The organism is Enterobacter sp. LM3 (genome assembly GCF_046622475.1).
In the GTDB taxonomy this organism is placed as follows: domain Bacteria; phylum Pseudomonadota; class Gammaproteobacteria; order Enterobacterales; family Enterobacteriaceae; genus Enterobacter; species Enterobacter cloacae_P.
Genome location: NZ_JBJURN010000009.1, coordinates 1 through 57,671 on the forward strand (window position 1 = coordinate 1; position 57,671 = coordinate 57,671).

General features: G+C 52.2%; 33 protein-coding genes and 1 pseudogene (1 of these 34 running past the window's edge). 17 read left to right on the top strand and 17 right to left on the bottom strand.

What is annotated here, in order from left to right:
• On the bottom strand, positions 1-14,857 hold a 14,857-nt coding region (locus ACJ9N4_RS11695; RefSeq protein ID WP_411500512.1), incomplete at its 3' end, for a hemagglutinin repeat-containing protein.
• A gap of 17 nt (positions 14,858-14,874) precedes the next feature.
• Positions 14,875-16,548 carry a ShlB/FhaC/HecB family hemolysin secretion/activation protein gene (locus tag ACJ9N4_RS11700; RefSeq protein WP_411500513.1) on the bottom strand — a complete coding sequence of 558 codons (1,674 nt, stop codon included), beginning with the start codon at positions 16,546-16,548 and terminating at the stop codon, positions 14,875-14,877.
• A gap of 421 nt (positions 16,549-16,969) precedes the next feature.
• Between ACJ9N4_RS11700 and ACJ9N4_RS11705 the strand changes: the two genes are divergently transcribed.
• Positions 16,970-18,514, top strand: a complete 1,545-nt coding sequence (locus tag ACJ9N4_RS11705) for a PAS domain-containing methyl-accepting chemotaxis protein (protein ID WP_182919460.1) — start codon at positions 16,970-16,972, stop codon at positions 18,512-18,514.
• 602 nt (positions 18,515-19,116) lie between these two features.
• On the opposite strand, the gene ACJ9N4_RS11710 is transcribed toward ACJ9N4_RS11705, so the two are convergent.
• The 8 genes from ACJ9N4_RS11710 to evgA form a co-directional block, all read right to left on the bottom strand.
• On the bottom strand, positions 19,117-20,628 hold the full coding sequence (locus tag ACJ9N4_RS11710; protein WP_182919461.1) for an EAL domain-containing protein: 1,512 nt from the start codon (positions 20,626-20,628) through the stop codon (positions 19,117-19,119).
• Positions 20,629-20,834: 206 nt separating this feature from the next.
• Entirely contained in the window at positions 20,835-21,848 is a 1,014-nt protein-coding gene (locus tag ACJ9N4_RS11715; RefSeq protein WP_182919462.1) for a fimbrial protein, read from the bottom strand.
• Positions 21,849-21,865: 17 nt separating this feature from the next.
• A complete protein-coding gene (locus ACJ9N4_RS11720) occupies positions 21,866-24,367 on the bottom strand; it encodes a fimbria/pilus outer membrane usher protein (RefSeq protein ID WP_182919463.1) in 2,502 nt (833 codons plus the stop codon).
• Positions 24,368-24,378: 11 nt separating this feature from the next.
• Positions 24,379-25,026 carry a molecular chaperone gene (locus ACJ9N4_RS11725; RefSeq protein ID WP_411500514.1) on the bottom strand — a complete coding sequence of 216 codons (648 nt, stop codon included), beginning with the start codon at positions 25,024-25,026 and terminating at the stop codon, positions 24,379-24,381.
• 74 nt (positions 25,027-25,100) lie between these two features.
• On the bottom strand, positions 25,101-25,619 hold the full coding sequence (locus ACJ9N4_RS11730) for a fimbrial protein (RefSeq protein WP_196390888.1): 519 nt from the start codon (positions 25,617-25,619) through the stop codon (positions 25,101-25,103).
• A 109-nt stretch (positions 25,620-25,728) separates the two neighbouring features.
• On the bottom strand, positions 25,729-26,247 hold the full coding sequence (locus tag ACJ9N4_RS11735; protein ID WP_182919465.1) for a helix-turn-helix transcriptional regulator: 519 nt from the start codon (positions 26,245-26,247) through the stop codon (positions 25,729-25,731).
• A 459-nt stretch (positions 26,248-26,706) separates the two neighbouring features.
• On the bottom strand, positions 26,707-29,592 hold the full coding sequence (locus tag ACJ9N4_RS11740) for a response regulator (protein WP_411500515.1): 2,886 nt from the start codon (positions 29,590-29,592) through the stop codon (positions 26,707-26,709).
• A gap of 299 nt (positions 29,593-29,891) precedes the next feature.
• The gene (gene evgA, locus ACJ9N4_RS11745) at positions 29,892-30,521 is read right to left on the bottom strand and encodes an acid-sensing system DNA-binding response regulator EvgA (protein ID WP_182919467.1); all 630 of its coding nucleotides are present in this window, start codon (positions 30,519-30,521) and stop codon (positions 29,892-29,894) included.
• Between the two features lie 419 nt (positions 30,522-30,940).
• On the opposite strand from evgA, the pseudogene ACJ9N4_RS11750 reads away from it, so the two are divergent.
• Positions 30,941-31,030, top strand: a pseudogene (locus ACJ9N4_RS11750) (integrase); the annotation flags it as partial.
• 566 nt (positions 31,031-31,596) lie between these two features.
• Here the strand turns inward: ACJ9N4_RS11750 and ACJ9N4_RS11755 are convergent.
• On the bottom strand, positions 31,597-32,223 hold the full coding sequence (locus ACJ9N4_RS11755) for a TetR/AcrR family transcriptional regulator (RefSeq protein WP_182273869.1): 627 nt from the start codon (positions 32,221-32,223) through the stop codon (positions 31,597-31,599).
• Positions 32,224-32,361: 138 nt separating this feature from the next.
• Between ACJ9N4_RS11755 and ACJ9N4_RS11760 the strand changes: the two genes are divergently transcribed.
• From ACJ9N4_RS11760 to ACJ9N4_RS11785, 6 genes are all read left to right on the top strand, one after another.
• Positions 32,362-32,649: a YtcA family lipoprotein gene (locus ACJ9N4_RS11760; RefSeq protein WP_182273870.1), complete on the top strand. Its 288-nt coding sequence runs from the start codon at positions 32,362-32,364 to the stop codon at positions 32,647-32,649.
• A gap of 9 nt (positions 32,650-32,658) precedes the next feature.
• Positions 32,659-33,678, top strand: coding sequence for a multidrug transporter subunit MdtN (mdtN, locus tag ACJ9N4_RS11765; protein WP_182273871.1), 1,020 nt, complete (start codon positions 32,659-32,661; stop codon positions 33,676-33,678).
• A 12-nt stretch (positions 33,679-33,690) separates the two neighbouring features.
• Positions 33,691-35,670 carry an FUSC family protein gene (locus ACJ9N4_RS11770; protein ID WP_411500516.1) on the top strand — a complete coding sequence of 660 codons (1,980 nt, stop codon included), beginning with the start codon at positions 33,691-33,693 and terminating at the stop codon, positions 35,668-35,670.
• A 291-nt stretch (positions 35,671-35,961) separates the two neighbouring features.
• Positions 35,962-37,542, top strand: coding sequence for an AMP-binding protein (locus ACJ9N4_RS11775; protein ID WP_182273873.1), 1,581 nt, complete (start codon positions 35,962-35,964; stop codon positions 37,540-37,542).
• Positions 37,539-37,991, top strand: coding sequence for a MarR family winged helix-turn-helix transcriptional regulator (locus ACJ9N4_RS11780; RefSeq protein WP_182273874.1), 453 nt, complete (start codon positions 37,539-37,541; stop codon positions 37,989-37,991). The genes ACJ9N4_RS11775 and ACJ9N4_RS11780 overlap by 4 nt, the downstream gene beginning before the upstream one ends.
• A gap of 22 nt (positions 37,992-38,013) precedes the next feature.
• On the top strand, positions 38,014-38,550 hold the full coding sequence (locus ACJ9N4_RS11785; protein WP_182919471.1) for a hypothetical protein: 537 nt from the start codon (positions 38,014-38,016) through the stop codon (positions 38,548-38,550).
• 122 nt (positions 38,551-38,672) lie between these two features.
• Here the strand turns inward: ACJ9N4_RS11785 and ACJ9N4_RS11790 are convergent, their stop codons facing one another.
• The 3 genes from ACJ9N4_RS11790 to ACJ9N4_RS11800 form a co-directional block, all read right to left on the bottom strand.
• Positions 38,673-39,344, bottom strand: a complete 672-nt coding sequence (locus ACJ9N4_RS11790) for a hypothetical protein (protein WP_182273876.1) — start codon at positions 39,342-39,344, stop codon at positions 38,673-38,675.
• Between the two features lie 287 nt (positions 39,345-39,631).
• Complete coding sequence (locus ACJ9N4_RS11795; protein WP_182273877.1) at positions 39,632-41,416, bottom strand: diguanylate cyclase; 1,785 nt, start codon at positions 41,414-41,416, stop codon at positions 39,632-39,634.
• Positions 41,417-41,537: 121 nt separating this feature from the next.
• Entirely contained in the window at positions 41,538-42,647 is a 1,110-nt protein-coding gene (locus ACJ9N4_RS11800; protein WP_182273878.1) for an AI-2E family transporter, read from the bottom strand.
• Between the two features lie 406 nt (positions 42,648-43,053).
• Between ACJ9N4_RS11800 and mmuP the strand changes: the two genes are divergently transcribed.
• The 6 genes from mmuP to tauD all read left to right on the top strand — a co-directional run bounded on the left by mmuP (position 43,054) and on the right by tauD (position 48,980).
• Entirely contained in the window at positions 43,054-44,454 is a 1,401-nt protein-coding gene (gene mmuP / locus ACJ9N4_RS11805; RefSeq protein ID WP_182273879.1) for an S-methylmethionine permease, read from the top strand.
• Positions 44,441-45,373, top strand: coding sequence for a homocysteine S-methyltransferase (gene mmuM / locus ACJ9N4_RS11810; RefSeq protein ID WP_182273880.1), 933 nt, complete (start codon positions 44,441-44,443; stop codon positions 45,371-45,373). The genes mmuP and mmuM overlap by 14 nt, the downstream gene beginning before the upstream one ends.
• Before the next feature lie 194 nt (positions 45,374-45,567).
• Positions 45,568-46,530 carry a taurine ABC transporter substrate-binding protein gene (tauA, locus tag ACJ9N4_RS11815; RefSeq protein ID WP_182273881.1) on the top strand — a complete coding sequence of 321 codons (963 nt, stop codon included), beginning with the start codon at positions 45,568-45,570 and terminating at the stop codon, positions 46,528-46,530.
• 10 nt (positions 46,531-46,540) lie between these two features.
• Positions 46,541-47,308, top strand: a complete 768-nt coding sequence (tauB, locus tag ACJ9N4_RS11820) for a taurine ABC transporter ATP-binding subunit (RefSeq protein WP_182919472.1) — start codon at positions 46,541-46,543, stop codon at positions 47,306-47,308.
• On the top strand, positions 47,305-48,132 hold the full coding sequence (gene tauC / locus ACJ9N4_RS11825; RefSeq protein WP_182273883.1) for a taurine ABC transporter permease TauC: 828 nt from the start codon (positions 47,305-47,307) through the stop codon (positions 48,130-48,132). The genes tauB and tauC overlap by 4 nt, the downstream gene beginning before the upstream one ends.
• Complete coding sequence (tauD, locus tag ACJ9N4_RS11830; protein ID WP_182273884.1) at positions 48,129-48,980, top strand: taurine dioxygenase; 852 nt, start codon at positions 48,129-48,131, stop codon at positions 48,978-48,980. The genes tauC and tauD overlap by 4 nt, the downstream gene beginning before the upstream one ends.
• 66 nt (positions 48,981-49,046) lie before the next feature.
• Here the strand turns inward: tauD and ACJ9N4_RS11835 are convergent, their stop codons facing one another.
• Positions 49,047-50,747: a lysophospholipid acyltransferase family protein gene (locus ACJ9N4_RS11835; protein WP_182919473.1), complete on the bottom strand. Its 1,701-nt coding sequence runs from the start codon at positions 50,745-50,747 to the stop codon at positions 49,047-49,049.
• A 121-nt stretch (positions 50,748-50,868) separates the two neighbouring features.
• Entirely contained in the window at positions 50,869-51,843 is a 975-nt protein-coding gene (hemB, locus tag ACJ9N4_RS11840) for a porphobilinogen synthase (RefSeq protein ID WP_182919474.1), read from the bottom strand.
• Between the two features lie 444 nt (positions 51,844-52,287).
• On the opposite strand from hemB, the gene ACJ9N4_RS11845 reads away from it, so the two are divergent.
• Positions 52,288-55,062 (top strand): autotransporter outer membrane beta-barrel domain-containing protein, encoded by a 2,775-nt coding sequence (locus ACJ9N4_RS11845; protein ID WP_182273887.1) that lies wholly within the window; start codon positions 52,288-52,290, stop codon positions 55,060-55,062.
• A gap of 87 nt (positions 55,063-55,149) precedes the next feature.
• Positions 55,150-55,776 (top strand): helix-turn-helix domain-containing protein, encoded by a 627-nt coding sequence (locus tag ACJ9N4_RS11850; RefSeq protein ID WP_182273888.1) that lies wholly within the window; start codon positions 55,150-55,152, stop codon positions 55,774-55,776.
• A 2-nt stretch (positions 55,777-55,778) separates the two neighbouring features.
• Here the strand turns inward: ACJ9N4_RS11850 and ampH are convergent, their stop codons facing one another.
• A complete protein-coding gene (ampH, locus tag ACJ9N4_RS11855; protein WP_182273889.1) occupies positions 55,779-56,939 on the bottom strand; it encodes a D-alanyl-D-alanine-carboxypeptidase/endopeptidase AmpH in 1,161 nt (386 codons plus the stop codon).
• 204 nt (positions 56,940-57,143) lie between these two features.
• Here ampH and ACJ9N4_RS11860 point away from each other — a divergent pair, with 204 nt between their 5' ends.
• Positions 57,144-57,671, top strand: partial view of an isochorismatase family protein gene (locus ACJ9N4_RS11860; protein WP_182273890.1) — the 5' portion only. 6 nt of this gene lie beyond the right edge of the window; only the first 528 of its 534 coding nucleotides appear in the window; the start codon lies at positions 57,144-57,146; the stop codon falls past the right edge of the window.

Consider the following 57,671-nt stretch of genomic DNA (forward strand, 5'->3'; position numbering starts at 1 on the left):
GGCCGATACCGATGGCAGGCGTCAGGTTACGGTTTTCACCTTTTCCGCTGCCACCCGCACTGCCTGAAAGCGCCACCGTGTAGCTGTTGCCGCTGGTCTGGCTCTCGTTGTGGATATTGCTGAAGCCCAGCGTCCCGGTATCGAGGCTGTTTTTGTCCGGTGTGGCGGTAGAGGCGATAACCGCACCGTCAAGCTGCGTGTGATTTCCCGTGGTGACAGCAAAGCCACCTCTGCCTGCGAATATCCCGCTCTGGTCAGCAACGCTCTTGCCATCATGAGTGATATTCTCACCCGACGCACTGACGCTACCGGAAGAGGCACCATAACACAATGGCGGTATGCACAGACTGAGGGACACGCCGGACGAAGACTGCTTACTGTCATAGCTGGCGGTATCCTGCACACTACTGAGGAGCAGGTCACGTCCGGTATTCACCACCACCCGGTTGCCTTCCAGTTTTGCACCTTTCACGGTGGTGTCGCGTCCGCTGTTCACCGTGAGTTGTTCATCAGCATGAACAACACTGTTTGTGTTGCGCTGTGACTGGCTGTTTTCCTTACCCTTCTGCTGCGACGCTCCCAGCTCCAGTGAGATACCGTTCTGTGCACCAATCAGGCTCACACCGACGCCGACGCTGAACTGGTTGCCGCTGTTTTTGCTCTCATAGTTGTTTGTGTCCTGAGAGGCAGCCAGCTGGATATCCCGGCCTGCATCCAGCACCACGTGTTTACCCGCAATCTGCACACCCTGGCCGGCAATGTCATTCCCGGCGCGGATGGAAACATTCTCTCCGGCATTAATGGTGGTGCCCTGCGTGTCCGTACTGTGGTACCGGCTGTCCTGAGACGATGCTCCCATGGTTAACGCTACTTTAGCCTTAATGAGAGACGAGTCCGACAGGGCACCCTGTGCCGCGGTTGCTGCCGACTGGCCTGTTCTGATGGCGGTCAGTCGTGGGTCATCGCCGTTTTCTGCACTGCGGGCTGCCGTCTCAACGGCTTTTGCCGCATCAACAGCCCAACCGCCTGCAGATGCAGTCACACCATACTGGGAACTGCTGCTGTGGGTTTCACCATCACGGGTATCCCGGCTCACATCCATGAGTACGTTTTCACCACTGAGTGAGACCGATTTACCGGCACGGATGTCCGTACCTGACAGGGAAAGATCGTTACCGGCCAGTGCAATAAGACTACCGTTTTTGCTGCTTAGCTGGCTGCGCAATCCGTTTTCGAGGCTGTTATCTTCCCGACTGTTGTTTTTTTCATGACGGTAGCCTGCCGTGGCGCTGTAACCATCTCCTCCCAGCGTTCCCAACGTTTTGCTGCTGCCGCTGCTCTCATTGTGTGATGTGTCACGTCCGGCAGAAACGGAGATATTCCCTTTTGTGGCTGACAGCAGCAGATCATCCGTGGCGGTCATCCGGCTACCGCTGAGGTTCACGCTGCCGTCATGGCTGTTGACATAAATATCTGAACCCTGAATGACCGACGCATTTTGTGTGGTCCGGGTACCGCTGTTGCTGCTCTCTGCCTTGCCTATCCCCCCCGGCAGGAGCTGATTGCCGTGGGAACCACCACCCGCAATGGCTCGAACAGCACTTCCTGCGCTCAGGGCGCTCGAAAGATTCCAGCCGCTATTTTTAGTGTTGTTACTGTATTTCTCACTGTCCGTGGACGTGGTGATATTTACGTCTCGTTTCGCATCCAGTATTACCGCGTCACCGGCCTTAGCCTGGCTTCCGGCAATCAGGATATTGCCGCTGTTGCTGCCACCCTGTTTACCGGTGGCAGTCATCTGGATATTGCCTGCGGCGGTAAGATGACTGCCGCTGTTAAACTCACCCTGATAGTGTGATTCAGAGGAGGAATGACTGTTGCCTGCCGCAACGGACATCATCTGCCCAGCGCCGTCAAGCGCAAGTGCAGCGCCTTCAGCTCCCAGCCCCTTCACTTTATCGACGGTGCTGTTGCCACTGCTGCCCTTACCGCGAACGATATCGCGCACGTTACGTACTGTGTCTTCAAATGGCGCTTTCACAGTAATCGTTACACCAGAAGACCTGGTCTCCTGCTTCATGGACTCAGTGGTCGTATCCCGGCCAGGAATCACAGCGATGCTGTCGCCAGTGATATCGATATGTCCGGTTTTCCGGGAAGGATCTTCCTTCGCCTTTCCGGCAACCACATCCGCTGCACTCAACTGGACGTTATTTCCGGCGCTGATGATGACATTACCGCCAGTGGTGCCCACCGTGCTGCGGGCATCGCTCTGGGTCGTGTTTGCCCCCTGTCGGGTGGTTTTTGAAGACTGTGACCCCATGGTGATACCAAAACCCGACCCGCTGGAGAAAATGCCGGATTTCTTCGTTTTCTTCATGTCGTAGAACGTGTCGGTGTTGGTGGCAGCCTCCACGGTCACATTATTTCCGGCCTTCAGTGCTACATCGCGTTCAGCGGCAACCGACGACCCTTGTACTGTCAGGTTATTACCTGCGCTGAGAGCAACATTGTCACCGGAAAGCTGCGTTCCTTTCTCTCGTGTGTGCGTTTCTTCGTGGATGGTGTGAGTCGTTTTCTTACTGAGGAATCCACCGGAAGTCTCTTTCTTCTCCCGGTATGCATAGTCACTTTCGGTGGCAGTCGAGAGGTTAATATCGCGCCCGGCGGCCACGGCTGTATCACCTGCGGCATACACATCCGCTGCCTGTGCCGTCACATCCCGCCCGGCTACAATCGTTGCATTACGCCCCGCAGTGATGTCGGTTCCCTGCTGACGCACAGACTCGTTAATCACTTTCTTACGGCCAGATTTATAGCTGTCGCCCTGCGTGGTGGCTTCTGCGGCGAGGTTCACGTCACGCCCCGCCTGTATACCAACATCCTCCTTCGCCGCCAGCTCTGCCGCCTGGCTGGTGATATCGCGCCCGGCAAGCAGCGTCAGACCGCCACCGCTGGTGATGTCGCTGCGTGCCAGCCCGGTAGTGAAGCTCTCACTGCGTTTTTTCCCGCTCTCTTTACGGGTTTCAGCGCTGTTCAGGCTGAGGTCGTTACCCGCCCGGAGCAGGGCGCTGCCTTCGGACATCATCTGGCTGGCGCTCAGGGTCAGGTCATGACCCGCCTGCGCCACAAGGTTGCCGCCGTTGCTGATGGCACTGCCTTGCCAGCTGATGTCCTGCCAGTGCGTACCGTTACGCTGCTCACCATTGGTCAGTTGGTTCGCGCTAACGGCAATGTCCCCCCAGGCCTTCATCAACAGGTCACCGCCAGCGCTGAGGTTTGCCCCGGTCACATTGATATTCTGACCCGCCGTCAGGCTCAGCGCGTCCAGCGCGGTAATCGAGGCCATCGGGCCGACTGTGGCGGTGGTCATGCTGAACGGCTCACGGCTTCTGCCATTGAGTGCAGGAAGCTTCCAGTCATTGACCAGCGTAATGTTGTTGATACTGCCGTTGATGCTCTCCAGCGCCACCTGCTTACCGCTGATGGTCGAACCGATGTTGTTAATGTCGCCCAACGCACTGAGCTGCATCGCACTACCGGCGCTGATAAGCCCGCCGTTGAGGTTGCTGATTTCCCCTTCACTGGTAACGGAAAGACCGTTTTTCGCCATCAGCGTGCTGCCGTTGTTGGCGACATTACCGCCACGAATATTCACCTGATTACCGGCAATCACACTGCCGTTATTCACCGTCACGTCATTCGGTGACAGATACAGCTTCGGTACCATCACCGTCTGGCCGTTGATGGTGGTCGCTTCCCACCACAGAATACTGCTGTTCAGCCCCGCTATCTGTTCCGCCGTCAGGGAGACGCCGAACTGCAACCCTAATGCCTGTTGCGCCTGCGCCGCATGATCCATCAGGTACTGCATCTGTTTGAGGTCGGAACCGAAGCCATTCAGATAGCGGTTACCGGTCTCATTGAGCAGGGCATTGCTGACATAACGGGTATCAAAGGCGGCATCGCCCAGGAAGCGGTAGTCGTAATCCGGATGCAGGTTCAGGCGATCCAGGAAGTATGAGGAGCCCAGATACTGTTTTTCAACGGTATACTGTGCCCGCGTTTCCTGTGGCATCGGGGCAGGTTGTTTGCCAGCCATCGCCACCAGATCGCTGAGCAGGCTGTTGTCGAGCTGACCGAGGTTGTTCAGTTTCGGGTTAGTGGTGATGAGGTACGGACTTTTTGGGTCCGGGTCTGCCACAAAATAACCGTTATCACTGGTCGGGAGTGGATAATAGCTGAGACTTACCGGACGGACGGTTGTCGGCGTCATGCTGCCCGGTGCGGCAGCACTGCTGAGAGCCACAGTCTGCCCATTGAGGCTGGTTTTATTACCGCCGCTGACGCTGGCATTGTTGAGGGCCACCGTCTGGGATGTGACATTTGCCAGCCCCCCATGCGCCGTAGCACCGTTAAGTGCTACCTCCGGCCCATTGAGGCTGGTTTTGTTCCCCGTGCTGGCGGTGTAACCACCCAGTTCCACCGACTGCCCGTTGAGACTGGTCTTACTGCTCCCTGAGGTACCATACCCGTTGAGCGCCACCATCTGTCCGCTGACATTTGCCAGTCCACCACCTGCGGAATAGTTGTTTAATCCAGTCTGTTTGCCGTTGAGGGCGATCATACTGCCGCTGGCCGCATGGGTATTATCCAGCGCGGTACCGCCGTTAACCTGTAGCAGGGCATCGAGGATCTGGTTCTGCCACTGTGGCGAGCCGATGGCGACTTTATTGCTGTTGATAAGGCCACGGGTCTGTACTGCGTTGACTGTACCTGGCGAGGTGCTGAGGGTATTCAGGCCTGGTGTAGCCAGCGTACGGCTGTAGCCTGCAACATGGGCAGTGGTTGAGGTATTACTGATATCACCGCTGAAACTGGCGTTAACTGTGCCACCCGCCTGGATGACGGCGCGGTAAGTGCTACTGTCACCAGTATATTCCGTTTTTTGTGCACCAAGTTTATAGGGTACCCAGCTACGATATTTTCGCTGGTCATCGTCCCACCAGGACCATTTACCCTCACCGTATGACATCAACGGCGTCCATTTAGGGTCGGCACAATCTGAGTAAAACCACTCGCAATGATACTCTGCCTGCACATAGGTAATACGTCGACCAGCTTCGGCCGAGAAATTGTTTAATGTCCCTCCAGAAAGGGAGATATTACGCCCCGCCAGAATATTACTCGCACGGTTATCCAGGGTTCCGGCATTAACAGTGATATCACGTCCGGCTGCAATACGAGCTGCGCCACCTGTAGCTGAAGACTCTACGACTGACTCGCTAAGGATAAACTGTCTGATATCTTCACCGAGAAGACGATATACAATCTCACGTGAACACTGTCCGCTGCCATTGGCACCGCCCCGACACCTCTCATATTCATCAAACACCACGTTAGTGCCGTTGTGCTTCCACTCCTCCAGACTGATTTCAATATCGGGTTTCTTCTTACCGTAATATGAACCATGTAAATAAGGTGACTGCTTCGGAATGGCATCCGGGTATTGCTGCTCACGCTGATTAACGACCAGCCCCTCTGCTTCATTGCGCAGATACGCCGTCTTGATCGTAATATCACCATTCTGCGTCTCAATAGTCCCGGAAGTGTTGATCACTTCGCTGTTGGCATTGCCCGCCGCATCACGCTGCATCCACAGGCTGTTACCGGCGAGAATATCGCCACGCTGGTTATGAATCAGATTGGCCAGCAGTTGCAGGTTATTCCCGGCGTAAAGAAGGGCGCTGTTATTGTTAATGGCTCCCGGCGCGTTCAGCGTCAGGTCACCGGCAGTGCCGGTAAAACCGTTGTTATTGATGTCGCTACGGCTGAGCAACGTGACATTGCCACCCGCCTGCAGGCTGCCTGCGGCATTCATATCAATGCGTCCGCCGCTGAGCTGGCTGGTGAGATAACCTGCAGTCAACTTACTGTTATTGGTGAGCGCACCATCTGCACTCAGGCGTAAACCCTGGCCCTGCATTGTCCCGTTGTTAACCAGGTTGCCGGCGGTGCTGACCGACAGCATCTGTCCGGCGGCAAGCTGGCTGTTGAGCGTAAAATCGGAGCCGAGCGACAGCGTCAGGTTACCCAGCGCGGCTATCTGTCCCTGATAGTTCAGGCCGTTGCTGTTCAGGCTCAGGTCACCGGCGCTGTACAGTTTCGCCCCGGCTCCGTTGTTAACCTGAGTGCTGGTCACCGCCAGTGACTGCCCGCCGTACAACGTGCCGTTGTTATCAAGACGGTTATAATTCAGCGTCAGGTTGCCGCCCTGAAGCGTGCCCTGGTTGGTCAGGCTGCTGCCGCCAAGTATTCCCTGCTGGCTGATAAGCAACGAGCCATTATTGCCGAGCGTTCCGGTGCCGAATGTCAGTCGTCCGGCCTGTAGCCAGTTGTTGTTCGTCAGTTGCGGCGTGATGAGCGTTAGCAGACCGCCGCTCAGTAATTGCCCGTCGTTGCGGGTGGATTGCGCGCCGGTCAGCGACATATCGCCACCGCTTTGCAGCACGCCCTGGCTGGTGAGGTTGTTCCCGCTGATGCGAAGGGTGTTCTGGCTCAGTAAGTTGCCGCTGGCACTGTTCGACAGGTCGCCATTGAGCGTCACGTCCAGGCCGCCATCGGCTTGTATCGTACCGTCGTTGGTCAGCGCGCCGCTGTTCAGGGTAACGTTCGCCCCCTGGACCCGGCCAAGGTTGGTCACTGACGCACCGCTCAGGGCAAGGTTGCCTGCGGTTAGCAGCGTGGTGCCGCGCTGCACAGTGATGCCGCCACTCAGGGCGATATCCAGACCTTCCACGCCGCTGATATCACCACGGTTGTCCAGAGAACCACCGCGCACAATCAGGTTCTTCGCCAGCCATTGTCCCTGGTTGCTGTACGTGGCCGCCTGCAGGCTTGCCAGCCCGCTGGCGATAAGTTTGCTGCCTGTTGCGGTATCCAGGGAGCCAGTCACGGCGAGGGTCAGCGCATCGGCACTCTGGAGGCTGCCGCTGTTCTGGAGTTGCTGCGCATTCAACAGGATGCGCTGCCCCTGCCAGCTACCGTTGTTGATGACGCTACCTCCGGTCGCCGACAGCGTTCCCTGGCTCAGCAGTTTCCCGCCACCATTGTTGGTGAGCTTCTGGGGAGCGATGGCCCGCAGCAGACGGCCAGTCAGCGGAGCCGTTGCCTGTAACGTCAGGGAATGCAGGCCGATAACGGTACCGCTGTTATCCACCTGACCATTGCCCAGCAGCAGGGTATTACCCTGAATATTACCCCGGTTGGTCAGCTGGTTGCCGGTCAGGGTGACATCCCCTTCACCAAGCAACGCCCCGTCGTTGGTCAGCCAGCCGCTGTTAAAACGCATAGTTCCGTGGCTGAGTAACTGACCGCTGTTCAGCAGGCCGTCTGTCAGGGTGGCGGCCAGCGCATCGGTTCCCAGCAGGCTGCCACGGTTAGTCGCGGTGGCGGCGTTGAGCGTCAGGGTCTGCCCCTGAACGGTACCCTCGTTGGTAAACCCGGTATTGACGAGTGATAAGGCTCCGCCGCTGAGCAGACGCCCGGTGGCCAGGTTGGTCAGCGTGGTGTTGGTCAGCGTGAGCGCACTGGCTCCCTGTAACAGGCCGCTGTTGGTAACGGTGGCGTTGTTGACCGTCAGGTTATTCGCTGCCAGCTGTCCCCGGTTATCCAGCAATGCACCGCTCAGTGTTGCGCCGTTTTGCGCCAGTAACGTGCCGCTGGCAAGGTTGGTGAGCTGCTGGCTGGTTGCCAGTTGCAGGGTGCCCGCCTGCAACGTCCCGCTGTTGCTGAGGGTGGTGGCGATAAGATCCAGCGTCTGGCCCGCCAGCAGTAATCCGGCATTGGTCTGCGCTGCCGCATCCAGCCGCAGGTTGCCGGTGCTAAGCACCTGACCACCGGCCTGATTATTCAGGCCTGCGCCTGTGAGGGTGAGATGGCTATTGCCCTGTAACAGGCCGCTGTTAGTCAGTCCATCGCGCCCGGTAAGCTGCAGGCGGTCGGCGGCAAGCTGACCGCTGTTGGTAAACGTCTGGCTGCTAAGCGCCAGCGAGCCCTGGCTCAGGAGTTGACCGCTGCCGTTGTAAGCGCCGCTCAGGGTCGATGTCACACCGTTGCTACCCAACGCACTGCCCCGGTTGTTCCAGCTCCCGCTGTTGACGGTCAGCGTCTGCCCCTGTAATAACCCGGCATTATCCAGCCAGCGGGTAGGGGAGAGCGTCAGTCCGCCGCCGCTGAGCAGCTGCCCGGTCTGCTGGTTGCTCAGTGTCCCGCTGTTGAGCGTCAGCCACTGATTGCCCTGCAGCAGGCCGCTGTTAGTAACATCGCCACCGTTCAGGCTGACTGTGTCTGCTGCCAGCACCCCGCCGTTAGTCAGGGTGGCGGTGTTCAGGGTCAGGTTTTGCTCTGCCAGCAGATGGCTGTCGGTGGTCGTGGTCAGATCGCCAAGCGTCAGGTCAACGCTCCGGGCTTTCAGTGTCCCCTGGTGAGTCAGGCTGTCGGCTTTGAGGGTGAACCCCTGTTTCACCTGCAACAGCCCGGCATTGATTAAGGTACTGAGCGTCAGGCTCAGCGGGCCACCGGTCAGCATTTGTCCGGCCGTCTGGTTGTTGAGCGTCCGGGCCAGCAACGTGAGAGAGCTGTTGCCCTGTAACAGGCCACTGTTGGTGAGGCTGTCGACATTCAGGCTCAGACGGTCAGCCGCCAGCGTACCGCTGCTGGTCACCCCCTGTGCGCGCACGTCCATTGCCTGCTGGCTGAGCAGTAACCCGGTATTGCTCAGATTGCCGGTCAGGGTGGCTGTCACGCCATTGCTGCCAGTCGCATTGCCACTGTTTGTCAGGCTGGTACCACTCAGCGCGATTTGCTGCCCCTGCAAACGTCCCGCGTTATCGATCGCCGCGCCATTCAGCGTCAGGGTACCGCCGCTCAGCAGTTGCCCGTGGCTCTGGTTCGTGAGGTTACCGTTGTGCAGCAGTGTCTGATTACCCTGCAGCGTCCCCTGATTCAGGGTTGTGCCGGTATCAAGCTGCAGCTGGCTGGCGGCCAGAAGCCCGTCATTCGTGACATTTTTTGCCGTGAGCTGCAGCGCCTGCTGGCTCAGCATCTGACCACTGTTGGTCAGGGTATCGTTAACCTTCAGCGTCACAGCATCTGACCCGAGAAGATTGCCGTGATTGTCCGCTTTCCCGGCAGTCACTCCCAGCACCTTCGCCTGCTGCAGCCCCTCGTTGGTCAGTTGTGCCGTATCGAGCGTTATCGTACCGTCGCTGAGCAGGATCCCGGATGCCTGGTTGGTCAGCGTGCCCGCGGAGGTCAGCGTGAGACCGTTATCGCCCTGGATTAGTCCACTGTTGTCGATGTCGGTACCGGAGAGCGTCAATGCTGTGGCCGCCAGCGTACCGCTGTTAGCGACTGAGGGCGCGCTGAGCGTCAGTCCCTGTTGCGCCAGGATCTTCGCGTTCTGTCGGTTAGTAAACTGTTTAGCGAGGGAGAGCAGGGCAGTGGTGCTCAGCAACTGGCCGCTGTTATCAAAACTGTTCCCCCGGAGTGTCACCGTTTTACCCTGCAACAGGCCGCTGCTGGCAAGGGTCGAGGCAGTGGCGCTCAGATTTCCCGCCGTCAGCCACTGCCCCTGGTTACTGGCGCTGGCAGCCGCAACATCCAGCTGTTGCGCCCCCTGCAACAGACCGCTGTTGTTCAGCGTGGTGGCGGTGACGCTGAGCTGGCTGGCAGCCACGTTGCCGCTGTTGGTCAGCGTGCCCGCTGCAAGGTTTAGCTGCTGCTGCGCCAGCAATGCGCCGCCAGCCAGGTTTGTCACGGTGCCGTCGTGTTCCAGCGTCAGGTTACGTGAGGAGAGTTCCCCGCTGTTGGTCAGTAGGTTACCCTTAAGTGAGAGATCGCCTTTGGTGCTCAACAACCCGCTGTTAACCAGTGTCGGCAGTGCAAGCTGCAGGTTGCCGGTGGTGAGAATTTGCCCCCCGGTAAGGTTGTTCAGCAGCGCGGTCGTCAGCGTGAGGCCGCTGTCACCCTGAAGGAGTCCGCTGTTGTTAAGGGATGTTCCTGCCGACAGGTTCAGCATGTCGGCGGCAAGGACCCCGCGATTACTGAGCAGCGGTGCGCTGAACGTCATCTCATGCTGCGCGAGCACCTTACCCTGCTGCTGGTTGGTCGCGCGTTCCGCCATAACGATCAGGGCGTTGGTGGCCTTCAGTTGCCCGCTGTTGTCGAGACGGTTTCCCTTCAGGGTTATCTGCCCCGCCTGCACCAGACCGCCGTTGTTCAGATCGGCAATGCTGGCATTCAGGGTATCTGCCGTCAGCCACTGTCCCTCGTTACTGGCGTTATCCGCCGTCATATCCAGCCGCTGTGCCCCCTGCAACAGCCCCTTATTTTTCAGTCCTGAAGTGTTCAGGGTCAGCCGGGAAGCCTGGATATTGCCGTTGTTGACCATCTGATGGCTGGTGAGCGTCAGCGCCTGCTTTGCCAGCAGATCGCCTTCCTCCTGATTGGTGAGGGTATCCCCGGTCTGCACGATCAGGTTACGTGCGGAGATTTCCCCGCTGTTATCAAGCTGGTGGCCCGTGAGCGCCAAATCGCCCCCCGCACTCAGTAGCCCGGCGTTGGTCAGCGTTGGCACCGTCAGGGTTAACCCGTCTCCGCTGAGGATCTCTCCGGACGTCTGGTTATCCAGCTGCGTGGCAGTAAGCTGCAGGCCGTGGTCGCCCTGCAACAAACCGCTGTTGTCAATGCGGGAGCCGGACAACGTCAGCGTGGATGCCGCCATGATCCCGTGGTTGGTGAACAATGGCGTGTTGAGCGTTAACCCCTGCTGCGCCGTTATTTTCCCTGTTCGCTGGAGGGTAAACTGTTTTGCCAGCGTGAACAGGGCTGTTGTGGCCTGCAGTTGCCCGCTGTTATCGACGCTGTCACCTTTCAGGATCAGCGTTTGCCCCTGCAGCAGCCCGCTGTTGTTCAGCGTCTGAATACTGGCATTCAGGTTTCCTGCCGTCAGCCACTGACCCTGGTTAGCGGCATTCGCCGCCGTGATGTCCAGTTGCTGAGCACCCTGTAACAACCGGCTGTTACTGAGCTGCGCCGCCGTCACATTCAACCGCTCTGCCACCACCCGGCCCTCATTGTTCAGGGTTCCGGCAGACAGCGTCAGCGTCTGATCTGCCAGCAGCGTGCCCTCCGCCTGGTTGCTGACCGTGCCGCTGTGGCGCAGCGTCAGGTTGCGGGCAGCAATGTTCCCCTGGTTATCCAGTTGTTCACCGTCGAGCGTGAAATCCCCCGCGACATCCACCAGACCGGCATTCGTCAGCGTGGGAAGGGCCAGTGCCAGATTACCGTCGGTGATAATCTGCCCGGCGCGCTGGTTAGCCAGTGAGGTGGCAGCCAGCAACAGCGTATTGTCGCCCTGCAGTTGACCACTGTTGTCGAGCGTGGTGGCCGTCAGGCTCAGCACCTTCGCCGCGAGTGTGCCGCTGTTGCGCAGTTGCGGGGCCGAAAGAGTCAGTCCCTGGTGGGCAATAAGGCTGCCCGTAGGCTGGTTGCTGAACTGCTGTGCCAGGTGCAGCAGTAACGTGGTGGCCGTCAGTGAACCGCTGTTATCCGCACTGTCCCCGGTGAGGTTGATGGCCTCCCCCTGTAACGTGCCGCCATTGTTTAAACTGCTGGCCTTTACCGTCAGCGCGCCGTCCGTCAGCAGTTTTCCGCTGTTGCCGGCAGTGGTGGCGGTGATATCAAGCTGTTTTGTTCCCTGTAGCTGACCACTGTTGACCAGGGTGTCAGACGTCAGGCTCAGCCGATCCGCCAGCACGCTGCCGTTGTTGGTCAGCGTTGCCGCCGAAAGCACCGCTTCCAGCTGAGCCTGTAATTTCGCGCCTGCGTTATGGGTTTGTGCGCCGCTGTGGTGCAGCGTCAGGGTACGGGCAGAAATGTCCCCGCTGTTGTCCAGACTGTCACCGGTTAACGTCAGGTCGCCACCCACCTGCAGTAACCCGTTGTTCTTCAGCACAGGGACGGCCAGCGCAAGGCTGCCGCCAGTCAGGACTTTCCCGGCACTCAGGTTTGCCACCTGTCGCAGCGCCAGGGCCAGCGTGTTATCCCCTTGCAGGAGCCCCCGGTTGGTCAACGTATCGGCCGTCAGGTTCACGGCAGGGGCGCTCAGCGTACCGTCGTTAGTCAGCGTCGGGGCGCTTATCGTCAGCCCTTGCTGAGCGACAATCCGACCCCCGGTCTGGTTATTGAGCGCGCTGGCAAGATGCAGTAACTGCATTCCGGCATTCAGCTCGCCCCGGTTATCGAGGCTGTCTGCTGTGAGGTTCAGAGTTTGTGCCTGCCAGAGCCCGCCGTTGGTCGCCTGCTTGCCGCTGAGCGTCATCGTCCCGGCGCTTAGCAACTGACCGTTACCGGTATTATTCAGCCCTGTGGTCCGCACATCTAAAGCCTGCTGACCCTGGATCAAACCGTTGTTGTCCAGCACAGTGCTGTTGAGTTTAACGTTGTCGCTACTCAGCGTACCGCTGTTGTTGAGGCTGGCGCTGTTAAAGGTCAGCCCGTTCCGGGCAACTATCTTCCCGCCGTTTTGGTTATCGGCGGCACCGTTCAGCATCAGCGTCAGATCCGTGGCAGCGATGCTGCCGCGGTTAGTCAGGCGATCGGCGTTGAGCGTCATTCCCTGACGCGCCAGCAGACTGCCCTGTTGGGTCAGACCGCGAAGTTGCAATATGAGCTGTTCGGTCTGCCAGCTGCCGCTGTTGTCCAGCTGATCCGCTCTTACGCCGACTGTCTGACCGTTCAATGTCCCGCTGTGACTCAGGTTGCCCGCGGAAGTCACTTGCAGATCGCCGCTGGCGGCCTGGTTGCCTGCAAGCTGACCCTGCTGCATTGACAGCGTCAGGTTATGGCCCTGTAATTGCGACCCTGCGCGCGTGGTCAGCCCGGCTGCGTTCAGCGAGACATCCCCCTGTGCGCTGAGCTGCCCACCAAGCGACGTCTCCCCGCTGCTCAGTGTCAGATTGCCTTTGCTGCTCAGTGAACTGCTGTTGCCACTGGTCAGTGCCGTGCCGTGAATATTCACCTGGCTACCACCGGCGATCTGCCCGTCCAGAAGCACATTGCCACCGTTCAGCCATAGACCACCGTCACTCAGTAACTGCCCCCCCGTCCCGAGACTCAGCCCGCCAGGCGTGGTAAGGGTGAGGTTATTTCGCGCGCTTGTCAGGCCTTCAAGCGTGATGGCCTGGCGGCCCGTCAGCGTCAAATCATTACCGCTGAGGAACTGTCCGCTGCTGTTCAGGCTGTCCATATTCAGCCACTGCGATCCGAGGCTTTGCAGCGTGGCGCTGTTGGTCCACTGCCCGATATCGGCAGACAGATTACCGTTGGCTAACAGAAGCCCACTGCTGCTGAAGTTGTTTGTCTTAAGGGTGAGATCCTGACCTGCAACCAGTTGCCCCTGCCAGTTGCTGTTGTCGGCGAGAGTCAGCGCGACATTATGCTGTGCATCGATACGGCTGCTGCTCCCGGCATTCAGCGTCGTGGCCGTCAGTGTGGTATCGCGCCCGGCATTGAGCTGTCCGTTCAGCGCCAGGTTGCCTGCATTCAGCGTGATATCGCGTGTTGCCCGGATCCGGCTGGTGGTATCAAGGGTGTGGTTCTGTTGAGCGGTGAGCTGCACGTCTTGTGCGCTGAGATCGGCGTCAGTCCATTGTTGACGGGCCGCCGTTACGGACAGGCCCGCATTTGTGCTGACTTTCCCCTGAGCATTCACCCCTGCCGCCAGCGTACTGTGGCTGGCAGAGAGCTGACCGGCGCTGTTCAGCGTCAGGTCACCACCGCTGGCAAGTGTGGCGTTATTGAGTGTCGTGTCACCCTGACTTGTCAGGGTCATCGTCTGGCCGGTCTGATGGCTTCCGGTCAGCGTTATCTCCGGAGCGGAAGCCGTAAGCGTGCCGCTGGCGAGGGTGTTGTTGAGTGTCAGTTTACCATTGGCGTCAAGCCGGATGTCTCCCTGGCGGGCGTTGAGGTTACCCAGGTTAACCCCAACGCCTTTTTCACCGGAAACCAGCCGTATACGGTCGGCATACATCCCTCCGAGCGCACCGGTATCCACAGCAAGTACCGGAACCGGGCCAGTCCCGCTGATGGCGCTGACATGACCACTGGCGTCCACCCGGTTAGCACCGGTGGTGATACTCAGGTCTTTGGCATACAGCTGCGCATTGATCTCTGCCGCACGGGAGATAATCGACACGCTGTCACTCTTACTGGTATCCAGACCGTTACCGTCGATGGTGATGCTGCCACCCGTCACGTTCAGCGACTGCAAATTACCGTTCGCATCGAGTTGCGGTTTACCGGTCGTCAGCGTCACCGCCGGGGTATTAATAAAGCCACACCCGCTACAGGTTATCCCATAGGGGTTGGCGACCATCACGCTGGCCGCTTTACCGGCGACTTCGGTATAGCCCTGAAGCTGAGAACGGCTGGTGCCGGTCACTTCGTTAATAATGGCTTTCGCTTCCTGCCCGGCCTTCAGGTTGGGGTTGTTCTGAACCAGCCCGCCTAGCTGTGTCGCCGTTAACTGCCCGGTGGCGTTATTGAGGATGACCCCCTCTTTGCCGACGTTGTAGTCCTGATACTGGTTATGTGAAACGCCTGCCGCATTAGACGTGGCAATATTGATAAGCGGTACCCCATTACCCGCCTGATCCACCTGGGTTCCCGGTGTGACAGGCGTAATGGCGGCCGCCAGCGCCGGGGCCACCGGCTGGAGGATAAGGAAACTGATCAGGCAATAACTCAGCAGTCGCTGGGACAAACGAACCGTGTGTTCAGGGTGCTGAGCCATTGCAGAGATATCCTTATTCAGAGTGCCAGTCCAAGGCGGTAATAAACACAAAAACGGTCTGGGGTGAGTTCTGTAGGCCAGGCAATCGGCCGGCCAAGGGTCAGTTGACTGGAGAGAAAGCGTCCGGTACTGGCAAGCCCGACAGCGCTTCCCCATAGCGTACCGGAGGCGTTAGCGTCGTCGTTGTCATGCTTTAACCAGCCGCCATCAACGGCAGCGACAGCGCTGATCTCCCCGATCCCCGGCAGGCTGAAGAGGCTAATATTCAGTTCGTTACGCCAGTAGCCACCGTTGTCTCCGGCCAGATACTGCTCTTTAAACCCCCGAACCGAGCTTTCACCGCCGATTGTCAGGCGTTCGCTGCCGTACAGCCGGTCGCCGGTTGCCTGTCCATACAGGCTGGTCAGAAATGTGACGCGCCGGGTGAGGGGGCGGTAGAAGCTGGCCGTTAACGACCCTTTAGTGAATTCCGCTTTGGGAGCGTCTGGTGCTTTGCCCTCATCATTTTCAGCACCCAGCCACGGAACACCTTTCGTCAGCGCCGGGTTGAAGGTCGCAGATCCACCGGCAACTTTCTGGCTGTGATTAATACCCACCATGACATTTGAGAGTACCCGGCTGCTGCTTTTCAGCGGGGCGTCATTTAGCCAGTTGCGGCTGTTACGACGCGCCATGCCGAGGCTGAGGGCCGTTTTCATATCACTGTTGCGGTACAGCACGTCCGTGAGCGTCAGACGATGGGTCTGAGTATCGCCTCTGGAGTGCCAGTCGTAGCCCCGGCTACTGACTGTGCTGAGGTAGTTGTTCCAGGAATAGCTGTAATCGAGCAGCGCGTAGCCGTACGGCAGGCTCAGGCCTGCCTGAAAACTCTGAGCGTCATGGCCGGTGGTGAAATCACTGCTGCGCCCGCCGTTCAGTGACCATTTATCGGCCAGACCAAGCAGATTATTACCCGTCAGCGATCCGGTGAGCTGACCAGTGCCGGTGCTCTTCTGCCCGCTGTTATCAAAACCCAGCGATGCGTTGAGCGGAAACTCCGGCGTGGCAGTCAGGCTGACCACCGATAAACCCTGGGTGGTGCCGGGCAGAATTTCAATCTGTACCGGGACGCTACGCAGGCGGTTAATCTGCTCCATTCCCTGTTCGATATCACGCAGATTAAGAATATGACCTTCCGCACCAGGAAATACGGTGCGCAACATGGCCGGTGTCTGGCCATCGAGTTCAATTTTCTCCAGTCGGCCTTCCAGAATTTCCAGTGTTAATTCGCCGTGGGATAAATCCTGTTCGGTCAAAAATGCCCTGCTGGTAATATAGCCCCGGCTGATGTACCAGTCGGAAACGTTGTGCGTCAGTTCACTTATTTTTGCCAGATTCAGACAGCGGTGGGAATAAGGCGTGGTTAGCTGCTGTTGTTGTTTCTGGCTAATCAGCGTGGCGTTATTCAGAGTAATGCGATTAATCAGAAAACAGGGCCCGCCATTATTTTCTACAGGGGGCGAAGGTAATGCCGGAGCAGGCGTCAGGCGTTCCAGTTCCTCGCGTTGCTGCTGATTTTGTTGCAAAATATCCTGCTGCTGTTGCTGAAGGGTTTCCCTGTCAGCCGGGCTAAGCCGGGTCGCTAACGAAGTACAGGAATAGAAAATGAAAAGAGAAGCCAGCAGATAACGCCAAAGCATTTGCTCATCCATAAGCACAGAGTGATTTTTTATATCTTAACATATTTCGTTATCCAGCAAGTTATTTCCAAAAAAAATACAAAAATACGCTACCATAAATGAAATTGTCCTTTAAAAAACATTCCTTAAACAACACTGACGTGCAGGCAAACACAATGACCATGATTTAAATTAAATTTAAAGTATATTTGACTTTAAACTGAATCATCCCCAGGTCTAACATACGCCTCAGCGTGATTTAAGGTGCTTATTCGATACTCCGACTCCCTGTACCCGCTCCGGTTTACGGAGAAGTCAGCATGTCGTTTTTATTCGCTAACCTATCTTCAGTCGTTGTGATCTGGTTATCAGATTGATAACAATTTGTCATACGTTTTGCTTTTGAGCCGATAATTGCGATACCAGATAACAGTGTTCATATGGATGTATCACTATGCGGGATAATCAACCGGTTACACAGAAAGAATTTGTTTTCGACAGCAAGGCGACGCTGATGTCGACAACCGATGAGAACAGTTACATTACTTATGCGAATGATGCTTTCATCAATGTGAGTGGTTTTACCGCCGATGAAATCAAGGGGCAACCTCATAACCTTGTCCGTCATCCCGATATGCCCAAAGAAGCTTTTGCAGATATGTGGTCAACGCTTCGTCAGGGTGAGCCCTGGTCAGCACTGGTAAAAAATCGCAGGAAAAATGGCGATCATTATTGGGTTCGCGCGAATGCTATTCCGGTAATAAGAGAAGGTAAAATTAAAGGCTATATGTCGGTAAGGACACAGCCTGAAGAGGATGAAACCCGGGATGCCGAGAAGATATATCGAAATTTTCGCGAAGGTACAGCAAAAGGACATAAGTTTCACAAAGGGTTGATTATTCGTACAGGCTGGATGCGATGGCGTTCACTACTCAAAACACTTCCTCTGAAATGGCGATTACGTATTCCGCTTTTAGTAACCTTACTGCTCAGTATTCCGGTTGCATGGTTGTCCTCCATTAATATTGAAAAACTGGTAATTTTTATCCCCCTGATGACCATGTTATTACTGCTTGTTACCGCATGGCTTGAATCACAAATATCCCGCCCGATTGAACAATTATGTCGAAACGCTAAAGAGGTCGCCAGCGGCGCGATGTATAAAGTCACGCTCCTGGACCGGGTCGATGAAGTAGGGATCATTTCGCGCTCGATTAGCCAGCTTGGGCTCATGTTCCGATGGCTGGTGGATGACGTGAGCGGTCAGGCCATTAATGTACTCAAAGCCTCCGATGCGCTGAGCACGGGAAATAACGATCTCAGCCAGCGAACCGACCAGACCGCATCGAATGTGCAACGTACCGCAGCCACGATGCATCAAATGGTGACTACGGTAAAAAATAATACCGAAAGCGCCTCCCAGGTCAAAACGCTGGCACAGGAATCCCGGGATGCCGCTGAGAAAGGCAGCGATGTAATGAGCAGCATGATATCCATGATGTCTGCAATAACAGAGAGTTCACTGCATATATCGCGGATTACCAATATCATCGACAGCATTGCATTCCAGACCAATATTCTGGCGCTTAATGCCGCAGTGGAAGCCGCCCGGGCCGGAGAACAAGGGAAAGGCTTTGCCGTGGTCGCAGCAGAAGTACGCAATCTGGCTCAGCGTAGCGCGAATGCCGCGAAGGAGATTAAACAGCTCGTTGAAGAAAGCGTTCAGCATGTCCATTTGGGTACACAATTAGCGGATGACTCCGGGAAAACCATGCAGGAAATTGTGGAGCGGGTAAAAAATGTGACGCTGTTGATTGCGCAGATTAGTGAGGCGACGGCAGAGCAGGCCGGTGCGTTAGGTGAAGTTTCTCATTCTGTTGAAAAACTTGATGAAATTACACATCAAAACGCGACGCTCGTTCAGCAAAGTGCCGATGCGACGGCAAAGATGAATCATCAGGCAACACAACTGGTCGATGCGATTACCGTTTTTCGCTAGCTGACGATCTATTTTTTTGCCCGGTAATGTCTTTTAGGCTGGAACAACGTGCCATTTGAATGGCACGTTGTTTAAAATATGCCATTCCTGAGCTGCTATTATCTCTTTTTATTTAAGGGACCCTGATACCGGCGACTGAGCCCAGTCCAGAGCAAAATCAGCAACGGCTTCCCAGCCTGACTCACCGCAAGTGAAATGACTTCTGCCAGGGAATAGTTTATAAGCGCTGATGGCACAAGAGGCTTTGGTATTTTTCTCAAAATTCTCTCCTGCGTTTTTTAACCCGCATCCTATCTCCTGTTATCAACTGGACTCAACCGGAATCAAGTTACCGTTGGGACATTCTGTGTTCGGTTCAGAGATACGCCCCAATGAAGCTTAATGCCTGGCATCGTATCACCCCAGTAACGGTGTTTTACACGCTACCGGAATTATCGAAGGCAGGTTAAGTACTTAACCTTATAACCTGTATAAATACGTTTGGGGGCAGCACCGCGTGTAACTGTTGAGCCAGGCCCAGCCGCGGCGGCGACAACGATCCCTCTGAAGACCCACCCTTAAAATTTTCAAGTCAGGGTTTAAGGAAGCGTTCTGGCTTCTTTTTATAGGGTGGAGTGCTGCAACTTGTCGAAGAAAACCGCTGCCTTAATGGGCCTCGAAAAGAAGTAACCTTGTAAAAAGCTGACCCCCATCGCGACCAACTTCTCACGCTGCGAGGCGCTTTCCACACCTTCCGCAATGGTCAGGCACCCCCTGTCTTTTGCAATAGCGATAATATTGCGGACGATGGCCTCTTTGCCCTCGTCCGTTTCAATTTCTTGGGTAAAATGTTTATCGATCTTGATGTAGCGCGGACGAAGTTGCATCAACAGCTTATAATTGCAGTGGCCTGTACCAAAATCATCTGCTGAGAGTGTCACCCCCAGCATATCAAGTTGCTGACAAAGTTCTCTGACAAACGCGGAATCTTCAACGGCGACTCTTTCGGTGATCTCTAGCCCAATATGTAATGCTGTGTTCGCCGTTTTATCCCTGAATGACTGACAGGCGTTTAACAGGCTATGGCCTGCAAAATCCGCAGCCGAGACGTTGAAAAATAGCGTCGTTAATGGAAGCGATTTCAAATCCAACGACTCAAAGCTTCGGATTACCGATTGGATGCCCAATTCGGTGATGCGGCTTACCAGGCCATTTTTCTCAGCCAGGGGAATAAACCGATCCGGCGGAACATTGCCCCATTTCGGGTGCTGCCACCTCATCAAAATCTCACCTGCAACAATATTGCCGCTGCGAGCCTCTACAATCGGTTGGATGAAAGGCTCTAGCTGGTTATTATCGATCGCCTCTCGTAACATAAAAAACATCGATTGACGATGAATCAGGTATTTTAAAAATAATATCGAGAGTCCTCCGGAAATTAAAAAAATCAGTAAAATCCTGTCATGTTCACTCTGCCAGAAAGTGAGCAAACTAAGCGGTACCAAAGGTAACGCGCTGACACTATATTTAAATTGTGTGGAGGAATACGTGATCTGCCCTTCAGGTAACAGATTTTTAAAAATATTCCCAGTGGCATCAAGCGAAACACCATTCACCGTCATAATATAAGAGTAACTCCCGTGATATTTTTTAAGTTCATTTTGAATATAATAATTATCCAGGCCGACCATGACGCTTTTTTCTCCACGGGACACGTGGTAGACCAACAGTGATTTAGAAGGCTTGACGGAGTTATCGCTCATTAAAAAAAGTGATTTAGTGGGGGGCCAATGAGCGTCAGATGTAAAATTCACACCGCCAAAAATTGAAGAGCAATAAAGGTGTTTCCCCTGCAGTAAATTGATGGTTGTTACATCCGGTAGCGTAGCCACCAGCTTACGTACTTCAGTCTGTACTTTATTGTTACATTGACCATTAAGCAGGTCTGTCGCACGATTACCCGCGATGCTGGCATTGCTAATAATGCTGTCCAGTTCACCAACGATAGTCTGTAGATGGTTCTGGGTCAGTTTTTTTTGATTTGTTATTAATTGATGAAAAAGAAAACTTACACCTGCGGCACAGAGGACAAAAAAAAGAGTTATACAAATAATAATGCTATTGCGGTAACGCATATGGCTCCAGATGTTTTCATTCAAAGTGAAAGTCGTAAATGAAATTTATTTAATGAATAATGAACAACATCCAGCTGTCTGTAATTATCAGAGGACAATTACAGCTGTAGGCAAAGACGTAAGTAATAATAAGCCACTGCTTATCTTATGCGAATTTTCGGCGGGGTCCGCTTGCGGCACCCAGATTTCCTCTGGCGTTAATATCGCTATTGATACGTCATGGTAAATGACAGCACGCCGTTAGCGGTACCGGTAGTGATCGTATCCCCGGTCTGATAATAGCGCGCCTTTAGTGGCACGCTGAAACTGCCGCCTGTTGAGGAGGTTCCCACGGCGATATCGGAACCCAGCGCCATCGGCAGATTGTTATAAAGCAGCTGAATCCCCACGCCTGTCGCTGCGTTATTGCCACTGGTAGTATTGATGACCCCTCTGTTGGCATCAAAAATACTCCCCTCCATTTTCACGCTGACCTTTGTTCCGGCGTTGCAGGTCATCGGCAGGTTGAACGATTGGGTGTAAGCATCTCCGGGCGTAGATCCTTTGCCGCTAAATGTGTTTTTATCCACATCTCTCATATCAACAGGTATTGATGTCGTTGCCAGATTACAGGCCGGGGTAGTCACCGTGAACGCATTGATACTGACATTCGCTGCGGGGGATTGCCACAGCAGCGCGTTATTCAGCAAAACCAGCGCACCTACCGTTCTCGCAGTTATCGTTCCGGATCCCGTTTCCGTTGCGGTTTTATAAAACGTCACTGTCATGGTGCCATTCAACGTCGGGCTGACCATTCCGCTGGTGTTCTCACAAAGCTTAGCGGTATTGATATCGCCCCGAATAGTATTACTTCCGGTGACTGCCGTGCTGCCGCCAGCACATATTGTCGTGGAGCCCGAGATGGCATAACCAATACCGTCGACATTGGTTTTATACACTCGCCGGCCGTTCACCATCGAATCAAATGTGCCGTTCGCCATCACACCGAAAACCTGACTGGAGATCAGACCCTGATCCGAATTGAAACAACTAAACGCATTGATCGTCGGTGTCACGAGCTGTGTTCCGATAACCGCGCCTACGGGGAGGTTGCGCGATATCGTAATATTCTGCGGTGAGACAGCGGTTGAAGGCGTTGTTGTGGTGCAATCCCAGGCAAGAACCGTACGAGAAAACATCCCCAGCGCAGCAATAATCAGGGTGGTTAAAATAGGTTTCATTTTTCTTTCTCTCCGGCTCAATGACATTGCGCAGTAACGTTGTGCGTTTTGTCAGAGGGCTGTGTTATCTGATAGGCCGCACGGCAGCTTTCGCCAGCCCAGTTAACTTCAACGGTACCTTTTTCCGGTGCGCCGTTTAGCCAGACCCGTTTGTGATCGTCCACAATGCCATTCGCCACGTTATCGCGATTTTTAACGATGGCTGTGGCCCCGAACGGGATCTCACTTCCAGTCAATTGCAGCATGACTTTGTAACCCGTTACGGTGGGGTAATCCGCCAGCGCCAAAGCACCTTTTGTTGGTACTACCGTTCTCGTATCATTGAGCACATCGGTATTGTTATTCAGCGTAGCGGTATCCAGCGACAGGCTGTTCTGTCGATATGGCGTAACGTACGGCACCACCGCAAAACCTTTGCTGTCGGTGTAAATACCGCTATTGTTTGCCACCTTCACTCCGGCAGCGTTATCCGCTTTCACCAGCGCCAGGGTCTCGCCAAGAGGCTGAGTCGCGGCGATGCCGTATGGATGAACCACCAGTCCGCCCATCGCGCCAACGGAAAACTGGCGGTTATCACGGGAATAGCTGTAGCCCAGCTGATACTCCCCATGGCGGCCTTTATAATTGGCGGAAGCGCTGCCCATCGCGTCGGAACCTTTGCTGTTATAGCCTTGCTGCACGTTCCAGCTCAGTTTTTGATCTTCCAGCGCAGAACCGGATAATCCCATCTGTGAAACGCTATCGCCTTTTTTGTTACCGTTAGCAGAAACGGTCATCCAGCTGTTTGGCAAAAAACGTGATAGCGGGATCTGCATCGTAAAAGCGACGATATGATCGTTGTCATTGCGCCATGGCCCCTTTGAGTAGCTGTAGTTCAGGCCGTAATTAATATTGTTAACGCTGGTGTTGTATCCCGCGTTAATGCTGCGCTCGCTATTACCTCCCCAGTAATCCTGTTGCCAGGCTGAGAGATTCAGGTTGCCCCAGTCGCGAAGTCTTTGATTCAGCGTTATCTGAGCCTTACTACGTTTATTTCGCTGATAGCGCCAATTGTCATCAAGCTGCATCTCATCGCCTGCAATACGAAACGGATTCACATCGCCGTTTGCTTCCTGAAAATCGCGAAAGCCCGATGAAGAGTAACGATAACCCGTCAAATTCAAAGATGTTCCTGTCGTCGCGAAATCTTTGGCGTACTGTGCGCGTAACGAAACCCCTTCTGACGTCTTTTCAGGCAACTGCGAACGAGCAAACGTGGTGTCAAAAGAGAGTGAGCCAATATCCCCAAACCCCTTACCTATACCCAATGCGCCTGACCAGTAATCTTCAGAAACTATCATCCCGCCATACACCGTTGTATCCCACGGTAAGCCATAGCCCAGGGTACTTTGCAGGAATGTCGGTTCCTTATCCTGGTCGCTTGCCGCCCGATATTTTCCCGCAGCTAGCGCATACCTGAATTGACCTTCGCGCTGCATAACCGGTACCGCAGAAAACGGCTGGATAAACTGATGCACGGAGCCGTCCGCTTCACGAACCGAGACGTCGAGATCGCCGCTGGCGGCGGTGGGATAAAGATCGTCGATCATAAACGGTCCCGGGGGAACATATGATTGCCAGATAATATTCCCGGCCTGACGTATGGTCACCTGAGCGTTGCTCTGTGCAATACCGCGAACCACAGGAGCAAACCCGCGTACGCTTTCCGGCAGCATCGAGTCATCTGAATAAAGCTGCACACCACGGAAATTCACGCTGTCGAAGACCCCAGCCTGGGTATAACCATCACCAACGCTAAACTGACTTTTCAATACCTTGATATCTCGCTCAAGCGAGGTGCTAATTGTGTTCCAGCGGCTCATTCCATTGCTGTTGTTATAAGTTGAATAATTACGGAGTCGCCAGGGACCTGCATTGATACCGCTACGCAGATTTAAATAACTGTCGTTGTGCGATTCGGCGTCACCACGGTTATTCGCAGCTGAAAAGTTATAATTCACAAACAGCATATTCAACCCGTCATCCCACTGCTCCGGCGATACGGAACCCTGAGGATCCCGCCGCAGATATTCCTGCGGAACCGAGACTTCAAGCCGCATGCCATCAAACTGAAAATGGCTCTGACTCCCCGGCAGGAGTTCGCTGATATTGTCGATCGTCGCTGATTCATCCATATCCATCCAGCCGGGCTGCGCGTTGGGTTTTACTCCCCAGCGCGTAAAATCTTCCCGTTTCAGAGTCGGTGATAAGGCACTTTCATTTCCGACGAATGAGATATCGCGTGTTTCCACATAGTTACCGTTAAGATAAATTTCCACATGATAAACACCGGGAACCTGCCCGTCGGTTTTGCTAAAAAGGGATATATCAATGTCCCTTGTGATATTTCCGCGTGTTTCAATAAAGTCTGGCGAGAAATAATCTTCCGCCAGCCCTGGTGTAGCGCGTAAACAAAAAAGAATAAACAAAAATAACTGAGTTAGTTTAGCAAAACCTGACACCACATTGGTCTGGGACATGGATGATTAACCTAAAAATTAAATTTATGCTCAGCCGTGATACCTCCGAAATCATTGATCGCACGCCATGATATTTCACCACCATTTAACGCCGACTGAGATAGCGATAAGGTTTGAAATGGTAAAACCATTGGAGGTTTAGCTAATTCTTTTCCATTCACTTTCACATGATAAAGCGACACGCTATAAGGTGACGGATTATGCACATTCAGTTTCCCATCAGAGACTGAAAAAGTTAATTGTTGATATGCCAGTGAAGGATCTCCTTTTAGGCCAGACGGGCGATAAAAAACCTTCATTTTGCTTTTTACTGCAATCAGCAACTCATTTTTCGCATCCGCCGACGATGACGGTATTGATTTAATATTTAGCCAATACACGCTTTCCCGGTCCTGAGGTACAGAATTACCGATTAACATCACACGAACCGAATTCTGCGCATGCGGATTTAGTTTAAATAAAGGCGGCGTGGTAATAAATGGACTATCACCATCGTCACTGTTTTCATTGCTACTCACCCATGACTGAATCAGATATGGTGTATTGTCCGGGTTACTCACGCTGATTGCCGCCTGACTACCGCTACTATTATAAATAAGTCGGGTGCCGCCTATTTCCACACCACTAATTGCCGCGGAAGAGAGAAGGAGTAAACTCACGGCGATTTTTTAAGTACTTTCTGTAACATGAAGAGATCCTGAGAGAATAACAAGGGCCACAAGTGGCCCTGTTTTTACTGGTAAGTCACGGTAAATGATGTCGAAGAGTTTGCCGTTCCTGCACCAACGACTCCCGTTGCCATATATTTAGCAAAGTAAGTCAGCGTGTTATTAACATCTTCCAGCAGACTTACCCTTGCTGAGGAGGAACCCACCGGAATCAGCGTCGTACTGTCCTGCTCATAGAGAGCTACTCCGACGTTAGTTGCAGTTTGCCCGTTGCTCAGCGCCAGAATGGAGGGATTAGCGGTGTTGGTCGTGCCATCAAAGCGAATGCTGGCGCTGGAAATACTGGCCGGGCAGGATTTCAGCACAATGTTAAAACGTTTCGCCGCCGCCGTAGTGTTATTACCGCCGGTAAAAGCGGTGGTTGAAATGGTGCCGAGCTCAACGGGTTGAGCGATAGACGTTGTGTCGACCACGCATGCCGTACCCGTGATACTGCCGGTAAAATTAATTACCCCATCAGCAGCATTTGCAGCCTGAGAAACGGACAGCGACACAAGAGCAGAAAGCAGTGCAATCTTTTTCATATATAAATTCCATATAGTTAATTAAATTGTAAGAAAACAAATTTTAAATATTAAAGAAATCCATGTGGACTTTTACATTCATAAAACCATTTTTAATAAAGCATGCTACTCAGTCATATTCATAAGAGCTCTGCTTATAGACCTCACTGCGCGCAATGTTCTGATACAGCGCAACACGGTTACCTTGCTGTAGTTTAAAAATCAGACTGCGGCGATGTGCATAAAACGTTTTTATTGTCATTCCTAATTGCTGGCTAATCTCTTTGACATCCAACCCTTTTTGCATGCAAGAGAGCACTTCTTCCTCACGCTGAGAAAGTGAATATTTCACTCTGTAATTATATTGTGAGTTCTTAACCAGCAAACAGGAGAGAATTTCATTTAATCGGCACTTCTTGTCAATAAAGACGAAGTCAGGCATATGCTTTAAGGCATAGTAGTCAAGAACGTTGCTGATAAAAATAATAACTTTTTTTCCGGGAATTATGTTTTTTCGCACCTCAGATATGCATATCGTTTCAATGTCTATAATACAATAATTTTCATCAATCAACTCCGGAGTTAACAACTCACTCATGCCGACGATAAAAAAATAATCATCAGAAAAAATGGAACCTGACAAATCCATAAACTTACCTTCCAGGCATAATCCTCTTTATTATTTAGCGTCAGTAATCCCTCTCATGTATCAGTGTGAAATTTACAGAAATTATATGTTTATAACAGTATAAAAGTAATGGATTTCGGACTGGGGGTTAAAAACGATCGTTTCTACTATCTTTTCATCATTCAAAGAACATTAATCCATTAAAAACAATGAAAGACAAATAAAAACACCAGTTAAAAATAAAAATTATGGCATTTAAAACTACCATGAAACATAGGCGCAACTTAATGATCTATGGTTGTTTGATAGCCAGAACTTGTAATAATCATCAATTTGGATTTTTCTTAGGTAATATTCTATCGTCACTTAACAAAAGGTACTGCATCGGAACAGGGCTAATTTTACCCGGTTAACAGTAGAGCAACATCAGCGAGGGCTTATTATTCTGTCGGCAAGCGCCTACATATGTAGGAAAAGAGGCTATTGCTGAAATTTTTCAATGGCCTGGTCAAGCTTGTTGAGCGAGCTTTCGATTCGGTTCAAAACGTCGAACAGTTCTGCCGCAGAAACAGCGTCAGGCAATCGTTCTTCCAGCATTTGGGCAATAGTGATGACTTCATTAATGCCCAGCAATTGAGCAGTGCCGTTGAGGCGATGAATATGATACTTCACTGACGGATAGTCTTCGTCGCGTGCGGCCACCCGGGCTGCTTCTAAATCGTGTCGATTTTCCCGCTGTGCATCATGCAGTGCCGCGAGCATAAGCCCCCGATTGCCTTGCGCCAGCACCGCCAGGCGCTTCTCATCGAACGCCCCTCCATTCGTCTGGCTTACTCCGGCTAACAGGCCAGAGATCTGCGCGAGGGTAATTGGCTTAAACAGACAGTCGGTCATTCCCGCCGCAAGGCAGCGTTCACGCTCATGCTGCTGCGCTGTAGCGGTCAGACCCCAGATGGGAAGATCGCTATCAAATCTTCTTACTTCGCGGGTAAGCGCAATACCGTCCATCACGGGCATGTTAAGGTCGGTAATCAATAAATCGTAACGGTCCTGCTGAAGATAGCGTAATGCCTCTTCGCCGTTTTTCGCTTCATCCGCAGCAATTCCCAGTGAGGCGAGCTGACGTTTTAACAGCAGACGACTGGAAGGGTGATCGTCGGTAATTAATACCCGCAGCGCTTTGCCAATAAACGGAGGCGGTGAGGGCTCAGTTTCAACGACTTCAGTGAGTGCATCATATGAAATTTGTACTGGCAGGCTCAGCGTCACGCTGGTTCCCTGATTAAGTTCACTTTGCAGATCTATTGTGCCCCCCATCTGCTTCATCAATGCCTTTGTGATAGCCAATCCCAGCCCTGACCCGCGATGAAATTCCCCCATTTTCCCCTGACTGAAGGGCATAAAAAGCGACTTTTGTTCTTCGCCGCTGATACCGGGTCCTGTATCGTTTACAGAAATTACCAGTGTGTGATTCAGCTTCTTCGCCGAGACCTGAACGTGTCCATGACGGGTAAATTTCACCGCATTGCCGATAAGATTCATCAGTACCTGTCCCAACATCTGTGGATCTAGCTGCATAGCTTCTTTTGGATCCAGATGCGAGTCATAGCGCAGTCCTATCCCTTTCTGCGCGGCAAGCGCGGTAAAAAGTAATACTTTTTCTTTGAGAATCGCATCAACATGCACCCACTTCGGCATCACTTCCTGCAAACCGGACTCTATCTTCTCCAGATCGAGGATCTCACCAATCAGTTTCAACAGTGAGCGCGAAGCTGTAACGGCATGATCGACCGAGGTTTTATCTTCAGGGCTGAGGTTTGTCGTTGAGTTTTGCAGCAGTTCCAGAAATCCCACAATGGCACTTACTGGGGTGCGGATCTCGTGGCTCATATGAGAGAGGAAGTTTCGTTTCTCTTCATTCGCTTTCTGCGCTTTGTTCTTTTCTATCACCAATAAACGCTGCGACTCTTTTCTTCTACGTACCTGCCGTGCCAGGTAGAGCACCCAGAGTAAGGTGCTGACCACCAGCAGCGTAGCGAGGGTCGCGACCAGGTAGAAGGGGCGGTTATACAACTCCCAGGTATCTATTTGGACGTCCGGCAGACGTACCCATTTACCGACAATCTGTAAAACTTCCTTCTGGGGGATATCGTCCAGGGCCTTATCAAGGATCTGCCTTAATTCAGGCTCTGAGCGGGGAACAGCAAAACTGATTGCCGCCGGTTGCACCTCCGGTAACGGGAGCCATGTCAGCCTGTCGGGATAATAATGTTCGCTGAGGTAGCGAGCGGTGAGCTGATTAGAGATCGCTGCGTCTACTTTCCCCGTTGCAACAAGATTTAATGCCACGCTGGCGTTTTCTACTTCTTGCCAATGGATATCCGGATGACGGGCTTTCATTTGCATCAGTAGCGGGTGATCTGCGCTTATCGCCACGTGCGCCCCTGCCTTTAGCGCTATCGCCTGAGCATCTTCTTTTCTGACAACGGTGACAAACTGGGTGGTAATAAAAGGATGAGTGAAGGAGAGGGCGTTTTGGAGGCTCAAATCATAGGTGGCGGCCTGTACAATATGCCAGTTGCCTTTTTTCATCTCCGAAAGCATATCTTCATGCGAGTTGACGACAACTGTTTCGTATTGCAGGCCGGTTTGCAGACTAATCAGATTAAGAATATCCCCTACAATACCCCGTACTTCCTGATTATTGTCGGCCATAGTGTAAGGTGCAAACCACGGATTAATAATTACCCGCAGCGTTTTGTTTGTTTTTAGCCACTGTTTTTCACGAGGCGTCAGATTGAGTGGTTCGAGCAAAAAAGAGAGATTGCCTTTGTCGATCATCGACTGCGCAATTTGTCCATGCTGATTTTCATCTATTGCATTGATGGTGCTATTAATGATGTTCAGCAAGCGCTCTTGTGCCGGTAAGAATAAAAAGTGGCTCATTTTCTGCGGCGAAGGCCAGTATTTAACCGTACTCAATGCCAGGCTGAACTCCTGGGAAAGCCAGGTGCTGGTGGTCAGCGAATCTCCCATAAACCATCTATTCTGCCCGGTAATAACGGAGTTCAGCGCCTCCTGATAGCTGGCGTAATTGGCTATTTCGGCATTCGGAAACGCCTCATGAATGAAATCAGCGCCAGGATAGCCCTCAACAACCGCAATACGAGTACTTTGCGGACTTTGCAAGGGCCCCATAACGTTAGAGAGCGAGGTCACCAGCACGGGCCAGGAATGCACCAGTGACTCCGAGAGCTGAATACCCTCCTCAGCGAACGGAAACGTATCAAGACCGGTCAACACCGTGTCAATCTCACCCGCACGTAGTGCGCGGATCGCATCGGCGCGGTTTTTATAGCTCAGCACGGCGATGCGGACATTTAGCGAGTAATGGATTAGCGTCAGATAGTCAGCATTCATTCCCCTGTAGCGCCCGCTGAGCGTGGTTTGCACCAACGGAGCCTGCTCCGGTTGATAGACCCCGACGCGTAGCGCTCTTTTCTGCAACAGCCAGCGCTTGTCATCCTCGCTCAAGTAAACCGGTACCGGCGTAATGTAACTATATCCCGACAGCTCCAGCTCAATGGGGGAGGCATCCTGAGCATAAACAGCACGTCCGCTGAAAACCCAGAGGAGCAGAAGTAGTACAAGCCGTAGATCCATCTTCAGGTCAGCTTATTCTGATGGGCAAAAGAGAGGAGTTCGACTAATGATTTACAGCCTAATTTTTCCATTAATCTCGTTTTATAGGTGCTTACCGTTTTACTGCTAATATACATCGCTTCGCCGATCTGTGTATTATCAAGGCCGCTCAGCATATAGTTCATTACTTTCATCTCCTGCGCGGAGAGAGATTCAAGACGCTGGTTATCCGTGAGTGCCGCAGACGGTTCTTCCAGGAAAAAGGGAAAGTAGCTATAACCATTTTGCGCCGCATTAATCGCTGCGAGGATATTTTCCATATCCTGCTTTTTACTAATAAAAGCATTCGCGCCAGCCTGCGCGCAGCGTTTACTGTAATAGCGGTCGTTTTTTGCTGATACTACGATTAACACACCGGTAAAACGCTGCGCCCTGAGTTTCTCTACCAGCTCAACGCCATTTATGCCGGGGATTTCGACATCCACAACGACGATATCCACCGCTGTTTTCGTCAATGCCTTTAGGGCCGCAGCCCCGCTTTCAAACTCTTTGATGATGACAATGTGCTGTTTTTCCAACACGCCACGTATGGCCATGCGCGCCAGGGGATGGTCATCCACAATAACGGCGGTAGGAGACAGAGGCTCATTCATAGGCTACCTGAAAACTGTAAATCGTCGGAGACAACATACTCAGGATGATATCCTAACGATACGGCTGACTGATTTATAAATTAAAAATTTTTGTACCAGCTCACGTTGTGGTGGTCAACTAAAACCGGCCACCAGTTGAGGTTATTCCTGTATCGATTTTCTTGTAACCATCCCTGTAAACCGAACCATTCACTTTTAGAGATCTTCCGACATATTGATTATGTTCCCCGAGGAGATCGCCCCGCGTAAAACCCGTTTTACTGAACACCAGAGCATTGCCGTTCTGACGTTCGTCAAAGCCGGGTGTACCGTTAAATATGTCTTTCGGTGTGTAACCCGGCTCCGCTGGTGACGCCTGAGGTACTTAACCCGGCGGGTCGATAGACGTTATGCATGAAACCGCTGTCCTGTGGCACGTGAGGCCCCATGAGTCACTGAATAACCAGGTGCCGGAAGAGTATAGGTTGATGGCTGAAACACCAGATATCTCAAAAAGTGCATGGAACTAAAACCAGTGTCCTTACATCCTGATTCACCAGCAATTAGCGCAAAATATCATAAGATACTGGAGAGATTATGCAGATATGGTTATATGGATAAAGACCTATTTGGACACGGTAAAAAGAGAGGCAAGTGTGCAGTTTATATAAAAATTTCATGGCGAAATTAAATAGAAGAATGTAATCACCATTAGTGAAATTAAAAAGCATTTTGGCAATAAATGCTCTCAATCTAATAATAGGTTGATTGATTTTAATTGGCTTTTTAAGATAGTTTGTCCACGATTTCTTGATATACTTAAGCGCGAAGTATTCTTCTGAATTTGGCCTGCTTAATTGCAGGCTTTTTTTTAATTATAGAAAATTCAGTATCAAGAACATCGGTTTGCTAACCACATTTACTCAGTGGCTGTGACGTTCTTTCGCGGAGGGAGTCAGCATGCAATTCAACCACCTCTTGATGCTATGAGAGGTAGTGCATGGGACAGGGTGGTTGCGTTAACAACCTTGCACTTCAGGACATGTACTCAGACATATATCAGCAATAAATGCCTTTGATATCAAAGGCATTTTTACTAATCTGATTTAACCAACTGTACTTCCGTTGATTCAAGGTAGAGTGCCAGAGTATGCAGTATTTTGGGAATGAACTCGTAAGGAAGTTTATTATCCCGCTGGAAAGCCTGCTGCAGAGTACCTATAGCGAGGGAATGAAGGAAGTTCGCTTCTCGTATAATTTCTGGTTTCGTAACGTTCTTGATCCTGCACTCTAATATATGGATCAGGAATGCAAGAAACTTCGACTGTGTAAAATCCGGATTTATTCTCAGAAGAAGTGGTAAATAGGCCTTGTTCTCAATAAGGAAGTTGGCATAGGGCTGAAAAATAGTATTAATAAGATCGCCTGCAGGCAAAGAGCACCAGTCCTGCTCCACATGTTTGTTCTTTATCGCGTCCAGCATCTCGGAAAGTTTGTTATCAAAACTGAGCTTCAGTGATGCCTTAACGGACTCAATATCGGGGAAAAAATGATAAAGCGAACCCGGCGCTGTACCTGAACGCTTTGCAAGCTCCTGAATAGTGAGCTTTTCAATGGAGATGTCACTGATAATCTCAGCGGCTGCATCCAGGATTTTTTGAACCCTGAGGTGCCCCCTTCGTTGCATGGGGGGTCGTAAGCGGTTGGTATCTGAAATTGCCATAATGCGTCCCGGAAGAAGGTGACCTGTTGGTTGTCTATTTTGCACGATCTTGAGATTTGGTGCTGTATAAGATAAGCTAAACTTGAATAAAGATTCAAGTTTAGCTACTTTAACATTAAATTTCATGAACATACGAAAATGCACAAACATCCAGGCAAGCCATCATCATTCCATCTTCTGACGGTGCTGTTTATTGCCGTGAGCTCCCTGACTGGGTGTTCTCCCGCACCTTCTGTTGTCTTTTTCGGCGCATCCTTCCCTGACTGGCTTCTGTGTACGGGCATCGGTGTTACAGGAATGACGCTCTTACACCTACTTTCCAGTAACTTGCACAAAACGGGCTGGTTATCCCCGGCAGTCGTTGTGTATCCCTGCGTTACAGCATTGATTTCTATGCTGGCATGGCTGATTTTCTTCCCGTCTTAAGGTGCCGAAATGACCGTAAAAAGAAAAATTTATGCGCTCAGTTTATTACTGGTGACGCTGATGGTTTTGGTGCTTGTCTTGTTCAGAATTGATGCCGCACCGCGTACTGATGATGCTTATGTCTATGCTGACACCATCAACGTCGTTCCTGAGGTGAGTGGCAGAATTATTGAATTGCCAGTCAAAGATAACCAGCTCGTGAAGAAAGGGGAGCTGCTTTACCGCATTGATCCGCGTCCATTCCAGAATTCACTGGATGCCAGTCAGGCCCGCCTGATCACCCTGAATGAGCAGATCAAGTTATCAGAACGCTCCGTCAGTGCGCAGCAGTACAACGCCGATGCCGTCGCTGCCCAGGTAGAGAGTGCCCGTAGTCAGTATCAGCAGGCGCAGGATACATATAACCGTAAGCTGGCGCTGATGGGTAAAAACTATGTGTCTAAAGAAGAGCTGGAGCAGGCCAGAACAGCGAGAAACAGTGCTGAAGCTAATTATAACTCGACCAGACTTCAGGCCCGACAGGCCAGTGCCGCTGTCAGCGGTGTGGATGCGCTTGTGGCGCAGCGGGATGAAGTCAGGGCACAAATTGCCGAAGCTAAGCTGAATCTTGAATACAGTGAAGTTCGTGCCCCATTCGATGGACGAGTCACGGCACTGAAGACCACTGCGGGTCAATATGCATCCCCGGCGCAACCCGTCATGACGCTCATTGATACAAGACAGTGGTATGTCATCGCCAACTTCCGGGAAACCGATCTGAAAGGTATTACTGAAGGAACAACGGCAACGGTATTTATCATGGCGGATACCAGCAAAGCTTTTTCTGGCACCGTAGAGTCAATGAGCTATGGCGTTGCTCCGGGTGACAGTGCCACCGTCGGAGGCCTGCAGTTAGTCGAAAAGACCATTAACTGGGTTCATGTTTCCCAGCGTTTCCCGGTAAAAATAAAAATGTCTGAAACCGATAAAGGACTCTTCCGTATTGGTGCTTCAGCTGTTGTAACGTTGCACCGCGGCAACAAGGTTTAACGGGGTCAGGCTATGGGTACCACGTCTCCTGCTATGAGTGATTTGTGGATTTCTATGCGTCCATATCCCGGGCGTCTGAACCATGTCTTACGTGCTATGGTGGCCTGTACGATTGTGGTGATCATGTCTCAAAGCCTGCAGGTACCGCTGCTGGCTTTGTCATTAATTACTGTTTTTTTTGTCACCCAGACGAACATTGTTGTGACCAGACTGACGGGGATACTGTTTATCGTCGGGTCCACTTTCTCTATTCTTCTGTCATTAATGGTTCTGAAAGTGACATGGAATACCCCGTTTTTGCGGATCCTAATCTCCTTCACGCTTTTTTTTGTCAGCGTGTTTTTGATGCGGACGACAAAAATCGGTGTGGTATTTTTTGTGGTTGCTATTGTCGCAATATACACGCAAAGCCTTGTGGATATTTCACCTGATGCAGAAACTCTGGTCAGAGGGATCCTTTGGGTATGGGTGGCCGTTAACTACCCCATTGCCGTGACATTAATTGTCAATTCTCTCCTGATGCCAGTGGAGCCGGAGATCCAGCTAAAACGGGCCATTGGAAAACAACTGTCGGATATGGCTTCTCTGCTTTCAGCTGATGCCACGTTACTGCGAAGACAAAATACCTTAAGCCAGGCAGGACGCGATATTCAGACGCTGTACCGGCTTTTACGTTACAAAACGATGCGGGACAAACATGCTGCACAAAAAGGGGGGCATTATCTTACTGCGATCGCAATTGTTTCTGAACTGCGTACGGCGTCGTGCCATCTTCCCGCTAGCTTTGAAGGGGAGGATGTATTAAAGGATGCAGAAACACTCCGTAATGCACTAAAGCCGTTAGAATTAATGCTAATTAATGGGGAGCCTGACTGGCAAACGAAACCTCCGGTATTGCATTCCGCAGAACCGGCCTTTATCGCGATAGCGGGCATTATCAGCTCTTATAACAAAAAAGTGGCGGCAGCGGAAAATAAGGCAAATACCCAGGTACCATCGCCAGCTACACACGCGGGTTTTCTGGTAAAGGATGCCTTCAGCAACGAACATTATGTGTTTTTTTCACTTAAAACACTGCTGAGTGCGGCAGTTTGTTATTTGTTCTATACCGCAACGGACTGGTCAGGTATTCATACCATTATGCTCAGTTGTCTCATTGTTGCGCAGCCAGGTCTGGGGAATACGCAGCGGAAAATCATCCTTCGTCTGGTCGGGGCTGCAGTTGGCAGTGTGTTTGCGCTGGTGACTATTGTCTATCTTACTCCACGGATCGATACGCTGTTTGGCTTGCTCTGTATTGTGCTTCCCGTCATCGCATTGTCTTCGTGGATCTCTGCTGGCCCGGAGAATGTAAGTTATGCAGGGGTGCAAATCATGTTCACCTTCGCTCTTGCGACGCTTGAGACGTTTGGTCCGGTCACAGGGCTGACAGAAGTAAGGGACAGGATCGTCGGTATTATCCTGGGGATTATCGTTGCAGGTCTTATCCATACCCTGATAAGACCGGAACGAGAGGGCGGTGTAATGCTGCAGAATCTTGGTGCATTATTTGATGAAGCCCGGAGCTGGCTTCACAGTGCAACTCGCCATAATGAAACACGTCAGAAGGTCGCGACCGGTCTCGTGGAATGTGAAGATATCGCGGCCAGAGTTGCCATTGAACCCACCTGGTTTAGCGCTGAAGGATCGCATGATCAGTTGCATCAACACTCTCTGTCGATTTTGAACGCCATAAAAAATGTGCTTTTTTATATCGATCGCGTTTCGTTTGAAAAAGAACATCTGAAAAACCAGGAACCCGCCAATGAATTTATTTTGGGGATTCAGGGTAATATGGACAAGATTTCCAGTGTGTTAAATGGCAGGACTGTAGGCGATGGCGATGTTTATTATCCTGTTCCCGATAGCGTATTGCCGGACTCGTTCATGGATGCCGCTAAGGGGTTAGAGGAGAGCCAGCGACACTTCTTTAACCTCACCTCAACGTTATAATTTGTCTTGTACTTAAGCCTCTGGTTGGGCTTAATTCGATGTTCTTGTTTTTATAATTTTGTTAAAAAATAAAAAGTTATTTTCAAATTTATTTGGAGTGTTGGGGTATTGTGTTTTTGAGTTATTTGATCATGGGGTTGTGACTATGAAATATAGTGGAAGCATGAAGTAACGTCGTGAAATTAAAATAAGTGAGGAAACTCCCACTTATAAAAAAACACCACTCCAGCTCTTGATTAAACATCTCTAATGTTAAAGATTAGTTAAAGACAATGACCGGGAGGCAATGCGGTGAAGCAGAACCAAACTAAAGAACATCATACTTTGACCGAAATGTTTGAATCATCTTGCATAACTTATGAGTGCTATCCTGCCATTATATGCAACGATGCGATAGTCAGTTATGCAAAAATGGGCGAGCTCAGCAGAAATATCGCTGCATGGTTACAAAATGAAGCTTTTTTTACGCGTGGTGATTGTATTGCTATCATGCTTCCAAATTCATTACAGTATGCAATATCAGTCATGGGGGTGTTACGGTCAGGGATGGTCGTTGTTAACATAAACCCAAATTCGACACGCTATGAAATTGAAAAATACATGATGGACTGTTGTCCTAAGGCCATCATTACGTTACCAGAACTGAAAGAAAAATGTCCGGAAGGTGATAATCTTTATATTATTGAAGTTGGTATGGATGATTTTCCGGACACGCCGGATGAATGTCTATCTGACTCATATGAAAAGGGAAATCTCACCACTCTCGAAAAAATTATATTTTTGGGACAGTCTTGTTCATTTACCGCTCCCGAGGTAAAACAGAATACCCTGGCCTTTCTTCAGTATACCGGTGGCACGAGTGGAATTCCAAAGGCGGCAATGTTGACTCATGGCAATATCGCGGCAAACCTCAATCAATTACATCATGTTTGCGGTGAATATCTGACAAAGGGTAAAGAGCGAATTGTAACTGCATTGCCCTTGTATCATATCTTTTCACTAACGGTGAATTTCCTTTATTTCTTTTCGATTGGCGCAGTGAATATTTTTATCAGAGATGCCAGAAAAATTGATGACGTCATCAGTGCCATGATGAAGTATAAATTTACGGCCATTACCGGGGTTAACACGCTTTATAACGCATTGTTGAACCACCATAAATTTACAGAACTGGATTTCTCAGCAGTGAATTTTTGCGTTAGCGGTGGTACGGAGCTGGTTCGCCCGGTGGCTGAGAAATGGTTCGGCATGACAGGAAAACCGATTCTGGCGGGTTACGGCATGACGGAGTGTTCTCCTCTGGTTTCCGTTCAGTCTTTTGCAACCACGCAATGCCTGAGTAACGTGGGTTGTGCCGTGACAGAGACGCAGATAAAACTGGTTGATGCCGATGGGAATACTGTTTCACCCGGTGAAAAAGGTGAAGTCGCAGTCAAAGGGCCTCAGGTTATGTCCGGGTACTGGAAAAGAGATGAAGAAACTCATGAGGCTTTAAGAGATGGATGGTATTTCACAGGCGATCTCGCCGTGCAGGATCGGCAAGGCGTCATTACTATTCAGGGCAGAAAGAAAGATATCATTATAGTTTCCGGGTTTAATGTTTACCCTGCTGAAATTGAAGCTGTGGTTCTGCAACATCCATCAGTCAAAGAGGCGGTGGCAATAGGCGTGCAGGATGATGTTACTGGCGAGGCGATAAAACTATTTATCGTGCCATCAGATATAACGCCAATGGAAAGTGATATTCGGGATTACTGCCGAAAATTTGTGACATCATATAAAGTGCCTAAACATATTGAGTATATTGATGCATTACCTAAATCTGGTGTGGGTAAGGTTCTCAGATATAAACTTAAAGGTATTTCGGAATGAGCGAAAAGCAGCAATCGCACGATCTTATTCGTGTGATTGAAAAACTTAATGTCCTTTATCACGAGATGAGGAATGAAGTTAATAAAGCTTTATTGCCAATGGCGTTAAGCTTATCAAAATTGCGTGTGTTGAAGGTGATACAAGATACACCACAATGCTATGCTTCAAGCATCATGGATTGTCTGAACTTCAGCTCCCGAAGTGTCACGGAAGCGCTGGATTTTCTCTTATTAGCCGGATTCATTACACGTGAAAAAGAATCTGGTAATCGTAAAGTGAAAATTGTCCGGCTCACCATGGCGGGAGAAATTATCCTTGCCAAAGCTATGAGCGAGCGGGACAGGAAACTGAATGAATTACTGTCTTGCATGAATAATAGTGATTTGGAAATGTTCCAGGACGTTATTAACAGAATGTTTATTTCGTACAAGAGCATGAAAGGCTTGTAATGGGGCTATTGAGGTAAGCAACATGATTGTTGAAGGTCTGCATAAACTGAGTGTTTTTATGATGTGTGATCTTTTTGACCATTTTGATTTACGAAATGGCTATGACACAGAGCTTATACGTACTGCTATTTCGACAAACCATTTATGGGCGCTGGAAGTGGCGTATCCCGGTCTTCTGAATGAGTTTGAAGTTCCGGAAGAAACTGTTTTTATTAATGAAACAGCTTGTCTGTTTAAGAAACTGCAGAGAACCTATCACACGTTTTCGGATAGTGAAAAGGATAAGCTTTTTACTGCTATTCCAAATTTTTCGCTTACGCACGACCTCGCATTTCAGGGGTTTGATTCGATCAGCGAACGTAATATGTTAGATGTGTCAAAGATATTGACGTTACTGGGTTATCATTCGGACATGGATCTCACTAAAGAAACATATAACGCCACGACTCAGAGATACACCCGGATGCTTGACCTTGCCATTCTTCCTGGTCAGGAGAATGATCCTTCTGGTGTGTTTTCTCTGGAACTTTTCTGTAAAATCATTCTTGCGGGACGTTAATCTGTTAACTTTTTCTCATCATGACGGCTATGTAATAATGGAATCTGAATCGACTCGATGAAGGACTCATCGAGTCGTATTAAAACAAAGTGAGAACACTGAGTCGGGATCAGTAGGGAGTATTACTGTTTTAGCAAGCGTGGAAGCTGATTATTCAGTTCAAGCAAGCAGCTATTCATATATTTTTCAGTTTCGCTGATAACTTTCTTATAATTGTTTGCATTCCAGTCGCTCAATGGGGCCTCGACAGGTGTTGGGGTACATTCTGCTACTGTAAATGCAGAGAACATATTCCCGCTTTCCGGACGTTTATAGAACAGAACTTTATATTTTAGCTGGTAAAGCGGTGTTGCAGCATTCGCATCTTTATAGATTAATGCCCAGGTCGCCTTACCAATATACAGCGGTTGTTTATAGAGGTGGCCGTTACCTTTTTCATTCATCCACTGAGTAATATTTTGTTTGGCTTTTGGAATAAACCAGTTGTTCGTTGGGTTCTCCAGCGTTTCGACTGTTGTTCCTTTATAGTTCTCTTTATCAAAATCACTACTGTTGATACTTCCGAGTAATGCGCCGACCACAGCGATCCCCATACCGGCCGCTGCATGAGCCGGAGTCACTTCGCGTAAGTGACTATCGGCCACTCGATTGTTATTCAGCTCTGGAATGGCGGACACGCTGTAAATTTCAATTGAGCTACCATTTGCCGCCTTTACGGTGTCTGGTTTTACCGATCCTGCGCAGCCAGCAAGAATTAAAGATGCGGATACCATTGCTAAAAGACGTACTTTCATTTTCTCTCCATGTAATAATTTAACTTAAATGGCCGTGTCGATTATCTGTGCCAGATATATCAGCTGATTTAGCAAAAGGCTCTGTTCACCCTGGTAAGGTATGCTGACGTATTTTCATATTGAGTATCGACTTGCCCGTTAAATTCTTGAGCCATGTAGTCATATTCCTTTGACGGGCATCAAATTTGCTGGTGATATTAGTAACCACCGCTGTGTCTCAGTAATCCTCCCTGGTACCACCAGTAGAAAGCCTTTGGCAAGAGAAGCCAACGGTTGCGGGCTAACGATTACCCCGCCTCCAGCATCCCGAAGCTCACAATCCTCGCTCTTCCCAGCTCTTTTGCCCGGTACAGGGCTACATCCGCAGCGCGCAGCAGGTTGTCGCTCTGGGCGTGCTGTGGGTAGCTGGCAATACCGATCGACACATCCACCGGGCCAATCTCAGAAAGTCCATAGCGCAGCGACAGCGCACGCACACCGTTATAAATATCCGTCGCGCAGTCGTGGGCTACCTCTTCATCTGCACCGGCAAGAAGCGCCAGAAATTCTTCGCCACCGTAGCGGAAAGCAAGCCCGCTTTCATGTACGGCGCGCTGAATAATCGTCGCTACGCTCTTAATCACCTGATCGCCCGCCTCGTGTCCGAAGCGATCGTTAATGCTCTTGAAGTGATCAATGTCGATCATCAGACAACTCACCGGCTCATTATTGCGTATCGCCTGTGCCATTTGGGTACGCAGCGTGTCTTCCAGATGATGACGGTTGCGCAGCCCGGTAAGCGGATCGAACAACGCTTTTTCCAGCAGAGCGTCACGCAATCTCTGGTTAGACAACGCCAGACCCAGCGCTTCAGCCATCAATTCAAGATAAGCGCGGGAGGGCGCGGTTTCGGAGGTGATGTTCTGGAAAGAGAGCAAACCAATTGCCTCACCCTGGGCGATGAGCGGCACGCACAGTGAGTGATGCGCGCAAGATCCCGGAAGGTGATAACAGGTCACGTCCGGCTCGCCGTTAACCGGCGGATGGCTTTGCCCACGGCGGATAGCCCAGCATTCATCAGGGTTGAACGCCGTTTTGTCACCTTCGGGTGACAGCCATTCCGCCGAGCAGCGCATCTCCCACGGATCGCGATCGAGAATGTATAAGCGCCCGGACACGCCCGGCGCGATATTGGGGGCGAACAGCTCCGCCACGTTAATGACATCCGCGAAGCTCTCACATCCCTGCAGGCGTTGCGTCATACGCGCCAGCAGCTCACGGATGGCCCAGTCGGCATCGCGCTCTTTTTCCAGTCGCTGCCTTGCCAGACCATTTTCACGGAAGATGCGAATGGCCTGCGCCATATCGCCGATTTCATCAATCTGGTTGAAATTCGGTGTTTCAACCGCGTAATCCTGTGATGCCAGGCGGTGTACCACGTCGCTCAGGCGCACCACGGGGCGCAATACGCGACGCTTGATAATAAAGCCCATCACGAACAGGAAGAGCAGGGCAGTCAGGCCGACCATCACTTCAGACGTGGTACGCAACGCTTTTGATGTTTTGGTGGCGGCCTGTACGTTGGCAATGATGCGCTTGTCGAGTATTTGCCGGAAATGGTTGATCTGGTTTTGCGCCCGTTCCATTTCCTGTTCATAGGCTTTGCCATACAGCAGGGCAACGGCCTGCTGCTCTTCACCTTGCGCTATGTTGGAGAGCGCTGTTTGTTGCTCGTCCTGCAACTCATCAATGATCTTTACCCCTTCGCGTAGCAGCAACAGTTCGTCATCCGATGCGCCGTTATCCCGCAGTTTTTCCAGCTTCAGCTCGATATTCTTCAGGTAACCTTCTGACTGGTGGTATTCATTAAGGGTTTGCGGATCTTTTTTAATGACGTACAGGCGAGCTAAATCGGACTGTGCCCAGGCATCTGTTTCCACATCTTCCGTGAGCTGGTCAAAGCGCTGCCGCTGTTCGACAGCATGACGCTCAGCGTTGTCGGCATTGGACGCCATCAGCATGACGATACCGGAGGCGATGGTCAGACATACCGTTACAGCGTATGCCCAGTTAGTCATTGTGGCGATTCGCACCTGTCGATTCCTGTAGCGGCGTTGGTTAAAACAGCATTGATAGCATTATAGGAAAAACCTACTTTCTCGCGATCTAAAAAGGCGACCAGAGGCCGCCTGTGGGGGATTTATCGTCATGTTTTTATAAATCTGTAGGTCTTTTCCCTTCTTCTATAAATTCTGCATCAAGCTCATCGACGTTACCTTCGTGATCGCGTCCGGAAAAGAGATTCCAGCAGGCGATAAACAGTGCGGCAATGAGTGGCCCAATAACAAAGCCATTAATACCATACACTTCCATTCCGCCGAGCGTTGCAATCAGGATCAGGTAATCCGGCATTTTGGTGTCTTTACCCACCAGAAGTGGACGCAGGATATTGTCCACCAGCCCGACGATAATCACAAAGAAGCCGACAATAAACAGCCCTTGCCATAGCTGGTGTGTGGCGAACAGGAAAATGGCTGCCGGTACCCAGACGATTGCCGAGCCTACGGCAGGTACCAGCGAGAGGAACGCCATCAGTGCGCCCCAGAGTACGCTGCCGTCGATGCCCACAATGGCAAATGCAATCCCGCCGAGGAGGCCCTGAACCACCGCCACCACCGCCGTGCCTTTGACCGTGGCCCGTGAGACGCCCACAAATTTGGCGAACAGGTGTTGTTTGGCAAAATCAGACAGGGGCAGGGAATCGAGGATCTGGCGTACCAGATACGGCCCGTCTTTGAGCAGAAAGAACAGAAGATAAAGCATAATGCCGAAACTGATTGCGAAGCCAAACGTCCCTTTGCCAATCAGAAACGCACTGCCTGCCAGGTACTGCCCACCCTGCAAGGCCACATCGGAGAGTTTTTTCTGAATTTGCGTCGCGCTGTCCAGATTATGGTCGGCCAGGAACACGCTGGCCCAGCCTGGCAGGTGGGCAAAAAGACGGGCGATCGCTTCCGGGAACGGGGTATTGTTTTGTTGTAGCTTGGTGTAAACCACGTTCAGCTCAATGGCGAGTGACGAGAAGATCACCATCAACGGGATAAAGACGATCAGGCAGATAATGCCGATGGTCAACAGCGAAGCCAGCCCGTTGCGGTCCCCCAGCATGGCGCGCAGTTTGTTTTTCACCGGGTTAAAGATGACGGTCAGAACGGCGGCCCACAGAATTGCGGAGGAATAGGGCGACAGCACATCAAAGAAGGCCCATGTCACAAGGGCGAGGATGAAAATAAAGAAGCCTTTGGTCAGTCCGTTAAAGCGCATTAGTTGATCCTGTAACTAAGAAACTGTGACGACTATAGAACTGATTTAAGGATTTACCAATCCTTGTACGGTTGTCACCCCGGATGGCGGCTACGCCTGACCCGGCTTTTGGGGGGAGGCCCGTGCAATATCGCGCCGGAGCCACGGCGGGCGTATGAGCCACATGGTTACAGATAACACTTTCGACTGACCGAGGATCTCATTCTCCCGCGCCATGCTGTAAGTATCTGCTTGTGGAGGTACTTATGGCCTGGCGACCCATTCTCTATGTGATCCTGACAACCCACCCCAGACTCAGCGCGCGGCGTGCCCGGCTGTATCTGGTTCATGGCTAGCATTTTATTAACAATCACGGTATAACATACCTTCTTTGGATGTTTAGATGTCCATACGTATAGAAGGTAATATGCAAACACAACAAGAAAATGGGCAGCTTAAGCGCACCATGAAAACACGCCACCTGATTATGCTCTCGCTGGGTGGCGTGATTGGCACAGGGTTATTTTTCAATACGGGTTACATCATTTCGACCACTGGTGCGGCGGGAACGCTGCTGGCGTATTTGATTGGTGCGTTAGTCGTCTGGCTGGTGATGCAGTGTCTGGGCGAACTCTCCGTCGCGATGCCGGAAACCGGGGCGTTTCACGTCTATGCCACCCGCTATCTCGGCCCGGCGACGGGCTATACCGTGGCGTGGCTTTACTGGCTCACCTGGACGGTGGCGCTTGGCTCAAGCTTTACCGCCGCCGGGTTCTGCATGCAGTACTGGTTCCCGCAGGTACCCGTCTGGGCGTGGTGTGTGGTTTTCTGCGTGGTGATTTTTGGCCTCAACGTCATCTCGACGCGCTTCTTTGCCGAAGGCGAATTCTGGTTCTCACTGGTGAAAGTCATCACTATTATTGCCTTTATTATCCTTGGTGGTGCGGCGATCTTTGGCTTTATCCCGATGCAGGACGGTTCTCCCGCGCCTGGCTTAGCCAATATCACCGCTGAAGGCTGGTTCCCGCACGGCGGGCTGCCGATCCTGATGACGATGGTGGCGGTGAACTTTGCTTTCTCCGGTACCGAGCTGATTGGCATCGCCGCGGGGGAAACCGAAAACCCGCATAAGGTTATTCCGGTGGCGATCCGTACGACCATCGCGCGTCTGATTGTCTTCTTTATTGGTACCGTGTTTGTGCTGGCGGCGCTGATCCCGATGCAGCAGGCTGGTGTGGAAAAAAGCCCGTTTGTGCTGGTGTTTGAAAAAGTCGGCATTCCGTACGCGGCGGACATCTTTAACTTTGTGATTCTGACGGCGATCCTCTCGGCGGCGAACTCGGGGCTATATGCCTCTGGTCGCATGCTGTGGTCGCTCTCGAATGAAAAAACGTTGCCGCGCTGCTTTGCCCGCGTGAATAAAAACGGCGTACCGCTGATGGCGATTTCGGTTTCCATGCTGGGTGGTGTTCTGGCGCTGTTCTCAAGCGTTGTGGCACCGGACACGGTATTTGTCGCCCTGTCGGCTATTTCCGGTTTTGCGGTGGTGGCGGTGTGGATTAGCATTTGTGCGTCGCATTTTGTCTTTCGTCGCCGTCATCTGCAGTCCGGCCAGCCGCTGTCCGCGCTGCAGTATCGTGCGCCGTGGTATCCGCTGGTACCGGTACTCGGGTTTATTCTCTGCGTGGTGGCCTGTGTTGGCCTGGCGTTTGATCCGAGCCAGAGAATTGCGCTTTACTGCGGATTGCCGTTTGTCGCCCTGTGTTATGGTGCGTACTACCTGACCCGAAACCTGGCAACACAGGAGCCTGAACATGTCGCTGAATAATTCGCTTACCGCCATCCTTGAGAAACAACCGTTTGTGGTGCTGGATGGTGCGATGGCAACGGAGCTGGAAGCGCGCGGCTGTAACCTGGCAGACAGCCTCTGGTCTGCCAAAGTGCTGATGGAAAACCCGGAGCTTATCCGCGAAGTACACCTCGACTACTATCGTGCGGGGGCACAGGTGGCGATCACTGCCAGCTATCAGGCCACGCCTGCGGGCTTTGCGGCGCGAGGTCTTGACGAGGCGCAATCCCGGACGCTGATTGGTAAAAGCGTGGAGCTGGCGCGTAAGGCGCGCGAGGCGTATCTGGCGGAGAATGCGCAGGCGGGTGCGCTGCTGGTCGCAGGCTCTGTGGGGCCGTATGGCGCGTATCTGGCTGATGGCTCAGAGTATCGCGGCGATTATGTACGTAGCGCAGAGGAATTTGTGGCATTCCACCGTCCGCGTGTGGAGGCGTTGCTGGATGCGGGGGTTGATCTGCTGGCCTGCGAAACGCTGCCGTCCTTTGCGGAGATCAAAGCCCTGGCGGCACTGCTGGCAGAGTATCCCCGTGCCCGGGCGTGGTTCTCGTTTACCCTGCGTGACAGTGAGCACTTAAGCGATGGTACGCCGTTGCGTGACGTTGTTTCTGTGCTGGAAAACGACCCGCAAATTGTGGCACTGGGCATTAACTGCATTGCGCTGGAAAACACTACGGCGGCGCTGAAGCATCTGCACAGCCTGACGTCGCTACCGCTGGTGGTCTACCCGAACTCGGGCGAACATTACGATGCGGTGACGAAAACCTGGCATCACCACGGTGAAGCGTGTGAAACGCTGGCGGGATACCTGCCGCAGTGGCTGGCGGCGGGTGCGAAGTTGATTGGCGGATGCTGTCGGACGACGCCAAAAGATATTGCTGAGCTGAACCTGCTGCGCTGAGGTATCGTGCGGGCTGATGCCCTCACCCCGGTCCTCTCCCACTGGGAGAGGGAGAAAAAACACCGCACAAAATTCACTATCCTTTCTCGCTTTTTATCTAAAAACGAATCGTTATTAGCGATTCGTTTTTATTCCTTTATCAAAATTCTCGCACCGGAAATACTGCCCCCATAACAACAAGGGGAGCAGGCACTATGGCAATTTCATCGCGAATTACACTACTCGGCGCGCTGGCGCTGTGGGCATTTCAGGCGCAGGCGGTGGAGGTTACCGTCGCGTATCAAACCTCTGCGGAGCCGGCGAAGGTCGCGCAGGCGGATAATACCTTTGCTAAAGAGAGCGGGGCGAAAGTCGACTGGCGTAAGTTCGACAGTGGCGCGGCCATCGTGCGGGCGTTAGCGTCCGGCGACGTGCAAATTGGTAATCTCGGCTCCAGCCCGCTGGCCGTTGCGGCCAGCCAGCAGGTGCCGATTGAAGTCTTCCTGCTCGCATCCCAGCTCGGTAACTCTGAAGCGCTGGTGGTGAAGAAAAACATCACCAAACCGGAAGATCTGATTGGCAAGCGTATCGCCGTGCCGTTTATCTCCACCACCCACTACAGCCTGCTGGCAGCGCTCAAACACTGGGGCATCAAACCGGGTCAGGTACAAATTATCAACCTGCAGCCACCGGCGATTATCGCGGCCTGGCAGCGCGGTGACATTGATGGCGCTTACGTCTGGGCACCTGCGGTGAATGAGCTGGAAAAAGACGGCACCGTGCTGACCGACTCCGAAAAAGTCGGCCAGTGGGGCGCGCCGACCCTCGACGTGTGGGTGGTGCGTAAAGACTTCGCAGGGAAACATCCAGAGGTGGTAAAAGCCTTCGCCAAAAGCGCGATTGACGCTCAGCAGCCGTACATCAGCAACCCGGATGAATGGCTGAAGCAGCCTGCTAATCTGGAAAAACTGTCGCGCCTGAGCGGTGTACCGGAAGCGGACGTACCGGGGCTGGTGAAGGGCAATACCTACCTGACCCCTGCGCAGCAGGTTCAGCAACTGACCGGGCCGGTAAATAAAGCGATTGTCGATACTGCTACCTTCCTGAAAGAGCAGGGCAAAGTGCCGGCGGTCGCGGCGGATTACAGCCAGTATGTGACCGATCGCTTTGTGAAATAAGGAGGTTGCGATGCTGAATATTACAAATCTGTACGCTGATTACGCCGGGAAGTCTGCGCTGGAGGATATCAACCTGACGCTGGACAGCGGTGAGCTGCTGGTCGTACTCGGCCCGTCAGGTTGCGGAAAAACCACGCTGCTGAATTTGATCGCCGGATTTGTACCGTACCAGCATGGCACCATTCAACTGGAAGGCAAAAAGGTGGAAAACCCCGGCGCTGAACGCGGCGTGGTCTTCCAGAACGAAGGATTGCTTCCCTGGCGTAACGTGCAGGAAAACGTGGCATTTGGGCTCCAGCTTGCGGGTATCAATCGCGAAAAACGGTTGGCAATGGCACGGGAAATGCTGAAGAAAGTGGGTCTGGAAGGGGCGGAAAAACGCTTTATCTGGCAGCTTTCCGGCGGCCAGCGGCAGCGTGTCGGGATTGCCCGCGCGCTGGCGGCGGATCCGCAGCTGTTACTGCTGGATGAGCCGTTCGGGGCGCTGGATGCCTTTACCCGTGAGCAGATGCAAACCCTGCTCCTGCGCCTGTGGCACGAAACCGGTAAGCAGGTGCTACTGATCACCCACGACATCGAAGAAGCCGTATTTATGGCCACTGAACTGGTGTTGTTATCACCGGGGCCGGGCCGTGTGCTCGAACGGTTGCCGCTCGAATTCGCCCGTCGTTATGTGGCGGGGGAACCAGTGCGCAACATCAAATCTGATCCGCTGTTTATCGAACAGCGTGAATACGTCTTAAGCCGCGTGTTTGAACAACGGGAGGCCTTCTCATGAGCATCGTCTTCAGTGAAAAAATGCGCCGTACTCGTCTGGTGCTGCGCTGGCCTTTTTCTCGTCAAATCACATTGAGCGTCGGTACGCTGCTGGTGTTACTGGTGGTGTGGTGGGCGGTTGCCGCGCAGCAGTGGATCAGCCCGCTGTTCCTGCCGCCGCCGGGACAGGTGCTGGCAAAACTTATCACCATTGCCGGGCCGCAGGGCTTTATGGATGCCACGCTCTGGCAGCATCTGGGAGCCAGTCTGGCACGTATTCTGGTGGCGCTGCTGGCTGCCGTCATTATCGGCATCCCTGTGGGGATTGCGATGGGCTTAAGCCCGACGGTGCGCGGCATCCTCGATCCGCTGATTGAGCTTTACCGCCCTGTGCCGCCGCTGGCCTATCTGCCGCTGATGGTGATCTGGTTCGGCATCGGTGAAACGTCAAAAATCCTGCTGATTTATCTGGCGATTTTTGCTCCGGTGACTATGTCCGCCCTGGCGGGGGTGAAAAGTGCCCAGCAGGTGCGGATCCGCGCAGCGCAGTCGTTGGGTGCCAGCCGTACACAGGTGCTGCTGTTCGTCATTTTACCGGGCGCACTGCCGGAGATTTTAACCGGACTGCGCATCGGGCTTGGCGTGGGCTGGTCGACGCTGGTGGCGGCAGAGCTTATTGCCGCCACGCGGGGATTAGGATTTATGGTGCAGTCCGCGGGAGAGTTCCTGGCGACTGACGTGGTGCTGGCAGGGATCGCGGTGATCGCCGTGATCGCCTTCGGATTAGAACTGGGGCTGCGCGCGTTACAGCGTCGCCTGACGCCCTGGCATGGAGAAATACAATGAGTGAACGTCTGACCATTACCCCGCTGGGGCCGTACATTGGCGCACAGGTTTCGGGCCTGGATGTGACCCGTCCGCTGAGCGATAACCAGTTCGAGCAGCTCTATCACGCGGTGCTGCGCCATCAGGTGGTGTTCCTGCGCGAGCAGGCGATCACCCCCCAGCAGCAGCGCGCGCTGGCCCTGCGTTTTGGCGACCTGCATATCCACCCGGTTTACCCGCAGGCGGAAGGCGTGGAGGAGATTATTGTTCTGGATACCCACAACGATAACCCGCCGGATAACGACAACTGGCACACCGACGTGACTTTTATCGAGACGCCGCCCGCCGGAGCGATCCTCGCGGCGAAACTGCTCCCGGAGACCGGCGGCGATACGCTGTGGGCGAGCGGGATCGCGGCGTTTGAGGCGCTGTCTGCGCCATTCCAGACGTTGCTGAGCGGGCTGCGGGCGGAGCACGACTTTAAGAAATCGTTCCAGGAATATAAGTACCGTAAAACGGAAGCGGAACACCAGCGCTGGCTGGAGGCGGTTGCGAAGCATCCTCCGCTGCTGCATCCGGTGGTGAGAACCCATCCGGTAACGGGCAAGCAGGCACTGTTCGTGAATGAAGGATTCACAACACGCATTGTGGATGTGACGGAAAAAGAGAGCGAGGCACTATTAGGCTTTCTGTTCGCCCATATCACCAAACCGGAGTTTCAGGTGCGCTGGCACTGGCAGGAGAGCGATCTGGCGATCTGGGATAACCGCGTGACGCAGCACTATGCCAATGCGGACTATCTGCCGCAGCGAAGGATTATGCAGCGGGCGACGATTCTGGGGGATAAGCCGTTTTACCGTGCGCCTTGATCCCCTCACCCTAACACTCGTCCCAAAGGGGCGAGGGGACTGTCCGCTGCGGTTTTCAGGAGAAGGCTACAGATGCGCCTCGATATACCGTTGATAACGATTCGCCTTCAGGTAGCACAGATCCACCAGTACCAGCCCGTCGACGCAGTTGTTGAACGCCGGATCGCTGCCAAAATCGATAAACTGCACGCCGCCGGGTTCACACAGCTCAGAATACTGTTTGTAGAGCGGCGGAATACCACAGCCCAGATTGCCGAGCAGGGATTTTAGCTTCGTCAGGTCGTCAACGTAATCCACCCCACCAAACTGCGCCAGTACGTCCGGTAACGACGCCGGATAAGGCTGGCGTGAGGCCGCTAACGGGTGGCTCGCCGGGAACCAGAGGCGATAAAACGCCACCAACAGATCCCGTGCGGCAGGCGGTAGTCCCCCAGAAATAGAGACCGGGCCAAACAGATAGCGGTAGTGTGGATAACGTGCCAGATATGCGCCAATACCCGACCACAGGTAGTCCAGGCCGCGACGTCCCCAGTAGCGTGGCTGAATAAAGCTGCGTCCCAGCTCAATACCGTGTTCCAGCACATCCTGCATTTTGTCGTCGTAGTGGAACAGGCTGTAGCTGTACAGCCCCTCTGTGCCACGTTTTTCAACCTGCCTTGCCGTCGGCATAAAGCGATACGCGCCGACAATCTCCAGATCCTCTTCATCCCACAGGATCAGGTGCAGATAATCATCATCATAGCTGTCGGTGTCCCTGCGTTTCCCGCTTCCTTCCCCCACGGCGCGAAACGCAATCTCACGCAGGCGACCCAGCTCACGCAAGAGGGGAGCCTCCTCCTGGCCGTTACGCTGCCACAGGTAGATTGTTTTGCCATCACCGGTTTTGCCCAGGCACTCAGCCTGCGCCAGTTCGCGTTTCAGCGTGGCCCGGTCTTCCGGGCGCGCAATGGCACACTGGGTTTTAAAGACGCCAGGCAATCCCTTGCCAAGACGCATCACGTGCTGACGGCACTGCTCGGCCATCTCACGTGACGAAAGGGGGAGGCTAAACCAGTTGTCCCAGGCAATCTGCTGGCCAATTTTAATCGGCAACTGGCTGTGGCGACGACGGAACATCTGCTGCATCAGCAGCAGCATGGAGAGCGTCGGTGACACCAGGGTGCTGGCGTAGAAGAGCAGGCTGTTATGCGCCTGAATATGTACCGGTAGCAGGGGGGCGCGCAGTTTGCCGGCAAGTTTGATAAAGCCAGAGTGCCATTTTTTATCGCGAATGCCTTTGCGCGTCGGGCGCGAGACTTCCCCTGCCGGGAAGAAGATCAGTACGCCGGCGTTTTGCAGATGTTGCTCCATCTGCACCAGTGAGGTTTTTGCGGTCTTACCGCCCATATTATCCACCGGGATAAACAGTGAGCTGAGCGGCTCCAGGTGGGTCAGCATTCGGTTGGTAACGACTTTAACATCGCGACGCACGCGCGAAACGGCATACAGCAGCGCCAGTCCATCCAGGGTACCGGTCGGGTGGTTGGCAATAATGACCAGCGGGCCATGTTCGGGGATTTGTTCGAGATCGCGGGCGGAAACGGTGCAGAGAATATCGAGGTGCTCCAGAACTTGCTCCACCATATCCAGCCCCTTCAGGTGGCGGTGGTTTGCGGCAAACTGCTGGAATTCTTCTTCGTAGAACAGTCTTTTTAACAGACTTTTTTGCCAGGGTGCGGGCCTCGCCTGAGGCCAAAGGTCATCGAGAACATTGTCGAGACTAAACATGGTAACTCCTCCTGCCGTCTTGCGAAGACAGTAGAAGGACGAGATGTCTGTTGTATTGCAGTTTGGTGAAGATTAGTAGGATGCCGGGTAAGGCGAAGCCGCCACCCGGCACAACAGAGGATTAACGCAGAATTTTCTTCTCGGCCAGATCAAGCGCAAAGTAGCTGAAGATCAGATCCGCACCTGCGCGTTTGATCGCACCCAGGCTTTCCATAATCACTTTCTCTTCGTCGATCGCACCCGCCAGCGCAGCGAATTTGATCATGGCGTACTCTCCGCTCACCTGGTAGGCACCCAGCGGCAGCCCGGTACGTTCGCGGATATCGCGCAGGATGTCCAGATACGCCCCAGCCGGTTTAACCATCAGGCAGTCTGCACCCTGGGCTTCATCCAGCAGGGATTCACGGATGGCTTCGCGGCGGTTCAGTGGGTTCATCTGATACGTTTTGCGATCGCCTTTCAGCGCCGTGCCCGCTGCCTCACGGAACGGGCCGTAGAAGGAGGAGGCAAATTTGGTGGAGTAGGACATGATGGCGGTGTCAGTGAAACCGGCAGCATCCAGCGCCTGACGGATCGCCTGAACCTGTCCGTCCATTGCTGCGGATGGTGCGATGAAATCAGCACCGGCAGCAGCAGCAACAACGGCCTGTTTGCCGAGGTTCAGCAGGGTCGCATCGTTATCCACACCGTGATCGCACAGCACACCGCAGTGGCCGTGAGACGTGTATTCGCAGAAACAGGTATCGGACATGACGATCATTTCCGGCACCGTCTCTTTGCAGATACGGGACATACGGGCGACAAGGCCATCTTCTTTCCAGGCATCACTGCCGGTGGCATCGGTATGGTGGGAGATCCCGAAAGTCATCACCGAGCGGATACCCGCATTAGCGATACGTTCGATCTCACGAGCCAGATGTTTTTCCGGAATGCGCATCACACCCGGCATGGCATCAATGGCCTTGTAGTCATCAATCTCTTCTTCAACAAAAATCGGCAACACCAGATCGTTTAAGGTCAGTGTTGTCTCTTCAAACATAGCGCGCAGTGCAGGTGACTTGCGCAGGCGACGGGGACGAGCAATTAAATCGGTCATGGTATGCCTGACGTTTGTGGAACAAAGAGGGTTAGTGTACCTGAAACGGGGGAAGGGTGTTTTGCTAAAGTGGTTTTTTTTGTTCAATACTTTCAGGTACGCTGTATTCGAAAAAATATATACTGTGGCTAATATGTGTTTTATGTGTGGTAGATATTGGTATGATTTCTATATTTGTGTCCTTATATAAATAAGGATTATTTATTTTTGATTGCAATGTTTTTTATTGTTTGCGTGGATGGTCTTAACTTTATGTTTTTATAATATTTATATTGAATACGTCATGTCTGCATGGTTTTTTCATGTTATTTGTCTGGATACGGACTTAATCGAATCATTCATTGAACCTTTTCAGATTGAAACTGCATAATTCCCTTCGCAATAAAATATTGCTGAATGATTTGATGGACAAACTTGCTTACGTCCCTGAGGAGGGATGACCCAATGCAAACATGGAAAAAGAAACTGGTTGTATCTCAACTTGCATTAGCCTGCACCCTGGCTATCGCTTCTCAGGCAAATGCGAAAGATATTTCGGGTACAACATATAATACCTTCGGATATGATAATACAGCATCTACCCCCTGGTATTATGGCTATGCCGACTGGGGTTACTCAGATACCACTCACGATGGTGATATTTATCCGGTGATGAATAAGTCAACGGTAAATGGTGTTATTTCAACGTATTATCTGGATGACGGTATCAATGGTCACGCTAATGCACTGAGTATTTCCAACAGTACTATTAATGGCATGATTACGTCTGAATGTATGACGACGTCGTGTGCCGATGGTGTGGATACAGATGGCACCACACATACTCAGTATGACCGTTTTAGTCTGACCGTAGATAACAGCACCATCAATGATACGTATGAGCATTACGCTTATGACGTTGTGAATGGCGATACTTCAGAAACCCATTATCTGGACACCTACGATCTGGGTAATGCCATTACGCTGGACGTTGAGTCAGATATTGTTATTCAGAATAACTCCCACGTAGCGGGTATCACCCTGACACAGGGTTATCAGGAACTGGATAATACCCCGTATGACGGTATTGAAGGTGTTGCTAACAGCGCTAACGTCTTCACTGACACGCTGGTCGTGAAAGACTCTGTGTTGACGTCCGGTGCATACAGCGATCTCGGGACCAGCGGTTTCTATGGTCAAACCGCGAAGCCGAGCGATTATGGCGAAGCTAACGCCACTGCGGCAGATGACGCGGCGCTGATTGTTGCCGCAGGTGCGTCTGACAACGCTATGCAGACCACGGCGACGTTTGATCATTCTACCATCACCGGTGACATTCTCTTCTCCAGCACCTTCGATAACAATTTCTACACGAATGGCGATCCTGCAACCGATACCACCGATGACGGTGTGTATAACCCAACCACCAACGGCTGGGATGGTACTGATAAGCTGGATGTCACGTTGACGAATGGCAGCAAGTGGGTTGGTGCAGCGCAATCCAGCGTTGAAGCCATTGGCACTTCGCAGATGTACGGTCTGGGCTACAGCAACGTAGACTGGAGTACGCTGTCTCCTAACAGCATCTGGCCTGATTCCACTTTCGACACTAACAGTCACGTTGCGGGTGAAGAGGTCTATCAGAGCGGCCTGTTCAACGTGACGCTGGATCAGGGGTCTGAGTGGGATACTCGTAAGCTGTCTAACATTGATACGCTGACGGTTAATAACCAGTCGCAGGTCAATGTCGAAAACTCCGGTTTACTGGCTGATTCCATCACGCTGACCAATGCTTCATCCCTGAATATCGGCGACACCGGTGGGGTGGCAACTGACAGTCTGTATCTGGATAGCTACAGCCGTGCGGCACTGAGCGAAGAGACTGCATCGCTGTATGCCAACACCATTACCGTGGATAACGGTGCCGAGCTCGCGCTGGGACTGGGTCAGGTTGATACGCACAACATGGTGCTGACCGATGGCGGTGTGCTGAACGTAGCCAGCCGTGATTACGTGCTGAACAGCGATCTGAACAACGCGCGTTATATCACCAACGATAAGAGCAAGGCAGACTACGACTATGGTGTTGTTGCCATTAACTCCGATGGTCATCTGGCGGTAAATGGTGACGTAGCGGGTAACTACAGCGTTCGTATTGATAATGCGACCGGTGCAGGTTCCGTTGCCGACTACAAAAACAAAGAGATCATTCGTGTCTATGACAATAACGAAGACACCAGTGCTCGCTTTACCGCCGCGAACAAAGCCGATTTAGGGGCTTACACATATCAGGCACAGCAGCAGGGAGATTCCGTTGTTCTGCAGCAGAAAGAGCTGACGGATTACGCCAACATGGCGCTGAGCATTCCTTCTGCCAATACCAACATCTGGAACCTGCAGCAGGATACCGTTGGGACGCGTATGACCAACAGCCGTCATGGCCTGGCAGATAACGGCGGAGCGTGGGTAAGCTACTTCGGTGGCAACTTCGACGCTGATAATGGTACCGTCAGCTACGATCAGGACGTGAGTGGCATTATGGTCGGTCTGGATACGCTGATTGACGGCAACAATGCTAAGTGGATCGTCGGTGGTGCAGCTGGCTTTGCGAAAGGCGATATCAGCGATCGTACCGGTCAGGTTGATCAGGATAGCCAGACTGCGATGATTTACGCATCTGCGAAGTTTGCGAATGATCTCTTCATCGACAGCTCCCTGAGCTACACGCGCTTTGATAGCGATCTCTCTGCAAACATGAGCAATGGTCAGTATGTGGACGGTAACACCACCACTGATGCCGTAGGTTTCGGTATGAAACTGGGTTATGACTGGAAGCCAAACCTGTCTGGCTACGTAACGCCTTATGCGGCCGTGTCGGGTCTGTTCCAGTCTGGTGATGATTACCAGCTGAGCAACGACATGCGTATTGATGGCCAGTCTTACGACAGCATGCGTTATGAACTCGGTGTGGATGCGGGTTACACCTTCAACTACGGTGGCGATCAGGCGCTGACGCCTTACTTCAAGCTGGCATATGTGTATGACGATGCTGGTAATAATGCGGACGTGAATGGCGACAGCATTGACAACGGCGTTGAAGGTTCTGCCGTTCGTGTAGGTCTGGGCACGCAGTTTAGCTTCACCAAAAACTTCAGTGCTTACACCGATGCCACTTATCTCGGCGGCGGTGATGTTGACCAGAACTGGGGTGCAAATCTGGGTGTGAAATACAGCTGGTAAAACGCAACGCGGGGGATATTTTCCCCCGCTTTTTTATATGGCAATAAATAATACAGAACTGACAGATACAGGTGATTTGAGGTCTGCATGAACGTTAATGCGAAACCACTTTCTGAATTAGGCCGGCTAGAACAGTGTCTGAAAGACGCCAGTACGCCCTTTAAAGCAGCTTCGCAAAAGATCATTTCAAACGGTTGTAATGATGATGAGCCTCAAACCTATATGATACAAACTGGTATTGTTGAGATCTACCGCCAGTCAAATGGGCTACTTATTGGTATTGCAACGGCTCCTTTTATTTTTGGCCTGACCGCAGGAATGAGCAACAATTGTCGTGAATATATGATGGTTGCACAAACACCGTGTACCGGTTTTTATTTGCCTGCTGTTACGACGCGTCAACTTATTCAGCGGACATCTCTTTGGTGGGAGGCATTTTGTTGGTTATCATGGATTAACCACCTGCTTGGCGTGCGGGATAAACAGTTGGTAGGGAATAGTTCCTACAGTCAGATTCGATCCATGCTGATAAATATGTCCGAATGGGACGACACGCTGCGTTCGAAAATTGGCGTAATGAATCATATTCAACGAAGCACACGTATTTCACGCTCCGTTGTTGCGGAGGTTCTGGCCGCATTGCGGCAGGGTAATTATATCAATATGAGCCGGGGCAAACTGGTCAGTATCAACCGTTTGCCCACGGAATATTAAGTCTAGTTAGATGCTGTAAGTACCTGCGCTTTATTGGTACTCAGTTCAGCAACTAAGTTATTGAGGCCATCACTCATATTGACGAAACGCGTGTGCGGGGAGCGAGTGACCACCACAAAAGCCCCTACATTGGACTGCGGGATCATCGCCATATAGGTAATGAATCCACCGCCACCACCGGTTTTCTGAATAATACCCGGGCGACCATTTTTGGGGGCCATATAAACCCAGCCCATGCCGAGTGCATCGGCTTTACCTGGTACATCCATGCCGATGACGCGGTGAAACTGGCTACGCTGATAAATCAGGGTCTGCATCCGGTCGGCCTGGTTGCTGCGTGAATAGAAATCGGAAGACAGGAACTGCTGCATCCAGCGCATCATATCGCCAGGTGTGGAATAGACCCCGCCGCTGCCGATGGCCGCCAGGGTGTTATTGCACGGGCTGGCCCCTTTCTCAGCCACCATCAGGCGGCCACACTGGTCCGGAGATGGGGTAAAAGTAGTGTCCTTCATGCCCAAAGGGCGCGTGATCTGCTCTTCAAACAGCTGAGGATAGGGCTTCCCGGATGCCGTGGATAATGCATCGGCCAGCAGGTCAAATGCCAGGTTTGAATAGGATGCCTGTGAACCCGGTGCAGACTTCAGCGTAGCGGTGCTCAGGTAGTTCCAGCGCTGCTCACGCGTCGGCCAGACGAAGACGTCCCGGTGCGCTGTACCACCAGGTTGCTCACGCGGCAGGGCACTGGTATGTGTTGCAAGGTTTACCAGCGTAATCGGCGAACCCTGATATGTCGGAACGCGCGCACCAGGAGGGGCGTATTTGCTGAGTGGATCGTTAAGTTTCACCACCCCCTGATCGAGCAGTTTCACCAGCATTTCACTGGTCATCAGCTTGGTTAATGACGCAATGCGGATAACAGAGTCCAACTGTGGACGAACGTTATTGCCGGGACGTGTCTCACCAAAACTCCGGAACACGCGCTGGTTGCCGTCGATGACCACCATCGCCATCCCCGTCGCGCCGCTGCCGTAGTAAATAAGGTTTGCATAACGATCGGCAATATCTGAAGCCAACGCGGGGGCCGTCAGCGGTTGGGCTGCCTGGGCAGTAGACAGGCTCACCGCACACAGCGCGGTGAAAGAAAGCAGACAACGTTTCAACGAAAAGCATCCATGAAGTGAATCGGGAAAGTAATAGGTATTTATACTACTAAACGGGACAGAGCAATGCCCCGAATTGCATAACGATAGCCGGAAAAACGTAACCGTGAGTAAATAAGAACAATTTACTTACGACCTACCTCCCAATTTGTGACATCGGGCTTATGATAGACACCGGTGTCATTCAATCTTGCGGAGAACGGTATGTCTGAGAAGCGTGTGGTTATGGTTGTTGATATGCAGCAAGGGGTGTTTGAAACACCCCGTCATCAGCGCGAAAAATGTGTCTCTCTTATCAACCAGCTCACGCAGGCAGCCGATCGGGTTATTTTTATTCAACATACCGAGGCAGGAGGGCTGGAAGAGGGAAGCGAAGGGTTTGCGCTGCTGCCTGACTTACACCAGCCGGCAGGCGCGCTCTATGTTACCAAGACCGCCTGCGATGCGTTTTATAACACTCCGCTTGAGACTCTGCTGCGCGAACACGGGGTTCGTGAGTTTGTGATCTGCGGTTGCGCCACCGATTACTGTGTCGATGCCACTTTCAAAAACGGCGTCAGCCGGGGTTATCACATTACCGTTGCAGAAGATGCCCACACGACGGCGAATCGCACTGCAGCTGATGCACATATCCTGATTAACCACTATAACGATGTCTGGCGTAACTTCATTGCACCCGCCAATCCCCCGGCAGTGAAACGCACCGAAACAATTCTCGAAAACTGGAAAGCG

What these genes read in the sequence shown, in the direction of transcription:
- mdtN (WP_182273871.1), top strand. Translation starts at nt 32,659, where the DNA reads ATGACCGTAAAAAGAAAAATTTATGCGCTCAGTTTATTACTGGTGACG.
- tauA (WP_182273881.1), top strand. Translation starts at nt 45,568, where the DNA reads ATGGCAATTTCATCGCGAATTACACTACTCGGCGCGCTGGCGCTGTGG.
- ACJ9N4_RS11770 (WP_411500516.1), top strand. Translation starts at nt 33,691, where the DNA reads ATGGGTACCACGTCTCCTGCTATGAGTGATTTGTGGATTTCTATGCGT.
- ACJ9N4_RS11710 (WP_182919461.1), bottom strand. Translation starts at nt 20,628, where the DNA reads ATGCGTTACCGCAATAGCATTATTATTTGTATAACTCTTTTTTTTGTC.
- mmuM (WP_182273880.1), top strand. Translation starts at nt 44,441, where the DNA reads ATGTCGCTGAATAATTCGCTTACCGCCATCCTTGAGAAACAACCGTTT.
- ACJ9N4_RS11735 (WP_182919465.1), bottom strand. Translation starts at nt 26,247, where the DNA reads ATGGATTTGTCAGGTTCCATTTTTTCTGATGATTATTTTTTTATCGTC.
- tauC (WP_182273883.1), top strand. Translation starts at nt 47,305, where the DNA reads ATGAGCATCGTCTTCAGTGAAAAAATGCGCCGTACTCGTCTGGTGCTG.
- ACJ9N4_RS11845 (WP_182273887.1), top strand. Translation starts at nt 52,288, where the DNA reads ATGCAAACATGGAAAAAGAAACTGGTTGTATCTCAACTTGCATTAGCC.
- evgA (WP_182919467.1), bottom strand. Translation starts at nt 30,521, where the DNA reads ATGAATGAGCCTCTGTCTCCTACCGCCGTTATTGTGGATGACCATCCC.
- ACJ9N4_RS11790 (WP_182273876.1), bottom strand. Translation starts at nt 39,344, where the DNA reads ATGAAAGTACGTCTTTTAGCAATGGTATCCGCATCTTTAATTCTTGCT.
- ACJ9N4_RS11730 (WP_196390888.1), bottom strand. Translation starts at nt 25,619, where the DNA reads ATGAAAAAGATTGCACTGCTTTCTGCTCTTGTGTCGCTGTCCGTTTCT.
- ACJ9N4_RS11700 (WP_411500513.1), bottom strand. Translation starts at nt 16,548, where the DNA reads ATGGATGAGCAAATGCTTTGGCGTTATCTGCTGGCTTCTCTTTTCATT.
- ACJ9N4_RS11850 (WP_182273888.1), top strand. Translation starts at nt 55,150, where the DNA reads ATGAACGTTAATGCGAAACCACTTTCTGAATTAGGCCGGCTAGAACAG.
- ACJ9N4_RS11835 (WP_182919473.1), bottom strand. Translation starts at nt 50,747, where the DNA reads ATGTTTAGTCTCGACAATGTTCTCGATGACCTTTGGCCTCAGGCGAGG.
- ACJ9N4_RS11760 (WP_182273870.1), top strand. Translation starts at nt 32,362, where the DNA reads ATGCACAAACATCCAGGCAAGCCATCATCATTCCATCTTCTGACGGTG.
- tauD (WP_182273884.1), top strand. Translation starts at nt 48,129, where the DNA reads ATGAGTGAACGTCTGACCATTACCCCGCTGGGGCCGTACATTGGCGCA.
- ACJ9N4_RS11705 (WP_182919460.1), top strand. Translation starts at nt 16,970, where the DNA reads ATGCGGGATAATCAACCGGTTACACAGAAAGAATTTGTTTTCGACAGC.
- ACJ9N4_RS11780 (WP_182273874.1), top strand. Translation starts at nt 37,539, where the DNA reads ATGAGCGAAAAGCAGCAATCGCACGATCTTATTCGTGTGATTGAAAAA.
- ACJ9N4_RS11715 (WP_182919462.1), bottom strand. Translation starts at nt 21,848, where the DNA reads ATGAAACCTATTTTAACCACCCTGATTATTGCTGCGCTGGGGATGTTT.
- ACJ9N4_RS11785 (WP_182919471.1), top strand. Translation starts at nt 38,014, where the DNA reads ATGATTGTTGAAGGTCTGCATAAACTGAGTGTTTTTATGATGTGTGAT.
- hemB (WP_182919474.1), bottom strand. Translation starts at nt 51,843, where the DNA reads ATGACCGATTTAATTGCTCGTCCCCGTCGCCTGCGCAAGTCACCTGCA.
- tauB (WP_182919472.1), top strand. Translation starts at nt 46,541, where the DNA reads ATGCTGAATATTACAAATCTGTACGCTGATTACGCCGGGAAGTCTGCG.
- ACJ9N4_RS11720 (WP_182919463.1), bottom strand. Translation starts at nt 24,367, where the DNA reads ATGTCCCAGACCAATGTGGTGTCAGGTTTTGCTAAACTAACTCAGTTA.
- mmuP (WP_182273879.1), top strand. Translation starts at nt 43,054, where the DNA reads ATGCAAACACAACAAGAAAATGGGCAGCTTAAGCGCACCATGAAAACA.
- ACJ9N4_RS11755 (WP_182273869.1), bottom strand. Translation starts at nt 32,223, where the DNA reads ATGGCAATTTCAGATACCAACCGCTTACGACCCCCCATGCAACGAAGG.
- ACJ9N4_RS11800 (WP_182273878.1), bottom strand. Translation starts at nt 42,647, where the DNA reads ATGCGCTTTAACGGACTGACCAAAGGCTTCTTTATTTTCATCCTCGCC.